The sequence below is a fragment of the Bacillus sp. FSL P2-0099 genome, from assembly GCF_038007445.1.
Taxonomy (GTDB): Bacteria; Bacillota; Bacilli; order Bacillales; family Bacillaceae_G; genus Bacillus_A; species Bacillus_A mycoides.
Genome location: NZ_JBBOXE010000001.1, coordinates 4,744,163 through 4,801,833, shown reverse-complemented (window position 1 = coordinate 4,801,833; position 57,671 = coordinate 4,744,163). Strand labels below are relative to the sequence as shown.

51 protein-coding genes and 3 pseudogenes (2 of these 54 running past the window's edge) are annotated in these 57,671 nt (G+C 36.0%); 39 read left to right on the top strand and 15 right to left on the bottom strand.

Annotated features, from left to right (window positions below):
• Nucleotides 1-242, bottom strand: a pseudogene (locus MKY90_RS24905) (dockerin type I domain-containing protein); its annotated part reaches 112 nt to the left of the window's first position; the annotation flags it as partial.
• Nucleotides 236-355, bottom strand: a pseudogene (locus tag MKY90_RS24900) (TasA family protein); the annotation flags it as partial. The pseudogenes MKY90_RS24905 and MKY90_RS24900, both read right to left, overlap by 7 nt.
• A gap of 470 nt (nucleotides 356-825) precedes the next feature.
• Between MKY90_RS24900 and glgB the strand changes: the two are divergent.
• The 5 genes from glgB to glgP all read left to right on the top strand — a co-directional run bounded on the left by glgB (nucleotide 826) and on the right by glgP (nucleotide 8,889).
• Nucleotides 826-2,763 carry a 1,4-alpha-glucan branching protein GlgB gene (glgB, locus tag MKY90_RS24895; RefSeq protein ID WP_341092827.1) on the top strand — a complete coding sequence of 646 codons (1,938 nt, stop codon included), beginning with the start codon at nucleotides 826-828 and terminating at the stop codon, nucleotides 2,761-2,763.
• A complete protein-coding gene (gene glgC, locus MKY90_RS24890) occupies nucleotides 2,711-3,841 on the top strand; it encodes a glucose-1-phosphate adenylyltransferase (protein ID WP_002129671.1) in 1,131 nt (376 codons plus the stop codon). Before glgB ends, glgC begins: the two co-directional genes overlap by 53 nt.
• An 18-nt stretch (nucleotides 3,842-3,859) precedes the next feature.
• Nucleotides 3,860-4,894: a glucose-1-phosphate adenylyltransferase subunit GlgD gene (gene glgD / locus MKY90_RS24885; protein WP_341092825.1), complete on the top strand. Its 1,035-nt coding sequence runs from the start codon at nucleotides 3,860-3,862 to the stop codon at nucleotides 4,892-4,894.
• A 137-nt stretch (nucleotides 4,895-5,031) separates the two neighbouring features.
• Complete coding sequence (glgA, locus tag MKY90_RS24880) at nucleotides 5,032-6,462, top strand: glycogen synthase GlgA (RefSeq protein WP_040963129.1); 1,431 nt, start codon at nucleotides 5,032-5,034, stop codon at nucleotides 6,460-6,462.
• Between the two features lie 18 nt (nucleotides 6,463-6,480).
• Nucleotides 6,481-8,889: a glycogen phosphorylase gene (gene glgP, locus MKY90_RS24875; RefSeq protein ID WP_341092824.1), complete on the top strand. Its 2,409-nt coding sequence runs from the start codon at nucleotides 6,481-6,483 to the stop codon at nucleotides 8,887-8,889.
• Nucleotides 8,890-9,044: 155 nt separating this feature from the next.
• Here glgP and MKY90_RS24870 read toward each other — a convergent pair whose 3' ends face one another.
• Nucleotides 9,045-9,179, bottom strand: a complete 135-nt coding sequence (locus MKY90_RS24870; RefSeq protein ID WP_098167658.1) for a hypothetical protein — start codon at nucleotides 9,177-9,179, stop codon at nucleotides 9,045-9,047.
• Nucleotides 9,180-9,256: 77 nt separating this feature from the next.
• Nucleotides 9,257-9,979 carry a lipase family protein gene (locus MKY90_RS24865; protein ID WP_063218177.1) on the bottom strand — a complete coding sequence of 241 codons (723 nt, stop codon included), beginning with the start codon at nucleotides 9,977-9,979 and terminating at the stop codon, nucleotides 9,257-9,259.
• A 141-nt stretch (nucleotides 9,980-10,120) separates the two neighbouring features.
• Here MKY90_RS24865 and MKY90_RS24860 point away from each other — a divergent pair.
• Nucleotides 10,121-10,207 (top strand): annotated as a pseudogene (locus MKY90_RS24860) (MerR family DNA-binding transcriptional regulator); the annotation flags it as partial.
• Nucleotides 10,208-10,286: 79 nt separating this feature from the next.
• Here the strand turns inward: MKY90_RS24860 and MKY90_RS24855 are convergent.
• Nucleotides 10,287-11,069 (bottom strand): TIGR00266 family protein, encoded by a 783-nt coding sequence (locus MKY90_RS24855; RefSeq protein WP_002191043.1) that lies wholly within the window; start codon nucleotides 11,067-11,069, stop codon nucleotides 10,287-10,289.
• A gap of 321 nt (nucleotides 11,070-11,390) precedes the next feature.
• Between MKY90_RS24855 and cspD the strand changes: the two genes are divergently transcribed.
• Nucleotides 11,391-11,591, top strand: a complete 201-nt coding sequence (gene cspD, locus MKY90_RS24850) for a cold-shock protein CspD (protein ID WP_001193051.1) — start codon at nucleotides 11,391-11,393, stop codon at nucleotides 11,589-11,591.
• Between the two features lie 43 nt (nucleotides 11,592-11,634).
• Here the strand turns inward: cspD and MKY90_RS24845 are convergent, their stop codons facing one another.
• Nucleotides 11,635-12,366: a yteA family sporulation protein gene (locus MKY90_RS24845; RefSeq protein ID WP_063218175.1), complete on the bottom strand. Its 732-nt coding sequence runs from the start codon at nucleotides 12,364-12,366 to the stop codon at nucleotides 11,635-11,637.
• A gap of 124 nt (nucleotides 12,367-12,490) precedes the next feature.
• Nucleotides 12,491-13,444 (bottom strand): 1,4-dihydroxy-2-naphthoate polyprenyltransferase, encoded by a 954-nt coding sequence (locus MKY90_RS24840; RefSeq protein WP_002015811.1) that lies wholly within the window; start codon nucleotides 13,442-13,444, stop codon nucleotides 12,491-12,493.
• Nucleotides 13,445-13,637: 193 nt separating this feature from the next.
• Here MKY90_RS24840 and MKY90_RS24835 point away from each other — a divergent pair, with 193 nt between their 5' ends.
• The 16 genes from MKY90_RS24835 (at nucleotide 13,638) to MKY90_RS24760 (ending at nucleotide 30,933) form a co-directional block, all read left to right on the top strand.
• Entirely contained in the window at nucleotides 13,638-15,032 is a 1,395-nt protein-coding gene (locus MKY90_RS24835) for an isochorismate synthase (protein WP_341092821.1), read from the top strand.
• Entirely contained in the window at nucleotides 15,029-16,783 is a 1,755-nt protein-coding gene (gene menD, locus MKY90_RS24830) for a 2-succinyl-5-enolpyruvyl-6-hydroxy-3-cyclohexene-1-carboxylic-acid synthase (protein ID WP_002143569.1), read from the top strand. The genes MKY90_RS24835 and menD overlap by 4 nt, the downstream gene beginning before the upstream one ends.
• Complete coding sequence (gene menH, locus MKY90_RS24825; RefSeq protein WP_078205275.1) at nucleotides 16,780-17,592, top strand: 2-succinyl-6-hydroxy-2,4-cyclohexadiene-1-carboxylate synthase; 813 nt, start codon at nucleotides 16,780-16,782, stop codon at nucleotides 17,590-17,592. The genes menD and menH overlap by 4 nt, the downstream gene beginning before the upstream one ends.
• A gap of 68 nt (nucleotides 17,593-17,660) precedes the next feature.
• Complete coding sequence (menB, locus tag MKY90_RS24820; RefSeq protein WP_002089233.1) at nucleotides 17,661-18,479, top strand: 1,4-dihydroxy-2-naphthoyl-CoA synthase; 819 nt, start codon at nucleotides 17,661-17,663, stop codon at nucleotides 18,477-18,479.
• Nucleotides 18,480-18,723: 244 nt separating this feature from the next.
• Complete coding sequence (locus tag MKY90_RS24815) at nucleotides 18,724-20,169, top strand: o-succinylbenzoate--CoA ligase (protein ID WP_098167657.1); 1,446 nt, start codon at nucleotides 18,724-18,726, stop codon at nucleotides 20,167-20,169.
• Nucleotides 20,170-21,276, top strand: coding sequence for an o-succinylbenzoate synthase (gene menC / locus MKY90_RS24810; RefSeq protein ID WP_002034510.1), 1,107 nt, complete (start codon nucleotides 20,170-20,172; stop codon nucleotides 21,274-21,276). It abuts the gene before it with no gap.
• 205 nt (nucleotides 21,277-21,481) lie between these two features.
• Nucleotides 21,482-22,180 (top strand): response regulator transcription factor, encoded by a 699-nt coding sequence (locus tag MKY90_RS24805; RefSeq protein ID WP_002034509.1) that lies wholly within the window; start codon nucleotides 21,482-21,484, stop codon nucleotides 22,178-22,180.
• Nucleotides 22,173-23,279, top strand: coding sequence for a sensor histidine kinase (locus tag MKY90_RS24800; RefSeq protein ID WP_002138832.1), 1,107 nt, complete (start codon nucleotides 22,173-22,175; stop codon nucleotides 23,277-23,279). The genes MKY90_RS24805 and MKY90_RS24800 overlap by 8 nt, the downstream gene beginning before the upstream one ends.
• A gap of 82 nt (nucleotides 23,280-23,361) precedes the next feature.
• Nucleotides 23,362-24,222, top strand: a complete 861-nt coding sequence (locus MKY90_RS24795) for a M15 family metallopeptidase (RefSeq protein WP_063218172.1) — start codon at nucleotides 23,362-23,364, stop codon at nucleotides 24,220-24,222.
• A 276-nt stretch (nucleotides 24,223-24,498) separates the two neighbouring features.
• Nucleotides 24,499-25,599 carry an amidohydrolase/deacetylase family metallohydrolase gene (locus tag MKY90_RS24790; protein ID WP_016120965.1) on the top strand — a complete coding sequence of 367 codons (1,101 nt, stop codon included), beginning with the start codon at nucleotides 24,499-24,501 and terminating at the stop codon, nucleotides 25,597-25,599.
• Nucleotides 25,577-26,680 (top strand): DgaE family pyridoxal phosphate-dependent ammonia lyase, encoded by a 1,104-nt coding sequence (locus MKY90_RS24785; RefSeq protein ID WP_087962806.1) that lies wholly within the window; start codon nucleotides 25,577-25,579, stop codon nucleotides 26,678-26,680. Before MKY90_RS24790 ends, MKY90_RS24785 begins: the two co-directional genes overlap by 23 nt.
• Before the next feature lies 1 nt (nucleotide 26,681).
• On the top strand, nucleotides 26,682-27,437 hold the full coding sequence (gene dagF / locus MKY90_RS24780; protein WP_341092815.1) for a 2-dehydro-3-deoxy-phosphogluconate aldolase: 756 nt from the start codon (nucleotides 26,682-26,684) through the stop codon (nucleotides 27,435-27,437).
• Nucleotides 27,430-28,446 carry a sugar kinase gene (locus MKY90_RS24775; RefSeq protein WP_002129637.1) on the top strand — a complete coding sequence of 339 codons (1,017 nt, stop codon included), beginning with the start codon at nucleotides 27,430-27,432 and terminating at the stop codon, nucleotides 28,444-28,446. Before dagF ends, MKY90_RS24775 begins: the two co-directional genes overlap by 8 nt.
• Nucleotides 28,446-29,171, top strand: coding sequence for a GntR family transcriptional regulator (locus MKY90_RS24770; protein ID WP_002015828.1), 726 nt, complete (start codon nucleotides 28,446-28,448; stop codon nucleotides 29,169-29,171). Before MKY90_RS24775 ends, MKY90_RS24770 begins: the two co-directional genes overlap by 1 nt.
• A 65-nt stretch (nucleotides 29,172-29,236) precedes the next feature.
• A complete protein-coding gene (gene gntP, locus MKY90_RS24765) occupies nucleotides 29,237-30,562 on the top strand; it encodes a gluconate permease GntP (protein ID WP_341092812.1) in 1,326 nt (441 codons plus the stop codon).
• A 179-nt stretch (nucleotides 30,563-30,741) separates the two neighbouring features.
• Nucleotides 30,742-30,933, top strand: coding sequence for a YjcZ family sporulation protein (locus MKY90_RS24760; RefSeq protein WP_002167484.1), 192 nt, complete (start codon nucleotides 30,742-30,744; stop codon nucleotides 30,931-30,933).
• A gap of 53 nt (nucleotides 30,934-30,986) precedes the next feature.
• Here MKY90_RS24760 and MKY90_RS24755 read toward each other — a convergent pair whose 3' ends face one another.
• The 6 genes from MKY90_RS24755 to MKY90_RS24730 all read right to left on the bottom strand — a co-directional run bounded on the left by MKY90_RS24755 (nucleotide 30,987) and on the right by MKY90_RS24730 (nucleotide 39,556).
• Nucleotides 30,987-32,966 (bottom strand): FtsX-like permease family protein, encoded by a 1,980-nt coding sequence (locus tag MKY90_RS24755; RefSeq protein WP_098167655.1) that lies wholly within the window; start codon nucleotides 32,964-32,966, stop codon nucleotides 30,987-30,989.
• A complete protein-coding gene (locus MKY90_RS24750; protein ID WP_000393251.1) occupies nucleotides 32,963-33,715 on the bottom strand; it encodes an ABC transporter ATP-binding protein in 753 nt (250 codons plus the stop codon). The genes MKY90_RS24755 and MKY90_RS24750 overlap by 4 nt, the downstream gene beginning before the upstream one ends.
• Nucleotides 33,716-33,734: 19 nt before the next feature.
• Nucleotides 33,735-35,693: an ABC transporter permease gene (locus MKY90_RS24745; protein WP_341092809.1), complete on the bottom strand. Its 1,959-nt coding sequence runs from the start codon at nucleotides 35,691-35,693 to the stop codon at nucleotides 33,735-33,737.
• 68 nt (nucleotides 35,694-35,761) lie between these two features.
• A complete protein-coding gene (locus MKY90_RS24740) occupies nucleotides 35,762-37,741 on the bottom strand; it encodes an FtsX-like permease family protein (RefSeq protein ID WP_002167487.1) in 1,980 nt (659 codons plus the stop codon).
• A 94-nt stretch (nucleotides 37,742-37,835) separates the two neighbouring features.
• Nucleotides 37,836-38,858, bottom strand: coding sequence for a sensor histidine kinase (locus MKY90_RS24735; RefSeq protein WP_002167488.1), 1,023 nt, complete (start codon nucleotides 38,856-38,858; stop codon nucleotides 37,836-37,838).
• Between the two features lie 2 nt (nucleotides 38,859-38,860).
• Nucleotides 38,861-39,556: a response regulator transcription factor gene (locus MKY90_RS24730; RefSeq protein ID WP_000276730.1), complete on the bottom strand. Its 696-nt coding sequence runs from the start codon at nucleotides 39,554-39,556 to the stop codon at nucleotides 38,861-38,863.
• Nucleotides 39,557-39,970: 414 nt separating this feature from the next.
• On the opposite strand from MKY90_RS24730, the gene MKY90_RS24725 reads away from it, so the two are divergent.
• From MKY90_RS24725 to MKY90_RS24710, 4 genes are all read left to right on the top strand, one after another.
• A complete protein-coding gene (locus MKY90_RS24725) occupies nucleotides 39,971-40,243 on the top strand; it encodes an autorepressor SdpR family transcription factor (RefSeq protein WP_001070538.1) in 273 nt (90 codons plus the stop codon).
• Nucleotides 40,240-40,875: an SdpI family protein gene (locus tag MKY90_RS24720; RefSeq protein WP_000716338.1), complete on the top strand. Its 636-nt coding sequence runs from the start codon at nucleotides 40,240-40,242 to the stop codon at nucleotides 40,873-40,875. The genes MKY90_RS24725 and MKY90_RS24720 overlap by 4 nt, the downstream gene beginning before the upstream one ends.
• Nucleotides 40,876-41,035: 160 nt before the next feature.
• Entirely contained in the window at nucleotides 41,036-41,752 is a 717-nt protein-coding gene (locus MKY90_RS24715) for an ABC transporter ATP-binding protein (RefSeq protein ID WP_341092807.1), read from the top strand.
• Nucleotides 41,742-43,316: a putative ABC transporter permease subunit gene (locus MKY90_RS24710; protein ID WP_341092804.1), complete on the top strand. Its 1,575-nt coding sequence runs from the start codon at nucleotides 41,742-41,744 to the stop codon at nucleotides 43,314-43,316. Before MKY90_RS24715 ends, MKY90_RS24710 begins: the two co-directional genes overlap by 11 nt.
• Nucleotides 43,317-43,381: 65 nt before the next feature.
• Here MKY90_RS24710 and MKY90_RS24705 read toward each other — a convergent pair whose 3' ends face one another.
• Nucleotides 43,382-44,254 (bottom strand): AraC family transcriptional regulator, encoded by an 873-nt coding sequence (locus tag MKY90_RS24705; RefSeq protein WP_002143541.1) that lies wholly within the window; start codon nucleotides 44,252-44,254, stop codon nucleotides 43,382-43,384.
• A 305-nt stretch (nucleotides 44,255-44,559) separates the two neighbouring features.
• Here MKY90_RS24705 and MKY90_RS24700 point away from each other — a divergent pair, with 305 nt between their 5' ends.
• Together MKY90_RS24700 and MKY90_RS24695 are read left to right on the top strand one after the other, a co-directional pair.
• Complete coding sequence (locus MKY90_RS24700) at nucleotides 44,560-45,330, top strand: ABC transporter ATP-binding protein (RefSeq protein WP_000859658.1); 771 nt, start codon at nucleotides 44,560-44,562, stop codon at nucleotides 45,328-45,330.
• The gene (locus MKY90_RS24695) at nucleotides 45,317-47,266 is read left to right on the top strand and encodes an ABC transporter permease (RefSeq protein WP_000176129.1); all 1,950 of its coding nucleotides are present in this window, start codon (nucleotides 45,317-45,319) and stop codon (nucleotides 47,264-47,266) included. The genes MKY90_RS24700 and MKY90_RS24695 overlap by 14 nt, the downstream gene beginning before the upstream one ends.
• A gap of 65 nt (nucleotides 47,267-47,331) precedes the next feature.
• Here the strand turns inward: MKY90_RS24695 and MKY90_RS24690 are convergent, their stop codons facing one another.
• On the bottom strand, nucleotides 47,332-47,790 hold the full coding sequence (locus MKY90_RS24690) for an epimerase (protein WP_176523415.1): 459 nt from the start codon (nucleotides 47,788-47,790) through the stop codon (nucleotides 47,332-47,334).
• A 307-nt stretch (nucleotides 47,791-48,097) separates the two neighbouring features.
• On the opposite strand from MKY90_RS24690, the gene MKY90_RS24685 reads away from it, so the two are divergent.
• From MKY90_RS24685 to MKY90_RS24640, 10 genes are all read left to right on the top strand, one after another.
• On the top strand, nucleotides 48,098-48,676 hold the full coding sequence (locus MKY90_RS24685; protein WP_002129619.1) for a class I SAM-dependent methyltransferase: 579 nt from the start codon (nucleotides 48,098-48,100) through the stop codon (nucleotides 48,674-48,676).
• On the top strand, nucleotides 48,676-49,290 hold the full coding sequence (locus tag MKY90_RS24680) for a DedA family protein (RefSeq protein ID WP_000418950.1): 615 nt from the start codon (nucleotides 48,676-48,678) through the stop codon (nucleotides 49,288-49,290). Before MKY90_RS24685 ends, MKY90_RS24680 begins: the two co-directional genes overlap by 1 nt.
• A 28-nt stretch (nucleotides 49,291-49,318) precedes the next feature.
• Nucleotides 49,319-50,020 (top strand): response regulator transcription factor, encoded by a 702-nt coding sequence (locus MKY90_RS24675; RefSeq protein WP_341092801.1) that lies wholly within the window; start codon nucleotides 49,319-49,321, stop codon nucleotides 50,018-50,020.
• Nucleotides 50,004-51,512, top strand: a complete 1,509-nt coding sequence (locus MKY90_RS24670; RefSeq protein ID WP_341092799.1) for a sensor histidine kinase — start codon at nucleotides 50,004-50,006, stop codon at nucleotides 51,510-51,512. The genes MKY90_RS24675 and MKY90_RS24670 overlap by 17 nt, the downstream gene beginning before the upstream one ends.
• Nucleotides 51,513-51,624: 112 nt before the next feature.
• Entirely contained in the window at nucleotides 51,625-51,990 is a 366-nt protein-coding gene (locus MKY90_RS24665; protein WP_003192005.1) for a YxeA family protein, read from the top strand.
• Between the two features lie 200 nt (nucleotides 51,991-52,190).
• The gene (gene mreC / locus MKY90_RS24660; RefSeq protein WP_003192006.1) at nucleotides 52,191-52,952 is read left to right on the top strand and encodes a rod shape-determining protein MreC; all 762 of its coding nucleotides are present in this window, start codon (nucleotides 52,191-52,193) and stop codon (nucleotides 52,950-52,952) included.
• A 674-nt stretch (nucleotides 52,953-53,626) separates the two neighbouring features.
• On the top strand, nucleotides 53,627-55,489 hold the full coding sequence (locus tag MKY90_RS24655; RefSeq protein ID WP_061688368.1) for an FtsX-like permease family protein: 1,863 nt from the start codon (nucleotides 53,627-53,629) through the stop codon (nucleotides 55,487-55,489).
• A 77-nt stretch (nucleotides 55,490-55,566) separates the two neighbouring features.
• Complete coding sequence (locus MKY90_RS24650) at nucleotides 55,567-56,388, top strand: peptidoglycan-N-acetylglucosamine deacetylase (protein WP_002143531.1); 822 nt, start codon at nucleotides 55,567-55,569, stop codon at nucleotides 56,386-56,388.
• A gap of 14 nt (nucleotides 56,389-56,402) precedes the next feature.
• A complete protein-coding gene (locus tag MKY90_RS24645) occupies nucleotides 56,403-57,062 on the top strand; it encodes a YkyA family protein (RefSeq protein WP_445661557.1) in 660 nt (219 codons plus the stop codon).
• A gap of 210 nt (nucleotides 57,063-57,272) precedes the next feature.
• Nucleotides 57,273-57,671, top strand: partial view of an ABC transporter ATP-binding protein gene (locus MKY90_RS24640; protein ID WP_098167647.1) — the 5' portion only. Its footprint extends 363 nt past the window's final position; 399 of the gene's 762 nt are visible here — the first part of the coding sequence; it begins with the start codon at nucleotides 57,273-57,275; its stop codon lies beyond the right edge, outside the window.

The window sequence follows — 57,671 nt, the reverse complement described above, 5'->3', positions numbered from 1 at the left end:
TTCTTTTCAACGAAACGAATGTCTTTTTCGTCGACGATGCCGTCATTATTAAGATCGCCATCTTTTACAGATACTCCTTTTTTACCATAGTTATTAGCGATAATTTCAGCATCTTTAATATCAATTATTTTATCGCCATTTACGTCGCCTGCAAGGTTTTCATCTGGACGAGCATATTAATATTGACCGAGTAGCTGACCATCTTTTTCAGTACCTAATTTCGTTGTTAGACGGTTTGAAATGAATTACCCGATGTTTCAGAATCACTGAAATAGGCGAATACACCGCCGAATGTAAGGGATAAGCCAAGTGAAGCTGTGACAACTCCCATTCCAACCTTTGGTTTTAATGACATAAGAAAGCCCCCTAATTTAATTTTTATCAGACTTTCGCCTGGAGCATCGATAGAGTAAACATAGTGTTTCAGTATGAATTATATTTGCGAAGGTTCAATGTTCTTTATTGAGAATGAGTATATGCTTATAAATTTTCCATTTCAATAAAATTGTGACAAAAAATATTGAGAAACATTTTTTTATGACAGATTATTTTGTTACGATTTTAAGTGATACATAGCGAGTAAAATAGGATAAATCTTATGAAATAAAGGTTGAGAAATAAATAATAGGATGAAAGGCTAGTAGGAAATGAAGCGTTTGCAATGAATATTCGTCAAAATTCGATAATTTACACGGAAAATGTGAAAATTTTAAGTGAAATTTAAGAAAAAAACGAATATTTTTTAAAAAATAACAAGGATATTTCAGTTTTTCGCAGAAATGATAAAGAGTAAAAAATTTCTGTCATCTTAGTGAGGTGAACATATTGGATGTAATAAATTGTGAAGAAGTGAAACGAGATGAGTTTCATACAGAAAAGTACTATGACAGTTATAACATCTTTGGGGCACATATTGTGACGGAAGATGGGATGCGAGGTGTACGATTCACAGTATGGGCTCCTCATGCGAAAGCAATGAGTGTTGTTGGAGATTTTAATGAATGGGATTATGAGCAACATAAGATGCTCCAAGTGACAGAAGAGGGGATTTGGTCCTTGTTTGTACCGCATATTGAAGAGAATGAGATATATAAGTATGCGATTGAAACGATGGATGGTGACGTTATTTTAAAAGCAGATCCTTACGCAGTATATGCAGAAGTAAGACCAAATACGGCATCTGTAGTTTTTGATATAGAGGGATATGAATGGAATGATAAAAACTGGATTCGTAAGAGAAAGAAAAAATCGATTTATAAAGAAGCGATGACAGTTTATGAATTACATTTCGGTTCTTGGAAAAAGAAAGAAGATGGCGCTCTGTATTCTTACAGAGAAATGGCCGAGGAGCTCATTCCGTATGTGGTGGAACATCAATTTACACATATTGAAATTATGCCGCTTGTTGAGCATCCCTATGACCGTTCTTGGGGATATCAAGGAACAGGATATTATGCAGCGACAAGTAGATTCGGCACGCCACATGATTTGATGTATTTTGTCGATGAATGTCATAAATATGGAATCGGTGTCATTTTAGATTGGGTACCGGGGCATTTTTGTAAAGATGCTCACGGTTTATATTTGTTTGATGGGACACCGACTTATGAATATAAAGATAGAGATGTACAAGAAAACCTTGTATGGGGAACTGTTAATTTTGATTTAGGGAAGAGAGAAGTACGTAATTTCTTAATTTCAAATGCGTTATTTTGGATGAGGTATTTCCATATTGATGGTTTCAGGGTAGATGCAGTTGCGAATATGCTGTACTGGAATAAAGAAGGAAAAGAGCAAAGCAATGAACATGCTGTTTCTTTCTTACGAGAGTTAAATGAAGCCGTGTTTGCAGAAGATGAAGAGTTTCTTATGACAGCGGAAGATTCAACAGCTTGGCCACTTGTAACAGCTCCAACATACGAGGGTGGACTTGGATTCAATTATAAATGGAATATGGGTTGGATGAATGATGTGCTGAAATATATGGAATGTGCGCCAGAGTACCGGAAATACATTCATGAGAAAATGACATTCTCTTTAATATATGCTCACTCTGAAAACTTCATATTGCCGCTTTCTCATGATGAAGTCGTTCATGGGAAAAAGTCGTTATTAAATAAAATGCCGGGAGATTACTGGGATAAGTTTGCTCAGCTTCGTTTATTATATGGATATTTCTTTACTCATCCAGGTAAGAAATTACTCTTTATGGGTGGAGAATTCGGGCAATTTGATGAGTGGAAAGACCTTGAAGATTTAGATTGGAATTTACATGATTTTGAAATGCATCGTAATATGCATGATTACTTTAAAGAGCTCATAGCATTGTATAAGCGCTCAAAACCACTTTGGCAGTTAGATCACTCGCCTGAAGGATTTCAGTGGATTGATGCTAATAATAATGAGCAAAGTATTTTCTCGTTTATCCGCCAAGGGGATAAGCAGGAAGATGCGTTAGTTGTCGTATGTAATTTTACGAAAGCTACATATGAAAACTATAAAGTAGGTGTACCAGATTTCGAGTACTATAACGAAATTTTAAACAGTGACTCGGCGCAATATGGCGGATCGGGGCAAGTTAATAAGAAACGTCTCAAGACGATTCTAGAGCCATATCATAATCAAGCGGCACATGTAGAAATTACAATTCCACCATTTGGCGTATCCATATTACGACCAGTGAAGACGAGAAAGGGGAGCAAAAAACAAGATGGCTCAAAAACAAAAGTGCGTAGCAATGTTACTAGCAGGGGGAAAAGGTAGTCGTTTAAGTGCATTAACAAAAAATTTAGCCAAGCCAGCTGTTCCATTTGGTGGTAAATATCGCATTATTGATTTTACGTTAAGTAACTGTGCAAACTCCGGTATTGAAACGGTGGGGATTTTAACACAATATCAACCGTTAGAACTTCATAATTATATTGGAATCGGAAATGCTTGGGATCTTGATCGTGTAAACGGTGGAGTCACTGTGTTACCTCCTTATGCGGAGTCTTCAGGTGTGAAGTGGTATACAGGTACGGCAAGTGCTATTTATCAAAACTTAAACTATTTAAGTCAGTATGAACCAGAATATGTCCTTATTTTATCAGGCGATCATATTTATAAAATGGATTACAGCAAAATGCTAGATTACCATATTGAGAAAGAAGCGGACGTTTCGATTTCTGTTATTGAAGTGCCGTGGGATGAAGCAAGTCGCTTTGGCATAATGAATACAAATGAAGAGATGGAAGTTGTTGAATTTGAGGAGAAACCGCAATTTCCAAGAAGTAATCTTGCATCAATGGGAATTTATATTTTTAACTGGGCTATTTTAAAAGAATATTTAGAGATGGATGCAAGAAACCCTGAATCTAGTAATGACTTCGGAAAAGATGTACTTCCGCTTTTATTAGATGAAGGGAAGAAGTTGATGGCGTATCCGTTTGAAGGATATTGGAAAGATGTTGGAACGGTGAAAAGCTTATGGGAAGCGAATATGGATTTACTTCGCGATGAAACATCGTTGAACTTGAACGATCGTAATTGGCGAATTTATTCTGTAAATCCAAACGAGCCACCTCAATATATTGCAGAAAAGGCAAAAGTAGAAGAGTCACTTATTAATGAAGGGTGCGTCATTGAAGGGGACGTGAAGCATTCTGTTTTATTCCAAGGAGTGACGGTGGAAGAAGGTAGTATGGTAATCGATTCTGTCGTTATGCCGGGGGCAAAGATTGGTAAAAACGTTGTGATTGAAAGAGCGATCGTTGGATCGGAAATGGTTATTGAAGATGGGACAATAATTCGTCCAGAAAAAAATGTTGATGATGTAGTACTAATTGCTGAAGGAAAATAGAAAAGGGGGATGAAATGAATGGGAGAAAAAATGTTAGGAATTATTAATGCAACGGGAAGTTTTCCTTCCTTAAAGAAAGTAACAGGGCATCGTTCATTAGCGGCGTTACCGTTTGGAGGCCGTTACCGCCTCATTGATTTCATGCTTTCAAATATGGTGAATTCTAATATTCATAGCGTGGCGGTTTTTACAAGTCATAAAAATCGTTCTTTAATGGATCATGTCGGTTCAGGAAAACAGTGGGATTTAGATAGAAAGCGTGATGGACTGTTTTTATTCCCACCGAACTGCCAATGTGATCATGACGAATTTGGATCTTTTGCACATTTTAGAAGACATATTGATTATTTTCTAAGAAGCAGAGAAGAATATGTTGTTATTACGAATAGCCATCTTGTAACAGCGTTAAACTTTCAAGCGGTGTTAGAGCGACATATGCATACGTCTGCAGATATTACTGAAGTTTGTCATGAAGGGGTTTCGCTTCAAACATATGTGTTAAAGAAACAATTATTGCTAGACTTATTTGAGACATATAAAGATGTGGAGCAATACAGTTTATTTGATGTAGTGAGAGAAAAGAGCGGGAAATCACTGCATATTGCTACGTATGAGCATACAGGATATGTAGCTAGTATTGATTCTATTGAAAGTTACTATAAGCATAGTCTAGAAATTTTGCAGCCTACTATTTGGAAGCAATTATTTAAGAAAGAAGCACCAATCTTTACGAAAGTAAAAGATGAGCCGCCAACTCGTTATATGAAGGGTGCAGTAGTGAAAAATACGATGATTGCAAACGGTAGTATTATTGAAGGTGAAGTGGAAAATAGTGTTATCTCCCGTTCTGTTAAAATTGGAAAAGGTTCAATTGTTCGTAATAGTATTATTATGCAAAAGAGCAAAATTGGAGATAATTGCATAATAGACGGTGTTATTATTGATAAAGATGTGAAACTTGGCGACGGCGTAGTGTTAAAAGGAAGTGCTGATGAGCCATATGTTGTAGAAAAAGGTAGTGTACAAAATAGTACAATCAGCAGTTATTCGTAAATAGCAGGTGCATAATTAGTGGGGGATTTAGAAAACCCCCACTAATTAAGGTTTTACTCTATATGAAAACTTGAAGGGAGGAAGCTGTAAGAAGAGCGATTTATGATGTATACGCTTTTCGTGCAGTGGAACAACAGGTGAATATTTTATTTGCAGTATCAGAATGTGTACCGTTTATTAAATCCGGAGGTCTAGCTGATGTAGCAGGAGCGCTTCCAAAAGAATTAAAAAAATTAGGAGTGAATGTTCGCATTATACTTCCAAACTACAGTCTTATCCCGAAAGAGTTAAGAGAAGGATGTACGCTTCATAAAGTAATTAACGTTCCTCTTGGATGGAGAAATCAATATTGCGGGATTTTAAAAGGTGAGCAGGACGGGATTACGTATTACTTAATAGATAATGAATATTATTTTAAGAGAGATTCTCTATATGGCCATTATGATGATGGGGAGCGTTTTTCTTATTTTTCAAAAGCAGTTTTAGAGTGTATTCCGCATCTTGATTTCGAAGTAGATGTTCTTCATAGCCATGATTGGCATACAGCTATGGTTAATTTCTTACTTCGTGAAAAGTATCAAGATAACCCGTTATATGAGCATATTAAAACGGTATATACGATTCATAACTTGCAGTTCCAAGGTGTGTTTCCTCCTGAAGTGATGTACGACTTACTGGAGCTTGGTCATGAATATCTTCATAGTGAACAGCTTGAGTTTTATGGAAACGTGAACTTTATGAAAGGCGGTATTATCGCATCTGACCAAATTACAGCGGTTAGCCCGACATATAAAGAAGAGATTCAATATGAGTTTTTCGGTGAGAAGTTAGATGGATTGCTACGAAAATATAATGATAAGCTTAGTGGCATTGTAAATGGAATTGATACGAGCGTATATAATCCAGAAACAGATCCATATATTACGGCTCAGTATAGTGCAGAATCGCTAGATGAAAAGAATGAAAATAAACGCGCATTGCAGCGTTATTTTGGTTTACCAGAAAAAGAAGATACACCAGTTATTTCGATGGTAACACGATTAACGAAACAAAAGGGGCTTGATCTAGTACGTACTGTATTCCGTGAAATAATGGAAGAAGATGTACAATGTATTATTTTAGGATCAGGCGATTCTGAATACGAGCAGTTCTTTGAATGGATGGCATACGAGTATCCAGAAAAGGTAAAAGTATATATTGGGTTTAATGAAGCGTTAGCGCACCAAGTGTACGCGGGAAGCGATTTGTTTTTAATGCCATCGCTGTTTGAACCGTGTGGACTTGGACAACTTATTGCGCTAGCATATGGCACGATTCCAATTGTAAGAGAAACAGGCGGATTAAATGATACTGTACATTCTTACGATGAGGACACTGGAATTGGGAATGGCTTTAGCTTTACGAATTTTAATGCGCATGACATGTTACATACGATTCTTCGTGCAATTGAGTTTTATCAAGATAAACCGGTATGGGATAAGCTTGTAAAGCAAGCGATGACTGAAGATTATAGCTGGGGGAAATCTGCTCTTGCATACAAGAAATTGTATAAAAGTCTCATGGAATAACATTGAGGTGGTGAAAAAATGTTTACTCATGTTGAAAGCTTCAAATCCGCTTTTTTAGAAAAATTAGAAACGATGTATGGGAAAAGTTTCAAAGATTCTACAACTCGTGATCAGTATAATACGCTCGGTCATATGGTACGTGAGTATATGAATAGTCAATGGATTGCAACGAATGAAAGTTATCGTTCTGGAGATCAAAAACAAATGTATTATTTATCCATTGAGTTTTTACTTGGGCGTTTGTTAGGCAGTAACATATTAAATTTAGGCATTCGAGATGTATGTGAAAAAGGACTTTTTGAACTTGGAATTTCTTTGCACGAGTTAGAAGAGATTGAAGCAGATGCTGGCCTTGGTAACGGTGGACTTGGACGTTTAGCAGCCTGTTTCCTCGATTCACTCGCTTCTTTAAACTTACCAGGACATGGCTGTGGTATTCGTTATAAGCATGGTCTGTTTGATCAAAAAATTGTTGATGGCTATCAAGTAGAATTTCCAGAACAGTGGCTTCTTCATGAAAACGTTTGGGAAGTAAGAAGGTATGACCAAGCCGTAGAAGTAAGTTATTTTGGAAACGTTGAACCACTAGAAATTGATGGACGTTTAGAGTTCAGGCATACAAATGCAGAAGTTATTATGGCAGTACCATATGACGTTCCAGTTGTAGGGTATGAAACGAGTACTGTAAATACGCTTCGGCTTTGGAATGCGGAGCCAGTTCCTTTCCCGCAAAATTGTAAAGATATTTTGAAATATAAGCGTGAAACAGAGGCCGTATCGGAGTTTTTATATCCAGATGATACGCATGATGAGGGGAAAATACTTCGTTTAAAACAACAGTATTTCCTCGTATCAGCAAGTTTGCAAAATATCGTTCGTATGCATAGGGAGAGACACGGTAGTCTTCGTCAGTTACATGAAAAAATCGCGATTCATATAAACGATACACATCCGGTTCTAGCAATTCCAGAACTTATGCGTATTTTATTAGACGAAGAAAAATTGACATGGGAAGAAGCTTGGCACATAACAATGCAGACGATTTCCTATACGAATCATACGACGTTATCAGAAGCGCTTGAGAAATGGCCAATTCGCATTTTTAAACCGTTATTACCGAGAATTTATATGATTATTGAAGAAATTAATGAACGTTTCTGTCATGAGCTTTGGGACCGTTATTCGTACGATTGGAAGCGTATTGAGGACATGGCCATTATTGCGCATGACCTTGTGAAAATGGCTCATTTAGCGATTGTTGGTAGCCATAGCGTTAACGGTGTGGCGAAAATTCATACAGAAATTTTAAAGCAGCGTGAAATGCGATTGTTCTATGAATTTTATCCAGATAAGTTTAATAATAAAACGAATGGAATTGCTCATAGGCGCTGGCTAATGAAGGCGAATCCACAGCTGACGAATCTTATTTCGGAAGCGATTGGAGAAGAATGGAAGAAAGAGCCGATTAAGCTGCAAGCACTGCAAAACTTCATACATGATACTAGTTTTCAAGAAAAGCTTGCAGGGGTAAAACAAGAGCGTAAGATTATTTTAGCGGAGAGCATTCATAATAAAATGGGGATCACTATTGATCCAAATTCTATTTTTGATGTGCAAGTGAAAAGGCTACATGCTTATAAACGACAGTTATTAAATGTTCTTCATATTTTGTACTTGTATAATCGTTTAAAAGAGGATACTAGTTTTTCATTTTACCCGCGTACTTTTATTTTTGGAGCGAAAGCATCACCTGGCTATTATTATGCGAAGAAAATTATTAAATTAATAAATGAGCTTGCAAGAAAAGTGAATACCGATCCGTACGTAAGTCAATTTATGAAAGTTATCTTTCTAGAAAACTACCGAGTTTCTTTAGCGGAAGATATATTCCCGGCGGCAGATGTAAGTGAACAAATTTCAACTGCAAGTAAAGAAGCATCGGGAACAGGTAACATGAAATTCATGATGAATGGTGCAATTACACTCGGAACGTTAGATGGAGCTAATATTGAAATAAAAGACCGGGTCGGTGATGATGCCTGCTTCATTTTCGGCTTAACAGCGGATGAGGTTCTTCATTACTACCAAAACGGTGGATATCGTGCAAGTGACTATTATCACCACAATATGCATATTAAAAAAGTAGTAGATCAGTTAACGAATGGTTTCTTTGCACATTCGGGAGCTGAATTTGAAGCGATTTATGATTCTCTCGTAATTCAAAATGATGAATACTTCGTTCTGCGAGATTTTGGTCCATATGCGGAAAGGCAAGAAGCTGTTGGTAGAGCCTATGAGAACCGAACGAAGTGGTTAGAAATGTCGATTTTAAATATTGCACAGTCTGGTCATTTTGCGAGTGATCGAACGATTTTACAGTATAGTAATGAGATTTGGAGTATTGGTAATGCGGTTACACAGTATTAAGTGAAAGTCCCTTTTGAAGGGACTTTTATTCATGGAGACAAAGTGTAAAAATGAATAATACGTATAGGGACGCTAAAGTGTATTCACTTTTAAAAGAGGAATATAATTGCTAAAAAACGAGCTTAATCTCATTAAGCTCGTTTTTCCGTTTTTGCTTAAGAAGGAAATGGGATGGCAGTATACATGATACCTGTTCCACCATATTCTCCAGTCGCAAAGTATGAAAATGTAAAGAAACCCGTAAACGTAAAAATTACAATGAGAAAAAGTGCAAAGATAAATTTTAGCATGTAAGGTCCCCTCATCCAAAAAATAATTTCATATATTATTATAGTATAAGGATATTTAATTTCCAATTGTTTGCTGGTTAAAAATGAGAAGTCAGACATGTTTTGTATGTTGTCATGGCATGATTATTTGCAATAGATTTTGTGTTCTTTGTAAAAGTCATGTTGTGATGAACATGTGCATATTCCCAGTCTTGTTCATTAAAATGGACATTGCGCGGAGGGAGAAGAGGAACGACATCAAATAAATTAACAAAGCGAAAGCTACTAGCTACTTGTAGTTTATAATAATTACGAAATGCAATATCGCCCACTTTGGGAGAGGCAAATGTATAAAGACCGTACTGTGCGAAGGCGGTGTTGATACGCGCATCGAGTATATGTAGTGTGGCGAGCGCGCCGCCTAAGCTATGGCCTGTTGCAAGAAGTTTCTTATGGGCTGGTAATGACACGAGCATATCCATAATAGAATCCCGGCAAGATTCATAAATTGAAAGAAAGCCGTTATGAACATTTCCGCTATTTAAAGCGTATGGGTATGGTCTTTGGTTGACGAGTGAATCGATAATCCAATCTGTATCTGTTTGTGTGCCCCTAAAAGCTACAATAATCGTATCCTCAGATTCTAATATGAATCCGAACCATTCTGTCTTTTGAATGGCCTTTCCTTGAAACCCTTGTACATATTGGAACCCATCGGGTATTTCGAAAATGCCATTTTGTTTATATTGTTCATACGTTAACTCGCAGCAAGATGCTAACAATATAGCAGTATCTTTATCAAAGGATAAAGGAGTACGCATCGAGAAAGCCCTCCTTAAGAAAAGGTATAGTTCAATATATGCAGTGAGGGACTTGATTCATTCTTTTTGAAAAAAGGCTTGAACCTACAGTTACGTGAGGGAGTATGATTTTTGTAAACATATTGTTAGGAGGAGTGTAGGATGAGCAAAAAGGAAGGCTATTCAATTGGTGAGTTTTCAAAGAGAACAGGTATATCAATACGAACACTACAGTATTACGATGGAATATTACATAATTAAAAATGGTTTATACAGTCAAAAATAAACAGATAGTTCCCTATGAAGGGCACTATCTGTTTTTAGTGTTTTACTCTTTCCCATCTAAAAGGCGACCAAGTCCGCCTAAAACGCTACCTTCACCGCTGTTTTGAGCTGCTGGGCTTGTAAGACGTGCTGCTAAGCGGCTAAGTGTTAAGGACTGAATCCAAACCGTTCCAGGACCTTCTAGCGTTGCGAAGAATAAACCTTCGCCGCCAAATAGAGCCGTTTTTACTTTTCCAACGAATTGAACATCGTAGTTAACATCTTTCGTCATTGCAACGAGACAACCTGTATCAATGCGAAGTTTCTCGCCAGGTTTCAATTCACGCTTATATACAGTTCCGCCTGCATGCATGAAAGCTAGACCATCACCTTCAAGTTTCTGCATGATGAAACCTTCACCACCGAAGAAACCAGTTCCTATTTTTTTAGTAAACTCAATTCCGATAGAAACACCTTTTGCGGCACAAAGAAATGCATCTTTTTGGCAGACTACTTTTCCTTGATATTCTGTTAAATCAACAGGAATAATTTTTCCAGGATAAGGAGCGGCGAATGATACGTGTCGTTTGCCATGACCTGTATTTGTAAATACAGTCATAAACATACTTTCACCTGTAACGAGACGTTTACCTGCGCCCATTAATTTACCGAATAGACCACTAGATGGTCCAGAACCATCACCGAAAATCGTTTCCATTTCGATATGATCTTCCATCATCATCATTGCGCCAGCCTCTGCGACAACGCTTTCTTCTGGATCCAATTCAATTTCAACAAACTGCATATCATCGCCATATAACTTATACTCGATTTCATGTGCTTGCATTTTTTCACCTCATCATATGTAGTAATTATATTGTACAGAAATCAAAGGAATTAGAATACTGTAGTTTTATTAATTTTTGAATAAAAATAGAATGAAAATTTAAGGTTATACTAGAATTATAAAAAACGATGGGACGAAAGTGTTCTCATTTGACGTTTTTGATATAGCATGATATAGTGAAAACACTATTGAGCTACATAATGTGGTACGGAAATAAAGCACGTTGTATTAAAGGCTGTAAGCTTGTTATACATTCATGTCCTTTATATCCACCTTTTCATGTGGATTCATAGTTTCATTTTTATTTAGGAGGTACATGACATGCAAACAGGTAAAGTTAAATGGTTTAACGGCGAAAAAGGTTTTGGCTTCATCGAAGTTGAAGGCGGAGAAGACGTATTCGTACATTTCTCAGCTATTCAAGGCGACGGCTTCAAAACTTTAGAAGAAGGTCAAGAAGTTTCTTTCGAAATCGTTGATGGAAACCGCGGACCACAAGCAGCTAACGTTACAAAAAACTAATTAGCTAGCGAAAAAAAGCATTCCGAATTTCGGAATGCTTTTTTTATGCTTTAGAACCAGACTCATCTGAAGATAATTCACCTTTAAAGGTGCGTTCTTCAAAGTCATCAAGCAATTGTTCATATTCTTCATGTTCTTCTGTTGCGAAAACTTGTGGGTTTTTTCCATACATATCTGTTCCAATAAAGTTTTCGAAATCCTCTACATACCCAACATTTTCTTCACTATTTACGTACATGCCATTATAGTTTTTTGAATCCTGTCTTTCTAAATCGGATGGTGTTTCTGATGTTCCGTAATTTGCGACGTCTTGCCAAGCATCTTCAGCATCGTACTCTACAGAATGATCTTCGTCGTGCTTATGAAACGAAGGATCTAGCACCTCTTCTTCAACTGGGCGCGTCTGCATATCTAATTTATTTGTAGTGTGCTGAATACACGTTGTAGCAGTTGGCATTGCTTCTAATCTTTCAAATGGAATTTCCTCACCAGACACTTCGCAAATTCCGTACGTACCAGCTTCAATTTTTTGCAGAGCATGTTTCGTATCTTCTAACTGTTTATGCCAAAATTCGATGAGTCCGAAATCTTTCTCACGTTCGTACAATTCTGTAGCCATATCACCTGGATGGTTGTCATAGCCAGACAATTCTCCTACTGAATCACGTTCAGATGCACGGTTTTCATCTTCATGAGTTTGTATCGTTTGTTCAACTTCTTGCTGTTGTTTTTCTAGAATAGATTTAAATTGATTTATTTGTTGTGGAGTTAACATAGTCGTCCACCTTCCTACAATTCAGTTTCTTTATATAGTATGAGCGTTGAGAGTAGGAATTATGAGATGAATTTCAGCCGGGAAATTGGTATATGAAAAAAGGAGCCGCATAAGCAGCTCCTTTCTATAGGAAGTATCCAAGCAATAATCCGATTCCCATTAGGAGACCGAAAATTGTATTTGTTTTTGCTGTTGAAATCATCGCAGGTACCATTTCCATTGGAATGCTTTTGCCGATAAAGCCTTTCGTCGCTTTAAATGCTTTCGGTACACTTAAGAATACGATAAGCATCCATGGTGATACGATGTTAACGATGATTAAAGCGATTGTCCAAATGTAGGCAACGATAAACATAGAAGCAAGTACACCAACGGCTCTTTCGCGTCCAACGAGAATTGCTAACGTTTTACGACCATTTTCTTTATCACCATCTAAATCACGAATATTGTTAGATAGTAAAATTGCACCAATTAAAATGGAGCTTGGAATAGATAATAAAATCACTTCTGATGTTACTGCCCCTGTTTGGATAAAGAATGAAATACCAATAATAATGACACCCATAAATAATCCTGCTGTTAGCTCTCCAAATGGTGTGTACGCAATTGGAATGGGGCCACCAGTGTAAAGGTAAGCAACGGCCATACAAACAAGACCGATTGCAGCAAGCCACCAGCTAGAGTTCATACAAATATAAACACCTAATAGCGTTGCGATGCCTAAAAATCCGAATGCTAAGTTAAGCACGGTTTTTGGTTTAATGCCATCGCGGACGATAGCACCTCCGATTCCAACTGAACCTTCATGATCGAGTCCTCTTTTATAATCAAAGTATTCATTAAACATGTTCGTTGCTGCTTGAATGAGAAGGCAAGCAAGAAGCATCATAAAGAAAAGAGGAAGATGTATTTGATTTATACCTCCGACCTGCATTGCAAAAGCTGTTCCGATGAAAACAGGAACGAAAGCTGCTGTTAATGTATGGGGACGTAATAAACTCCACCAAATTCGCCAGCCTGTTTGTTTACTTGGCTTTGGCGCCGTAGGAGAGGAATTCGTTTCGACGTTCATTTCCATGTTGAATCCTCCTTGGTCACATATTGTACACAATTAAGTGTAGAAAAAGCATCATTTAGTGTCAACGTTTATTTTCTAGGAAGAGAAGGTGAATTTCTCAGAAATGCTAAACGTTGACAGGCCTTTCCTTTGAGGTGTATCTTAAAATCAAGCGTAATTATGACTATTTTTCGCCCATAGGGGGGAGACAATTGTGATTCAAACGAAACGAAAAGGCTTACAAGAAGTTCTTGTTACAGCTATTAAGCGTACGACTGATGAAAAAACATTAGTTAGTTTTGTAAAACAAATAGATTGGGTGGATCCACTTCTGTTTTATGCAGCAGGAAAAAGGATCGCATTCGAAAATAGATGTTATTTTGCAGACCCAGCTCAGCATGTAATATTTGCTGGAATTGGCTCTGTTTTCACTATAGCAAATTCTTCTCACAAACGCTTTCAAACTGCTCGTGACGAGTGGGATAAAGTAAAAGAGAAAGCATTCGTACAAAGAGAAGGATACGAATTTGGAACAGGTCCTCTTTTATTTGGTGGATTTTCATTTGACCAAGAAAAAGAAAAAACGAATCTTTGGAAAGAATTTGATGATACCACATTTTCACTACCAGCATTTTTATTAACTGTAAAAAATGAAAAGGCGTGGTTAACGATTAATCAGTTCGTTTCAGCTGAAGATTGTGCAGAAACTCTTTATAACGAAATTATTTCTGTAGAAGAGAGAATTTTACAAGAGAGTAAATGTGCACTAGTAGGATCAAAATTAACAGTTACTTCTAAAGTAGAAGTTGATCCGAGTGGCTGGATGAACGCGATTGGAAAAGTGCAAGATGAAATGAAGCAAGGGAACGTGCAGAAGGTTGTATTAGCAAGGGAGCTAAAATTAACGATGGATCAGCATATTGATTCCGTTCTTGTTTTAGAAGCGCTTCGCATTGGGCAACCGGATTGTTACGTATTTTCTTTTGATTATAAAGGAGCATGCTTCTTAGGGGCGACACCTGAGCGATTGATTCGAAAAGAAGGCGAGAAGTTCACATCGATGTGCCTTGCTGGTTCAATTGGTCATGGCAATTCTATAGAAGAAAGTAAACAAAATGGTGAGACGCTTCTTCATGATGAAAAGAATTTGGCTGAACACGGTTATGTAGTTAACATGATTCGAGGTGTGCTAAGTGAGCAGTGCGAATCTGTTAATATTCCGGAGAGCCCAGGCTTATTAACGACGAAAAATTTAATCCATTTATATACGCCAGTAGAAGCAAAAGGTGATGCAAGTCTTTTAACGATGGTAGAAGAATTACATCCAACACCAGCTCTTGGTGGTACACCTCGTCATGAGGCGTTGAAATTAATTCGTGATGTAGAGCTTTTAGATAGAGGATTATATGGTGCACCAATTGGCTTTATAGATGATGAAGGAAATGGTGAATTTGCGGTTGCACTTCGCTGCGGATTATTAAATGGCGAGAAGGCATCCTTGTTTGCCGGCTGTGGTATCGTAATTGATTCAGTAGCGCAGCTTGAATATGAAGAAACAAGTTTGAAGTTTAGACCGATGCTTGGTGCTTTGGAGGAATTAATGAAATGAACAATCATATAGAAGCATTATCATATTATTTAGGCGCGTTCGTGGACGAACTGACGCGTCTAAATGTATGTGATGTTGTCATTAGTCCTGGCTCGCGGTCAACGCCGATTGCCTTACTAATGGAACAACATGAAGGAATGAAAACATATTTACATGTAGACGAAAGATCAGCAGGATTTTTTGCGCTCGGTATTGCGAAAGCAAAAAAACGTCCTGTTGCGCTATTATGTACGTCAGGGACGGCAGCAGCGAACTATTATCCAGCTGTATGTGAAGCGTTTCATTCACGAGTGCCGCTTATCGTATTAACAGCGGATAGACCGCATGAATTAAGAGATGTGGGTGCACCACAGGCGATGAATCAATTTAATTTATACGGTACTTTTGTGAAGCAATTTACAGAGATGGCACTTCCTGAAGCGAGTGAAGCAATGTATCATTACGCTCGAATGACAACGCAGCGTACGATAGCAAGCGCACTTCTAGCGCCGCAAGGACCTGTTCATCTTAATTTTCCAGTTCGCGAGCCGCTTATACCGGATTTCTCATTAGAAAGTTTATGGGATAAAGGGCGTGGTGAATATACAGGAGTAGTTCAGCAAGGGAACGTGACGATGCCGAGTGAATATGTAGATTCTCTTGTAGGGCGCCTTTCACATATGGAAAAGGGGCTTATTATTTGTGGAGACGGCAGTCATCCAGAAATAACAGAAGTTGTTATGAAAGTAGCTGAGAAAACAGGGTATCCAATTTTAGCAGATCCACTTTCTAACCTCCGTAGTGGTAATCATGATAAAACGATGGTTATAGATTGTTACGATACATTTTTACGAAATGAATTGTTAAAAGAAACGTGGAAGCCGAATGTTTTAATTCGTTTCGGAGGAATGCCTGTCTCTAAAGCATTAACGCAGTTCATCAAAAAACAAACGAAAGCTGTTCATATCGTTGTCGATGAATCTGGACAATGGAGAGATCCAGCTCTAGTTGCGACAGAAGTTGTACAAGCTAGTGACAGTGAATTTTGCAGAGCATTACTAGAGAAAATGCCAGTTATGAAAAAGAATGATTGGTTCGGAATGTGGAAACATATAAACGAGAAAACGAGAGAAACGCTTCGTGAGATGGAAACATATGAAACGGCGTTTGAAGGAAAAGTAATTACGGATATTGTACGTGTATTACCAGAAGGGGCAACGTTATTTGCGAGTAATAGTATGCCAATTCGCGATACCGATTCATTTTTCTTCACATCGGATAAAAACATTCAAGTAATGGCGAACCGCGGTGTAAATGGTATTGATGGAATCATTTCAACAGCTTTAGGAGCGAGTATTATTTGTGATCCGCTCGTATTAGTAATCGGTGATTTATCATTTTATCACGATTTAAACGGACTATTAGCCGCGAAACTACATGAGTTAAATATAACGATTGTTGTTGTAAATAATGATGGTGGAGGTATTTTCTCATTCTTACCACAATACGAGAAAAAGGAACATTTCGAATCATTATTTGGAACACCAATTGGGCTTGATTATGAACATGTTGTCAAAATGTATGGTGGTTCATTTAGCCGTGTAAATGGTTGGGAAAACTTCCGAGAAGAAGTACAAACTGGAACGAAAACGAATGGATTACACGTTGTGGAAATTTGTACGAATCGCGAAGAAAACTTGAAATTACATCGTGAACTATGGGCAAAAACAATGGACGTTATTACTACATCTTTGCAAGGTGAATCAAAATGAAAGTAACATTGCAAGGTGTATCGTATGAATATGAAGTAGCCGGAAGCGGGGAACCACTTCTACTTCTTCATGGTTTTACGGGAAGCATGGAAACGTGGGGTTCCTTTATTCCTTCTTGGAGCGAGCAGTTTCAAGTCATTCTAGTAGACATTGTTGGACACGGGAAAACGGAAAGTCCTGAAGATGTGACGCATTATGATATTCAAAATGTGGCGCTGCAAATGAAAGAACTACTGGATCATCTTCATATTGAAAATGCGCACATACTTGGCTATTCAATGGGTGGTAGACTTGCGATTACGATGGCATGCTTATATCCAGAATATGTGCGTTCGCTTCTTTTAGAAAACTGTACAGCTGGACTTGAGAGTGCAAAGGAGCGAAAAGAACGCAAGGAAAAAGATGAACGACTTGCCGATAAAATTGAGCAAGAAGGCATCCGAAGTTTTGTGTCGATGTGGGAAAATATTCCGCTATTTGAAACGCAAAAACGTTTAGTGCAAAACGTAAAAGAAGCGGTGCGAAAAGAACGACTTGCTAATGATCCAAAAGGACTTGCAAATAGTCTTCGCGGCATGGGAACAGGGGCTCAACCTTCATGGTGGAACGAATTGCAAAACCTAAAAATGCCTGTCCTTTTAATGAATGGAGAAAGCGATGAAAAGTTCTTTCGCCTATTAAAAAACATCAAAAAATGCATCCCTCATGCGAAATTTGTCAAAATTGATGGGGCTGGCCATGCAATTCATGTGGAACAACCGGAAAAGTTTGATACAATAGTAAAGGGATTTCTAAAAACTATGCAGTGATACTTTTTTCAGCAAGAAGGAAGTTGCACTTATAGCGGAGATCAGAAATATAAAAGGAGGTAATAGTAATGACTATTGAATGGGTAAAAGAAGGCAATTACGAAGATATTATTTATTCAACATACAATGGCATCGCAAAGATTTCGATTAACCGCCCTGAAGTACATAATGCATTCCGTCCTAAAACGGTAATGGAGTTAATCAATGCTTTTGCACACGCTCGTGATGATGCAAATGTTGGCGTTATCATTTTAACAGGTGAAGGTGGACGTGCATTCTGTTCTGGCGGCGACCAAAAAGTTCGCGGTCATGGTGGCTATGTAGGTGACGACCAAATCCCACGTTTAAACGTATTAGACTTACAACGTCTAATTCGCGCAATCCCTAAACCGGTTATCGCAATGGTAGCAGGTTATGCAATTGGTGGTGGACACGTACTTCATATCGTATGTGACTTAACAATCGCTGCAGACAACGCTGTATTCGGACAAACAGGTCCTAAAGTAGGAAGCTTTGACGGTGGATACGGAGCTGGTTATTTAGCTCGTATGGTAGGCCATAAGAAAGCCCGTGAAATTTGGTACCTATGCCGTCAATATAGTGCACAAGAAGCACTTGATATGGGCTTAGTAAACACAGTAGTACCATTAGAAGAACTTGAAGCAGAAACAGTACAATGGTCACAAGAAATTTTAGCAAACAGCCCAATGGCACTTCGTTTCCTAAAAGCTGCATTCAACGCAGACACAGACGGTTTAGCTGGTATTCAACAACTAGCTGGAGACGCAACGTTATTGTACTACACAACTGACGAAGCAAAAGAAGGCCGCGACGCGTTCAAAGAAAAACGCACTCCGGACTTCGGTCAATTCCCTCGTTTCCCGTGATCAAAAGCGGAGCCGACTGTTTAGCCTCGTAGGCTAAGGTTCTTTCGCACAGAAAGTGTTTTTTACTTTCTCGTGCGGAAGGTTCTTAGACGGAAGGGGTTAGGAGGCGCAGCTGGATGAAACCAAAAGCGGAAGCGGCTCGCTTAGAATGTGAGACGCAACCAAAAGATCACACCGGAAACAAAACAACTAAGAGACTTGATGTCATATCAGGTCTCTTTCTTTCATGAAAGGAGAATGAGTGATGGAGACGATGCCGAATTGGTTAATGCAACGTGCATTTTTAACACCTGATCGCACTGCAATTGAAATTGAAGAAGAGAAGGTTACTTTCGTGCAGCTGCATGAAAAAGTAGTATCTGTTTGTGAACACCTCACGCATGTAGGAGTGAAGCGGGCGCAAAAGGTGGCTGTTCTGATGAAAAATGGTATGGAGATGATTACAGTTATTCACGCCCTATCTTACATAGGTGCAGTAGCTGTGCTTTTAAATACGCGTCTTTCAAGAGAAGAGCTACTTTGGCAAATGGATGATGCGGAAGTTGTTTGTTTAGTGACGGATCAAGAGTTTGAGACGGAAAATGTTCCAGTATGTTCATTTGCTGAAGTGATGCAAGGACCGAAGGCGGAAGCATTTATACAAGAAGAATTCTCTTTAGAAGAAGCGATGACAATTATTTATACGTCAGGGACGACAGGGAAACCGAAAGGCGTTATTTTAACATACGGTAACCACTGGGCAAGTGCAGTCGGTTCTTCGCTTAATTTAGGGCTTCGTGATGATGATTGTTGGTTAGCATGTATGCCAATGTTCCACGTGGGCGGGTTATCTCTTTTAATGAAAAATATTATGTACGGTATGCGCATTTTACTCGTTCCAAAATATGATGCTAATTTTATTCATAAAGCACTTCAAACGAGAGGCGTTACGATTATTTCTGTCGTTTCTAAAATGCTAACAGATTTATTAGAACGACTTGGCGAAGGTACATATCCATCTTCTTTACGATGCATGTTACTTGGGGGAGGACCAGCACCGAAGCCGTTATTAGAAACATGTGTGGAAAAAGGAATTCCTGTGTATCAAACGTACGGTATGACAGAAACATCATCGCAAATTTGTACGTTAGCAGCAGATTACATGTTAACGAAAGTAGGATCAGCCGGAAAACCACTATTTCAGTGTCAGCTTCGTATTGAAAAAGACGGCGTAGTTGTGCCGCCCCGTGTTGAAGGAGAAATTGTAGTAAAAGGACCGAACGTAACAGGTGGCTACTTTAACCGTGAAGATGCGACGCATGAGGCGATCAGAAATGGATGGCTTCATACTGGTGACCTCGGTTATTTAGATGAAGAAGGATTTTTATACGTATTAGATCGCCGCAGTGATTTAATTATTTCTGGCGGAGAAAATATATATCCAGCTCAAATTGAAGAAGTATTGCTCTCTCATCCGGCGGTAGCAGAAGCGGGTGTTGTCGGTATGGCTGACGAAAGTTGGGGACAAGTACCAGCTGCTTTTGTTGTAAAAAGTGTAGACGTAACAGAAGAAGAAATTCTTCGTTTTTGCGAAGAGAAATTAGCGAAATATAAAGTGCCGAAGAAAGCATGTTTCTTAGAGGAATTACCACGAAATGCTTCGAAGAAATTGTTAAGACGAGAGTTAAGACAATTAGTGGAGGAGATGTAGGTGGAAATAAAAAAAGCGACACTTTATATAACGGAAATGCCGCTCATTATCCCGTTTGCGGCAAGTTACGGGACTTATGAAAAGCGTGAAAGTATCGTCATTGAATTAGAAGATACAGATGGATACATTGGTTTTGGTGAAGTCGTTGCATTTTCTGAACCGTGGTATACGGAGGAAACGGTGAAGACAGCGCTGCATGTACTTCAGGATTTTTTATTACCAGATTTATTGAAAGCTGAAATCTCTCATCCGAATGAAGTACCGTCTTTGTTCAAACATATAAAGAGAAACCGAATGGCAAAGGCCGGAATTGAAGGTGCTGTTTGGGATTTATATGCGAAGCGTCAAAAGCAGTCGTTAGCGATATTGCTTGGCGGAAATAGGTCTGAAATTGAAGTCGGCGTTGTGATTGGGATCAATACAATTCCCGTTATGTTAAAGCAAATCGAGAAGTACGCGGAAGAAGGATACGAGCGCTTTAAAGTGAAAATAAAGCCAGAACATGATTACGAATTACTGAAAGAAATTCGCAAAGAGTTTCCGAACATCCCGTTAATGGCTGATGCAAATTCAGCTTATACATTAGCGGATACGGAGAAGTTGAAACGACTAGATGAATTTAGGCTTATGATGATTGAACAACCGTTAGCGGATTACGATTTTCTGGATCATGCACAACTGCAAAAGAAAATTGAGACACCGATTTGTTTAGATGAAAGCATCCATAGTTTAGAAGACGCACGTGTTGCGATTACGCTTGGCAGTTGCCGCGTCGTTAATATTAAACCAGGGCGAGTGGGCGGATTAACAGAGTCCGTTCAAATCCATAATTATTGTATGGAGCATAACATACCAGTTTGGTGCGGTGGCATGGTAGAAATGGGGATTTCACGAGCTCAAAATGTTGCACTCGCTTCATTGCCAAACTTTACGATTCCTGGAGATATATCTGCTTCTAGTAGACATTGGGAGAGGGATATCATTTCACCAGAAGTGATGCTTGAAGGCGGAAAAGTAAGGGTACCGCAAAGTATTGAACGTGAGTATGAAGTAGATCGAGGCAGGTTGGAAGAAATAACAAAGCAGCGGATTATTTTTGAGCGATGAATGGGAGCTTTTATTAGTACTGACTACCTGCAAATAGCGGGATGATTTTGTCGTTAATTTTCGGTAAGTCGATATATTTAAAAAATCGCCGATATAATTTCATTTATCAAGGTTACTCTTACGGGTAGCCTTTTCTCAGTGTACAAATTGGATAGACTAGTTTAAAATCGAGCGTATGAAAACAGAATAAAGTAGGGGGACTAAAATGAAGCGCATTTCAATTTTAATAGCTGATGATGAAGCGGAAATTGCTGATTTAATTGAGATACATTTAGAAAAAGAGGGTTACCACGTCGTTAAAGCAGCTGATGGAGAAGAAGCCATGCATATTATTCAAACGCAGCCAATTGACTTAGTGGTTTTAGATATTATGATGCCGAAAATGGATGGATATGAAGTGACGAGGCAGATTCGCGGCAAGCACCACATGCCAATCATTTTCTTAAGTGCGAAAACATCTGATTTTGATAAAGTGACAGGTCTTGTATTAGGCGCAGATGATTATATGACGAAACCTTTTACACCGATTGAATTAGTTGCACGTGTAAACGCACAACTGCGTAGATTTCTTACGTTAAATCAGCCGAAAGTAGCGGAGAGTAAATCTGCTTTAGAAATTGGCGGAGTTGTTATTGATCCTGAGCGCCGAACGGTAAATGTGTACGATGAGAAAATTGAATTAACCCCAAAAGAGTTTGATATTTTATATTTATTAGCGAGTCATCCGAAGAAAGTGTACAGTGTGGAAAATATTTTTCAGCAAGTATGGGCTGAAGGGTATTACGAAAGTGGAAATACAGTTATGGTACATATTCGTACACTGCGGAAAAAACTTGGGGAAGATAAAAGAAAGAATAAGTTAATAAAAACGGTATGGGGAGTAGGGTATACTTTCAATGGCTAAAAAAATGAGAAGCTTTCGCTCAAAGATGGTTATGCTATTTGCGCTAAGTATGATATTTGCTGCTGGCATAACGTATTTACTTTATGAAGGATTACGGATTTATTATAAGCTAGTAGTTCGTTATGAGGATCCTTTAGCCCAATTTCGTTCAATGGTAAGACAAATTGGGGATATTAATTTCTTTTTAATTATCTTTATCCCTCTATCCATTATGTTTTTCTTCTTCCTTACTAGACCATACTTAAAATATTTTGATGAGATTTCGAACGGGATTCATCATTTGGCGAACGGTGATTTTACAAATCAAGTTCGCGTTTCATCAAATGACGAGTTTGGATATATTGCTCGTGAAATAAATGTAGCGAGTGAGAAATTAAAAGAAGCAGTTGAACGAGGAGACTTTGCGGAAAGTAGTAAAGATCAGCTCATTGTCAACTTAGCTCATGATTTAAGAACGCCGCTAACATCTGTTTTAGGGTATTTAGATTTAATTCTTAAAGATGAGAATTTGACGAAAGAACAAATTAAGCATTTTTCCACAATTGCTTTTACGAAATCTGAAAGGCTTGAAAGCTTACTTGATGAATTATTTGAAATAACGAGAATGAATTATGGCATGTTGCAGCTGGAAAAAAGACCAATTGATATAAGTGAACTACTTATACAGTTAGAGGAAGAATTGTATCCATCATTAGAAAAAAAGGATTTAGAAGCGAGATTGAATATTGTGCCCCACTTACATATTAATGGTGATGGAAAATTATTAGCTCGAGTCTTTGAAAATCTTTTAACGAATGCGATTCGTTACGGATATGATGGGAATTTTATTGATATGAACGGATATATTGATCATGAAGAGGTAGTTGTACAAATTATTAATTACGGAGATAGCATTCCAGAAGAGGATTTACCGTATCTTTTTGATATGTTTTATACAGGTGATAAAGCAAGATCAGAGCAGCAAGGTGGTACAGGCCTTGGGTTATTTATTGCGAAAAATATTGTCGAGCAGCATGATGGGACAATCTCTGCTGAAAGTAACGTAATTAGAACGATATTTGAAGTGAGATTACCAAAAGAAGAGAGCAAAGCAATTTAATAAAAATTTAAACTTTACCCCACTTTTTATTTTAATAGTTTTTTCTATTCTATACGTAAGTTACGTTAAGGAGGAACTAGAAATGAAAAAGTGGGTATTTATTTCTCTTTTTATAGTATGTACAGCATGTGTAGGCTTTTATATATCACCAGTATTTCAAAAGGAGATCGATGTTAAAATTGCAGAAAAAGATAATAAAGTAAAAGCCGCGAACACTGAAAAGATAGAGGTTACAGAGGAACAAATTTATAAAGGTGATCTATTATTAGTTAATAAAGATTACCCAGTTAAAAAAGATAGTGTTAGGTCCGATATTATAAATGTAAATCACAATAGTGAATTAGTAAGAGGCTATGTAATATTTGATAGAAATCTTCGCTTATCAGAGGGTGTTGTAAAAAAGTTTTTGAACGTTGTCGATGCAGCTGGGAAAGATGGAGTACAGCATTTCTTAATGAGTAGCGGTTACCGAGATTTTCAAGAACAAAGTAAATTATATAAAGAAATGGGATCTGATTATGCACTTCCAGCAGGATATAGTGAACATAATTTAGGATTATCACTCGACGTTGGGTCTACTCAAAAGAAAATGGAGAAAGCGCCTGAAGGAAAATGGATTGAAGATAATGTATGGAAGCACGGATTTGTTTTACGTTATCCGAAAAATAAAAGCGATATTACAGGCATTCAATATGAGCCGTGGCATATACGTTATGTTGGCTTACCACATAGTGCGATTATGCAAAAAGAGAAAATTACATTAGAGGAATATTTAGACTTCCTCAAAGAGAAAAAAGAAATTTCAACTGATGTTGAAGGTAAGAAATATACGGTTTCGTATTATAAAGTTTCGGGTAATATGAAAGTGAATGTTCCAGCGAATAAGCAGTATGAAATTTCGGGGAACAATATGGACGGGGTTATTGTGACGGTTCAGGAATAGAGAAAAAGGCTGGTCCGTTTTGGGTCAGTCTTTTGGCATATAAGAAATAGATTGCCGTTTTTTGTCGGTAGATCGATATTCCTTGTCGAATCATTGATATAATTTCCTGTACTATCAACATTTTGTGGATTGTTTTTTTATTTACCATTAAACATTATAACGTTATATTTACTTCTTCCTTTTTTTGTGTTACGCTAAACGTGTGAAAGAGATATAAAATGAAATTTTAATGTAAGCGTATTCTTATGGCTTCTTATAGAAAAGGGTGGAAATACAATGACAGAACGATTCGTGCTACGTAATGTGAAGCGTGTGAACGGGGAAGAGATTGACATTGTAGTTGAAAATAATAAAATCGCACAGGTGACGAAAGCTGGTGCTGGCGAGGGTGGAAAGGTTCTTGATTACTCAGGTACTTACGTATCGAGTGGATGGATTGATTTGCACGTTCATGCTTTTCCAGAGTTTGATCCGTATGGCGATGAGGTAGATGAAATTGGCGTTAAGCAAGGGGTAACGACAATTGTTGATGCGGGAAGCTGCGGAGCTGATCGTATCGCAGATCTAGTACAAAGTAGAGAACAGGCAAAAACGAATTTATTTGCCTTTTTAAATATTTCTCGCATCGGTTTGAAACGAATTGATGAATTATCCAATATGGAATGGATAGATAAAGAGAAAGTAATAGATGCAGTAGAAAAGTATAAAGATGTAATCGTTGGATTAAAAGCGAGAATGAGTAAAAGTGTCGTTTGTGATAGCGGAATTGAACCGCTGCACGTAGCGCGTTCTTTATCTCGTGAAACATCATTACCGATTATGGTACATATCGGTTCAGCTCCTCCGCGTATAGAGGAAGTTGTACCTCTTTTAGAAAAAGATGATGTCATTACACATTACTTAAACGGGAAAGAAAATAATTTATTTGATGAAGAAGGAAAACCGATATCTGTGTTATTAGATGCAGTGAAACGCGGTGTTCATTTAGATGTTGGGCATGGTAATGCTAGTTTTTCTTTTAAAGTAGCAGAGGCAGCGAAGCGTTACGGCATTGCCCTTAATACGATTAGTACAGATATTTACCGGAAGAATCGTATACACGGTCCAGTTTACAGTATGGCTAACGTTCTTTCGAAATTCCTTTACTTAGGTTATCCGCTAGAAGAAGTAATTGATGCAGTTACGAAAAATGCGGCAGAGTGGCTGAAAAAACCAGAGCTTGGTCGTATTCAAGAAGGCGATATTGCAAACTTAACTTTATTTACGGTGAAAGATGAACCGATTACGTTAATTGATTCAGAAGGGGATCAGCGCATTGCTGAAATAAGAATTGATACGAAAGGGGTTGTAATCAATGGGTCATTCATTGAATGCTAAGTACGGATTAAAAAGAGTTATTAATGCGAGCGGTAGAATGAGTATTTTAGGTGTATCCGCTCCTACAGATACAGTTATGGATGCGATGAAACATGGTGGACAAAATTATGTAGAAATTGCTGATTTAGTAGATAAAGCGGGAGACCATATTGCGAGAATTCTAGATTCAGAGGCAGCAGTTGTTGTAAATTCAGCATCAAGCGGAATTGCGCTTTCTATCGCTGGTATCGTTACAGAAGGAAATCGTCGTAAGAGTGAACGACTTCATCAAGAGGTAATCCTGAAAAACGAAGTGATTATGTTAAAAGGTCATAACGTTCAATACGGTGCTCCTGTTGAAACGATGATTTATTTAGGCGGCGGTAAGCTCGTTGAAGTGGGTTACGCAAATGAAGGGAAAGCAGAGCATATTGAAGATGCAATTGGCGAAAATACAGCAGCTATTCTTTATGTGAAATCGCATCATGCAGTGCAAAAAAATATGATTTCTGTTGAAGAAGCGTGGGAAGTAGCACAGCGAAATAATGTACCACTTATCGTTGATGCGGCAGCTGAAGAAGACATTCAAAAATACGTGAAGTATTCAGACCTAGCCATTTATAGCGGTTCAAAGGCGATTGAAGGACCTACTTCTGGTATTGTCGGCGGTAAACGAAAATATATTGAATGGCTAAAAGTGCAATTACATTGCAGCGGTAGAAGTATGAAAGTTGGGAAAGAAACAACTTTCGGTTTACTTCAAGCGCTTGATGAGTACGGAGTAAAAGAAGATAAGAGTGAACAAGAAAAAGAGTTGTTACAAGTACTTATGCCGCTGAAAGAGTTAAACGGTGTAAATGTAACAATCGTTCAAGATGAAGCTGGAAGAGCAATTTTTAGAGCGCGTATTCATATTAACGAGAACGAATTAAATAAAACTGCAAAAGATGTTGTGACCGCGTTACGCGAAGGGGAAATCGCAATTTACACACGTGATTACGGAGTAAGACAAGGATTCTTTGATATCGATCCACGTCCACTTCAAGGTGATGACATACATGTAATTGAAGAAAAAATGAGAGAAATTGTAGGGGGAAACTAAAATGACAAACATTCAAAAACGTTTTTATAAAGGCCGCGTAGCATTAAATGTATTAGCGAACAATACCCGAAATGCGAAAGATATTTTTGAAGCCGCAGAAGGTTATGTAGTAGTCGGAGTGTTATCAAAAGATTATCCAACAGTAGAAGAAGCAGTTACAGCGATGAAAGCATACGGAAAAGAAATTGATGACGCTGTATCAATCGGACTAGGAGCAGGAGATAATCGCCAAGCGGCAGTTGTAGCTGAAATTGCGAAGCATTATCCTGGTAGTCATATTAACCAAGTGTTCCCTTCAGTAGGAGCGACGCGCGCAAATCTTGGCGGCAAAGATAGCTGGATTAATAGTTTAGTATCACCAACAGGAAAAGTAGGTTACGTAAATATTTCTACTGGCCCAGTTAGTGCGGCTGGGGAAGAAAAAGCAATCGTTCCAATTAAAACAGCAATCGCACTTGTACGTGATATGGGCGGGAATTCATTGAAATACTTCCCAATGAAAGGTTTAGCGCATGAAGAAGAATATCGCGCTGTTGCGAAAGCATGTGCGGAAGAAGGATTTGCATTAGAGCCAACAGGCGGAATTGATAAAGAAAACTTTGAAATAATTGTACGTATTGCATTAGAAGCAAACGTAGAGCAAGTTATCCCGCACGTGTACTCTTCTATTATTGATAAAGAAACTGGCAATACGAAAACAGAAGATGTTCGTGAATTACTAGCGGTCGTGAAGAAGTTAGCTGATCAATATGCGTAAGAAAATTGCAGCATTCGGTGAAGTTATGATGCGCCTGCAAGTGCCAGGGTATGAATTGCTATCGCAAGCAAACACCTTAAATTACTCATTTTCTGGTACAGGTGTGAACGTTGCAGCAGCACTTTCTCATCTAGGGCATGAAGGTTTTCTTATTTCAACTTTACCGGAAAACTCTGTTGGGGATGCTGCGGTATCACATATTCAAAAGTTAGGCATTCAGGCACCGTTTGTTTCAAGAGGTGGTAAATATGTTGGTATGTACTTTTTAGAAAATGGATTTGGAGCACGCGCAAGCCGCGTTACATATTCGAACCGATTAGAAAGTAGTTTCAATACGGCATGTGAAGAGATGTACCAATTTGAAGAAATCGCAAAAGAAATTGATATCGTTCATTTTTGCGGGATTACCCTTGCGATGAATGATACTGTGCGCCATCATATGAAATCTTTGGCGAAGGCAGTTAAAGAAAATGGAGGCACTGTCGTTTTCGATTGCAACTATCGTCCATCGCTTTGGGGAGAAGATGGGTATGAACAGGCGAAACCTCATTATGAAGAAATGCTAGGCCTTGCCGATATTGTAATGATGAATGAAAAAGATGCGATGTTTGTTCTCGGAATGAAAACGGAAGAGACGGAGCGAGAAGCGCAGCTTGTTGATCTTATTCCAAAAGTCGCTGAAATATATAATATCGCTACAATTGCTGGGACACATCGTTCTATTAATAGCGATAATACACACTCACTTCGCGGATTCATATGTAAAGATGGGACGTTCACTTTTGCCAAAACACTTACGTTTTCTGTATATGATAGAATAGGTGCTGGAGATGCTTATACGAGCGGAATTATTCATGGCGAGATAGAAGAGTTTGCACCAGAGAAAGCTGTTTCATTTGCGTCAGCAGCTGGAATGCTTGCACATACAATCGTCGGTGATACGCCAATGTCATCAGAGAAAGATATACTTCGGGCAATGACGGCATCAGTAGGTGATGTAGAAAGGTAGTGGGTGTAACGGTGAACGTAACGAGAAAAAGAGGTCCATTATATTTACAAATTAAAAATATTATTCGTGATCGAATATTACATGGTGTTTATGCCATTCATACAAATATTCCTTCTGAACCACAATTAGAAGAAGAGTTCAAAGTGAGTAAAATTACAGTGCGAAACGCAATTAAAGAACTCGTTCAAGAAGGATATTTAGAAAAGAAAAGTGGTAAAGGAACGAAAGTCATTCGAAATACTTCTGCGACAAAGCTTTCAAAGGGAAAGAAATTTACAGAAGTGTTAGTGGAAGAAGGCTATAAAGTACAAAAGAAATTGCTAAAGGCAGAAGTGGTTCATAATGAAGAAGGAACAGTACCATTTCGTTTATTTGGTAAAGAGAGTTTTCGTATTGAGCGCCTATATGCTTTAAATGATACTCCGTACATTCATTATACGCACTATTTCTCAGCACAAATGGCAAGTACAGACTTAGCGGACTTTGACTTACAATCGCTTTATGATCTAGTCGAGGACCGTGGTATACATTTAGAAAACTTCAGAGATGAATTCGCTGTTGGATTTGCGCCTAATTTCGTTGCAGAAGCGTTAGGAGAAAAAGAGGGAACAGCGTTATTAAAACGTATGCGCTATTCTTACGATGAAGTTGGAGAAGTAATTGAATATAGTGAAGGCTACTACAATACGGAAATGCAGCATTACGTTGTAAATTATGATGTGTAAAAAGTGAAGAGGGACCAATTCCCTCTTTTTTTGTAAAAAAATTTCATATCGAAGGGGAATGGGATATGGATATATACTTATTAATCGTCACGTTAATTGCGATCGCAATTGTTATTTTAGGGGTATCATGGTGGAAATGGCATGCGTTTATTAGTTTAACAGTTGCTAGTCTATTTTTAGCTATTATGTCTGGGTTGAACTTGACCAAAATTGTTACTGCCTATGAAACTGGTGTTGGTAGTGTACTAGGGCATTTAGTTGGTATTTTGGCTCTCGGAACAATTTTAGGGAAAATGATGTCCGATTCAGGGGCTGGCATGCAAGTAGCAGATTTCTTCATTCGATTCTTCGGGGTGAAAAAATTACCTTGGGCAATGTTATTCGCCGGATTTGTTATAGGTATTCCAGTGTTTTTTGAAGTGGGAATCGTCATTTTATTACCACTTGTTATTTCAATTCGAAAAACAACGAAACAAAATATATTGTTAATTGCGTTACCTGTTATTGCTGGATTATCGATTGTACATGGGCTAGTGCCGCCGCATCCAGGTGCGATGACAGCAATCGGTATTTATAATGCGAATTTAGGAAAGGTACTATTGTATTCATTAATTATCGCGTTACCAACAGCAATTATCGCAGGACCGGTATTTGCAAAGTGGGTACATAAGAGGGTTATACCTGAAAATGAACCGGAGCTTGTTCGAGTTACGACAGTATCAACTGATTTACCGAGTCGTAAAGTTTCATTTTTTATTATTTTACTGCCAGTAGTTTTAATGATTTTATCAGTAGTCGCACCATATATTTCATTACCGAAAAAAATAACTGAATTTTTAGTATTTGTGGGAAGTCCGGTAATCGCTTTACTTATTTCATGTTTCGCAGCGTTTTATTTGCTTGGCATAAAACAAGGAATTAATAAAAAGATGATTAAAAGATTAACAGATGAAAGTTTACTACCTGTCGGTTCCATTATTTTAATAATTGGTGCAGGCGGTGGATTTAAACAAATATTAATTGAAAGCGGCGTTGGAACAGCCATCGCTCAAATGGCAGAACATATTTCATTATCACCAATCGTCTTAGCGTTCATGGTAGCGGGATTAATCCGAATTGCAACAGGTTCAGCTACTGTAGCATTAACGACAGCAGCTGGAATTGTTTCACCGGTTATTCAGCACATGTCGGGTGTAAATTTAGAATTACTCGTTATTGCAACCGGTGCAGGTTCATTAATGTTTTCTCACGTAAATGATGCAGGATTCTGGCTTGTAAAAGAGTATTTAGGTTTGACAGTAAAAGAAACGTTTAAAACGTGGACGGTGATGGAGACATTGTTATCATTTATTGCATTCGGCTTTGCGCTTTTACTTAATATGTTTGTTTAGAAGAAGGGGGTGCCTATTTAAAGGTATCCTCTTTTTGTGTTGGGGCTCTTTTCATGAAACAAGCCCGTTTTTAGGAGTGCCAAGCTTCCGATTTGCCCTGAAAACATAATATAAATGGAATCCCCTCATTTAGAGCAAGTTGAACTTGTTATGAATGATACTAAAGGAGGAATAGAGTAATGAGCGAAAAGTGTGAACACAGACATGATGATTGCGACCGTAGACGTGGCTGCGGCGGCGGTTTTGCGCTTCTAATCGTATTGTTTATTTTATTAATTATCATCGGTGCTAGCTGCTTCGGCGGAGGCGGCGGTGGTTGTGGTTACGGCGGTTATGGTGGATATGGCGGCGGCTATGGTGGATACTGCTAATTATTAAAAACTATTGGAAATAGCCTTGTGCAATATGCACAAGGCTATTTTATTCATATTTTTATATGCTGTGATAATTTATTAATGTACAGAGAGCGGATTAAGAAAAAGAAAATAATCTCGATAATCCCGAAAAAGGTGAGTACAATCAGTAACTCTTTTAGTAACGAGAAAGAAAACATGCTTTGTAAAAACTTAACCGCAAATAACGTGTGAACACCAGCAACGATGTAAGGAACGAAAAATAAAATTCCTAATTGAATCGTTGCGGAGCGAAACATTTCTGATTCAGTTAAGCCCAGTTTTGTAATCGTAATGTACTTTTGTTTTTCATTCGTTAAGTCGTTATACATACGGAAGTATAAAACGCTAGCCGCTCCGATAAAGAAGATAAAGCCAAGAAATGCCCAAATAAAGAATTGAGCAACTGCATTTTCTTTATTATGGAGTAACTCATCAGTAGCTGTATAAATATTAAAAGGGACGGGAGATGCATGCTTATCGTCTTTATGTGCCTCATAATATTTTTCGGTGTCATTACTAATACTTTTTAATATATTTTTCGTTGGAATAATTGCATTTTCCCAATTATCCACGAAGTAGTTATAAACTGTAATGGTTTCAATATGAGGAATCATAGTATCGATTGCATAATCTTGCATAATAACTAAATTTGCTAATGCAAATGGTGGTGCTATTCCTTTGTTAATAAATCCCTTTATATAAAACTCCTTTTTATTGGATTCAAGCGTAATTGTATTTTGTTTTACAAATGGATTTGATACAAGGTTTAATAGCTCTGGTGAATAGCCAGAAATAATGTAAACTTCTTTTGAATCAAGGGTGATTGTAGGTCTCTTTAACTGCTTAGCAATTTCGTTATAATCACTCATTTTCATAATTGCAATCTCTTCTTTTGAAGCATTATCTTTTAAAAGCGTAAATTTATATTTTTTATATTGAAAATGAGCATTGGAAAGTTCGGATTCAATAGTATTAACGTGCTTTCGTTCAAGGGAATGATCCCCTTCTAATTTGTATGTGAAGGGAATAGGATATCGCTCTAGTATCGACGCTTTTGTATTATTATTCGCAGCAAATAGTCCGATAATAATCGTAAATGCAAGCGCAGATAGCATAGAAACGATAAAGAGTACATTAATATTACTACGGGTACGAGCAACTAAGTCTGAAATCCATAACATGTTTATTTGTTTCAAATAAAACTTTCTACGCTTCTTTAAAATATAGATAAAAAGAAGAAATGTTTGTGAAAAGAAAAAATATGTTCCGATTACTACGAGTGGCAAAATAGATAATATAATAAAGAAGACAGATCCGTTTTGCACATTTTTTTCGGTTACGTAGCCTTGTGGATAACCAGCAATATAATAACATAACCCTAAACAAGTTAAAGCAAATATCGAAATGAGTATAGACGGCCTTTTTTCGGCTGTCACTTTCTTGTTCCCTTTAATAAGATGGACTGTTTTACGAGTCCGAATAAACATAGGTGTAAATGTAGAAACGATTAAAAATAAAATGATAAACGTTACGGTTGTCACGATAATCGCTTCTGTTGGCCAATATAAATAGAGACCTTTCGCACTTGTTAATTTTGAAGTGACTAATAAGAAAAAATTAGAGAACACTAGGCCACCTTGTATACCGATAAAGATGGACAATATCCCGATTATCATGTTTTCAGTAAATAACAGTCTTTTTAATTGTTTCTGTGAGATACCGAGAATCGTGAGTATCCCGAATTGCTGCTTCCGTACATTTAAAAATGTTCCAATTGAATATAAGAGAAAGAAGAACGAGAACATAACAATCACAAGCTGTGCTGTACTAGCTAAGTTCATTAGAGGATCTCGATCTTGAAAGCTTTGTACATTTTGTAAGCGTGGATGATACGCGTATACAGTAAATGAAAAGAAAACCATGATAGAAAAAGCACTACTTACAAAATAAGCGAAATATGCTTTAGAATTACGCGAGACATTTTTAAATGCAAATTGCCAAAACGTCATCCACGCCTTCCTCCTAATAATGCTAAAACATCTAATATTTCTTGATAAAATTTCTCGCGATATAGTCCGCGGTGTAATTCATTGTAAAGCCCACCATCTTTAATGAAAATAACGCGGTTACAATAACTTGCTGCAAACGGATCATGAGTAACCATTAAAATTGTGGCATCCTCTTCTTTATTTAATTTCGTAAATAGCTCCATTACATCAATTGCTGCTTTAGAATCTAAGTTTCCTGTCGGTTCATCCGCAAGTAGAAGTGACGGATGATGAATAACAGCGCGTGCTACCGCGGTACGCTGTGCTTGTCCTCCAGAAACTTCAAAAATACGCTTGTCCAAAATATGATCAATTCCAAGTTTCTTTGAAATGTTATCGAGTTTTTCGTCCATCTCTTTTAAAGGAACATTATCTAAAGTTAAAGGCAGTACGATATTTTCACCGATTGTTAGTGTATCTAATAGGTTAAAGTTTTGGAAAACAAACCCTAACTCTTGGCGGCGGAAAATAGCTAGTTTCTCTCTACGAAATGTGTGCGGTTTTTTTCCATTAATCACGACATCACCAGAAGTAGGGGAGTCAATTGTAGAGATAACGTTTAAAAATGTAGATTTACCGCTACCAGATGGTCCCATGATAGCAACAAATTCTCCTTTATCTACATGTAAATTTATATTTTTTAAAGCAGTATGAGGGACCTTTCCTTCATACACTTTTGAGACGTTTTTTATGTGTAATACTTCTTCCATAATAATCACCTTTCTATTTTTAAAACTTAATATGTTGTGATAATTTTTGCATATAAAAGGAACGAATTAAAAGGAAAAAGATAATTTCAACCGTTCCAAAGATTACAAGTACAACTGTAATCTCAGCGAATAATGATAGATGTAATATCTCTTGTAACATCTTTGTCGCAAACATCGTATGGATCGATGCCATAATGTAAGGAACAAAGAAAAGAATCGCAAGTTGAATTGTAGCGGATTGCTTCATTTCGACTTCTGTTAAACCGATTTTTGTAATCGTTATATACTTTTCTTGCTCATTTGTTAAATCTGTATACATACGGAAGTAAAGAACACTGCCAGCTCCGATAAAGAAAATAACACCTAGGAAAGTACCAATTAAGAAAAATGAAGCAACATTTAATTTTGTTTTGTATAGAGAATCGCTTGCTTCACTTGCATGAAACGGTGGATGTTCTGCCTGAATAGCTGCATTGTCATTATCAATTTTTGTTATAAATGCTGAACCGATATTATGTGCCTTTTCCCAATCTGGAACTTTGAAGCTATATACACTCATCTGTTTTGAAGCGGTTGATAAGGCTTCTACATTTTCATCAGATAATACGAGAAGTTGTGATATTAAGCTATTCGGGAAAGGGTTATAACTTTTATATTCTTTCACTTGTAGCTGTAAAGAGTTTTGAGTAAGTGTCAGAGTATTTCTCTTTTCTTGATCAAAAACTGTTCCAATGAATTGATCATCTATGTCTTTAATAAGGATATAAGACTCATTATTACTTACGGTGAGCGTTTCCAAATTTAATGCTTTAGCAAGTATATTATAGTCACTTTGTTTAATTGCATAATAGAGCTGCGCGTTATCTTCTGCCGAAGACACTTCATATATATCCGTTTTAAATTTCTTATAAGCAAACTGCTCTTCGTTAAATTTTTGTTCTAACCAATTTAAATGTTCATCAGCTAACGTATTTTCAGTATGTGATAAATAAGTAAACGGGAAAGGATTTTGCCTTATTTCATCAAACTTTGTGAATTTCCCAAACCCATATAAGAATGTAATCATTGTAAAAGCGAGTGTCGATAACATCGTCACGATAAAGAGCATGTTAATATTTGTCCGAATCCGAGTTGCTAAATCAGAAACCCAAAGCATATTAATACGTTTCATATAAAATTTTCTTCTCGTCTTTAATATGCGAATGAGTAAGAAGCTAATTTGTGAGAAGAAAAAATATGTCCCAGCTGCAGCAAGTGATGGGATGACAAATATACAGGAGGCAGCGTACAAAAGCCCAGCGATATCTCCTAATGACATAAAATATAGTGGGTTTGCTGCTAAAACATATCCAGATATTAAACATATCGCACCAAAGAGAGAGATGAGTACAGATGCTTTTCTTTCTTTTTGTTTTGTTCCTTCTTTTAAAAGACGTACAGCTTTTCTCGTACGGATTAGCATCGGTGTAAAAGATGATACGAGAATGAAGAGTCCAAGAAAGATAATTATAGTTAAAACGATAGCACCTGTAGGCCACCAATATAAATATAAACCAGGCACATGCGTAATTTTGGCGGTAACTAATAAAAAGAACTGTGAAAAGACAAGGCCAAATTGAATGCCGAAAAATATGGATAGGCCACCAATTAGCATGTTTTCTAGAAATACGAGCCTCTTTAATTGCTTTGGAGATATGCCAAGTACTGTTAAAATCCCGAACTGTTTTTTTCGTACTTTTAAGAAAGTACCGATTGAATATAGTAAAAAGAAAAATGAAAAGAATACAATGACAACTTCTGAGATTGTCATTAATATGTTCAGAGCAGCATTCACGCCTGTCATATGCAATTTAGGATGAAATAAATAAACTGCAAACGAGAAGAAAATTGCAATGGAAAACGCACTGCTTATAAAATAGGCGAAATAAGCTCTAGCGTTCCGCGTCACGTTTTTAAATGCAAACTGCCAAAATGTCATTCACCTAAACCTCCTAATAGAGCGAAGATGAAAAGAGTATGAGAGATACTCTTTTCATAAAGTTTGTTTTAAATATTTTGCCCATTCGTATACTGTGATAATTTTTGCATATAAAGCGAACGAATGAATAAGAAAAATAGGATTTCAACGACTCCAAAAATAATAAGAACAGCTGAAATTTCTTTGAACAAAGATAAACCAATTACATCTTGAAGCATTTTTGTTGCGAACATTGTATGAATGGACGCCATAACGTACGGAACGAAAAATAAAATGCTAAGTTGAATGGTTGCAGATTTTTTCATCTCTGCATCTGTTACACCAATTTTTGAAATTGCTACATATTTTTCTTGTTCGTTCGTTAAATCTGTATACATTCTGAAGTAAAGAACGCTACCTGCTCCAATAAAGAAAATGACACCTAAGAATGTCCCGATTAGGAAGTATGCGGCACTTCCTGATGTTATTCTATATAGTGACCCTGCCGATTCAAAGGAGCGAATAAGAGGTCCTTTGTACTGGGATTTATCTCGATCTTTTTGCACCTTTTCTATAAAATCATCTGCAATTTTATACGTTTTTTCCCAGTTTTGTACTTTATAATTGTACGCTGATACATGTTTAGTTGTATTGGGGAAATTTTCTACAACAGCATCAGGTAAAACTAACGTTTGATATGAAAAGGTAGATGGAATTGCATTCACATATTCATAGCCTTTTACTCGTAATTTCGTATTTGTGCTAGAGAGTGTAATGTAGTCTCTGTTGTAGCTTTGCTCAAACTCATTAAATATGGTGATATAAGATGTCCCTGTTAAAACATATGCTTCGTTATCATCCATGAATAGTTGTTTTAATTGTAAAGAATCCGCAAGTTTGTTATAGTCACTTTGCTTAATTGCATATACGTCATTATAAATGGCTATACCTTGATCTTCTTTTAATGGTGCTTCATATAAATCAGCGTTTATTTTCTCATAAGAGAAATTTTCCCTTTGTAATTGCTGCTCAAGCCAATTCAAGTGTTCTGCAACAAAAGGATTCGCATCATAAGAAAAATAAGAAATTGGAAAAGGTGAAGTTTTAGTAACCTCTAGTTTAATAAATTTCCCGAATCCATATAAAAACGTAATCATTGTAAAAGCGACGGTAGATAGCATGGCCACAATAAAAAGCATATTAATATTTGTTCGAATACGGTTTGCTAAATCAGATATCCAAAGCATATTTATCCGTTTCATATAAAATTTTCTTCTTTTTTTCAAAATATAAATAAGTGAAAAACTAATTTGCGAAAAGAAAAAATACGTTCCCATTGTAACAAACGTTGGGATTACGAAGATACTTGAAACCATGTATATAACACCTATTTGCGGGCTTACTGAGACAAAATATTTAGGATTTCCAGCTAAAGCATAGCCGCCTAATAAACAGATAGCACCAAATAAAGAAATAAATATGGATGGTTTTCTTTCTTTTTGTTTTCCACCATTTGTTTTTAAAAGGTGTACCGCTTTTTTTGTACGAATAAGCATTGGTGTGAATGCAGATACAATGATAAAAAGACTAAGAAAAACGATGGTCGTTAAAATGATTGCGTTAGTAGGCCCGTATAAATATATACCTGGTACGTGCGTAATTTTCGCTGTCACTAATAAGAAAAATTGCGAAAAAACAAACCCAAACTGTATGCCGAAAAAGATAGATAAAATACCAATTAACATATTTTCCGTAAAAACGAGACGATGTAATTGCTTTTTCGATATACCTAAAATGGTTAAAATCCCAAATTGTTTTTTACGAACTTTTAAAAATGATCCAATCGAATATAGTAAAAAGAAGAAAGAGAAGAAAACAATTACTACTTCTGAAAATATCATTAACCCTGAAATTTCAGAGATCATATTGAAGTTTTGTAATTTCGGATGAAATAAATAAACAGCAAAAGAAAAGAAAACAGCAATAGAGAAGGCACTGCTTATAAAGTAGGCAAAATAAGCTCTTGAGTTGCGCGTTACATTTTTAAATGCAAATTGCCAAAATGTCATAATATATGCCTCCCGTTAGCAGGCCGATATGTAGTTTTATTGCAAAAAATGTATGAGAGTGAGATCTCATACATTTTGCTAGCATATGTTACGATCATGCTTCGGTCACCTTCTCCGTATTTTCTGCTTGATTATTTGCAGCGTTGTGGAAGATGATTTTAATCGTCGTTCCTTTACCAACTTCAGAGTCTAGTTTCACAGAGTGACCTAAATAATCACAAATTTTACTTACAATATAAAGCCCCATACCAGTAGATTCTCCAAATGCACGACCGTTTTTTCCAGTGTAAAAAGGTTCAAATACTCTTCGAATATCTTCTTGCGGAATACCAACGCCTTCGTCACGAACTTCCAAAATAATATCTTTACCATTGCGATAAGCTGATAAGAAAACTTTCTTTCCACGCTCACCAGAGTAGCGAACTGCATTTGTCATTAACTGATAAATAATGAACTTTAGCCATTTCGCATCAGAAGCAACTTTTAAATCTGAATGAACTTCTAAAACGGGGAAGACTCCGTTTCGAATGAATAGTTCTTTTAATCCGTTAATATTTTTTGTTACAGCATCTTTTAATGAAATCGTCTCAACATGGAAGTCCTCATGGAAGTTATTTAATCTTGCCATGTATAAAGCCATATCGAGCCCTTGATTTAATCGCTCTAGCTCTTTTTTGAATTTAGGGATTAAATGCTCATCTTCCATTTCAAGCACCATAAGCTGCATAACAGAAACAGGCGTTTTCATTTGATGTACCCAATGGTTAATAAATAATTGGTGTTCTTGCTGTTTTACTTCGAATGTTTGTAGGTCTTTTTGGAATAGGCGATATTGCGTACGAACGAGCTCGTTTACACTGTGGGGCATAGGAGCAGTCGCTCTTTCAATAAACGCATCTTCCATTTTCTCTGGTGGTTCACTTAATCTGTGGTACATTCTACGGTTACGAACGTAACGATAAGCGAGGAAACAGATGAATAAGTATAAGCTTAAAACGATGAAGTAAAACTTATTATTTTGAAATCCGTCTACTGCATCATAAAGAACGAAAATGATTCCGAAGTTTAATACATATAGTAGGAAAAATGCAAAATGATCACGTAAAAATAGCTTCATGTTTATTCACTCCAAGTTGCGTTAAAACGATACCCAAGTCCACGTACTGTTTCAATAGCATTTTCAATACCAAGCTCATTGAACTTTTTACGAAGACGCGTGATGTTTACGTTTAATGTATTTTCCTCAACGAAGCTTTCGTCGTCCCAAAGAGCGGCTAGTAAATCTTCACGACTCGCTGTACGCGGGAATTTAGATAATAGCATTTCTGCTAAAATTGCTTCTTTCTTCGTTAAAAGAACTTGCTCAGCTCCAAAATGAATTTCTGGACGCTCAGGGAATAGTTTTAGTCCTTCAACCTCAACGATACGTTCAGAAATATTTGGTGCATAATCACCGTAAATACGGCGTAATTGACCTTTGATTTTCGCCATTACAACGTCGTAGTGGAACGGCTTCGTAATATAATCATCCGCACCGCTTTCAATCGCCATAATTTGTTCCATTTCACCAGCACGAGCTGAAATGAAAATAATTGGACAAGTAGATTCATGACGAATTTGACGGCACCAGTAGAAACCATCGAATTTCGGTAAGTTTACATCAAGTAAAACAAGATGTGGTTTCACGGCGTTAAACGATTCCATAATATCATCGAAGTTCTCCGCAACAACAGCATCATAGCCATATTTTTGAATGTGAGATTGTAATAATGATGAAATATTTGGATCGTCTTCAACGATTAAAATTTTATACATATGTATATTCCTCCTAAAAAAACAATTGTAGCTATAGTGTATCATGTGTTTCAAGTCTTTTCATTATGTTGAAATGAGAGCTATATAAATATAAAAGTTTAAAAGACGACATAGAACTTGTCTTTTTAGGGGAGAGAGAGGATCCAGCCATGCATAGAAGCGGTCAGAGCCTTTTTTGCCCCGTACGAAGTAAAAACAAAGAAATCAAATGAATAGGCTTTCCTTTTTTGTTATACATAGCATAGTTGTGGCGTATTTATATGATGAAAGATTAAACAGGATTTATATAGTAAACAGTATGGGTCAAAAGTGGAAAAAGTAAAAAGGGCCTTATATATAATTGACAATTGACTGAAATCATTTTAACATTTAGATAAATATCTAAATGTCTAATTAGTGAAAGGAAGAAAGACATTGAATCAAGCATTCAAAGCATTAGCAGACCCAACAAGGCGAAAAATTTTAGATTTATTAAAAGAAGGCGATTTAACAGCTGGGGAAATTGCTGAACAGTTCAACATGACAAAGCCAAGTATTTCACACCACTTAAATGCACTTAAAAATGCTGAACTTATTCAAGATGAAAAAAGAGGGCAATTCGTTGTGTACTCTTTGAACACAACTGTCTTTCAAGATTTATTGACTTGGGTGTTTACATTTACAAATAAGGGGGAAGAGGGGAAATGAAAAAGCATCTTTTTGCAATTATATTAATTCTTATAACTTGTATAGCTTGGGCGTTTGCTTGGCCACATTTGCCGGATACAATCGCGACACATTGGAGTGGTGGTAAGGTAGATGGTTATTCTTCTAAATTATATGGAATGATTTCTATGGTTGGAATTATGATTGCGTTATATGTATTTCTAAATGTGATACCAAAGATTGATCCAAGGAAAGCAAATTACGAGAAATTTTCTAAAGCTTTTATGATGATGAATAACGGGATACTATTGCTACTATTTGTAGGAAATATAGATATTATTACAAGTGGATTAGGATATAATTTATTCATTAATCGAGTTCCAGAATTATTAGTTGGTGTTTTATTTTTAGTGATGGGTAATTATTTACCGCAGTGTAAGCCTAACTTTTTCGTTGGGATGCGTAATCCTTGGACGTTAAGTAATGAAGAAGTATGGCGGAAAACACATCGATTTAGTGGAAAAGTATTTGTAGCTTTAGGACTCATTATGATTATAAGTGTTTTCGCTCCAGCTGATTGGAGATCTTATATGATGCTAGGGATTATAGTAGTTGCTGTCCTCATAACAAATTTATATTCTTACGTTTTATATAAAAAAGAAATGCAATTGTGAGCAATAAGGGATTGAACTGTACTAGTCAAATTTTATATTTATAGTTTCTATGTGTTAAGAAATTTTAATACTCAGTGGGGATAACGAAAAAGCTCGCTGAGTAAATTTTTCACTTTTAGGTCTGAAAATTCAGTTAAAAAGATAGTTTGGGGGAAATCACATGTTAGAAATTATAAATTTTAGCAAGACATACAAAGGTGGCAAAAAAGCAGTAGATCAGTTAAATATTACTGTTCAAGCAGGAGATATCTTTGGATTTATTGGGCATAACGGTGCGGGGAAAAGTACAACGATTAAGTCGTTAGTAGGAGTTATAGATTTTGAAGAGGGTGAAATTTTTGTTGATGGATATTCAGTAAAAAAGGATCCGATTGCATGTAAGAGAGTAGTGGCGTATATTCCCGATAATCCAGATTTATATGAGCAATTAACAGGAATTCAATATTTAAACTTTGTTGCGGATGTTTTTAAGGTGTCTGCAAAAGAGCGGGAAAAGGAGATACAAAAGTACGGAGACGCTTTTGAGATTACACCTTACTTGGGAGACTTAATATCTTCTTATTCACACGGTATGAAACAAAAAGTAGCGATTATATCGGCGGTTTTGCATAAACCGAAATTATTAGTTTTAGATGAACCTTTCGTTGGTCTTGATCCAAAGGCAGCCATAGTATTGAAAGGTATTATGAAGGAGCTTTGTGAAAAGGGAAGTGCGATTTTCTTTTCTACGCACGTTTTAGATGTGGCTGAGAAGTTATGTAATAAAATAGCGATGATTAATAGAGGGAAATTAGCACTTTCAGGGGAAGTGCATTCTTTAATAAAGGAAGGCTCATTGGAAGAGCTCTTTATGAAGGAGCTTGCTAATGAATATTAGTAGTCTAGGTCTTTTAAAAATCCGCTTGATAACGCAGCTTGGTTTAAATACTTTTAAATACGAAAAAGATAAAAAGAAGAAGCAGAATAAGATTTTACTAACAGCATCCCTTGCCTTAGTTGGTGTCATGTTAATGCTATATTGTGGGGCATCAGCATATGGGTTGGTGAAGCTAGGAATAAGTGAAATTATCCCAGTTTATGCACTAGTTATTAGCAGTGTATTGACGTTGTTTTTCACTATATTTAAGGCAAATGGAGAGATTTTTGCTTTTAAGGACTACGATCTTTTAATGTCATTACCGATTCGTGTAAGTACTGTTATTACAAGTAGGTTTTTGTATTTATATTTGCTGAATACACTCTTTTCAATCATAATCATGCTACCGATGGGGGTTGTTTATGGCATACATGAGAAGCTATCAGTTTCTTTTTACTTTATGTGGTTCGTCAGTATGTTTATAGCATCTTTAATTCCAACAACAATCGCAGCGGTCTTTGGAGCTGCGATTACGGCAATCGCTTCTAAATTTAAAAATACGAATAAAATAACTACGATTTTAAGTTTCATAGTAATTATTACATTCGGTTTCTTTATGCTAAAAAACGGAAATGCTCAATATAGCCTTAATGATATGAACGGGATTGGTGCAATTGTTTCGGAGCAATTAACTAAAGTGTATCCACTAGCTAACATGTTTCAACAAGCAATTGTTCATGCTGATATTGTAGCTTTCATCCTATTCGTTGGGATATCAGTTATTTGGTATTATCTTTTTGTAAAAATACTTTCGTTAAAATATAAGCAAATAAATACAGAGATTACCACTTATCATATGCTTTCAAATTATGAGATTCATGGCATGAGAAAAGAAAGTGTATTGGTCGCATTGTATAAAAAAGAGCTGAAACGTTTCTTCTCTTCTACAGTGTATGTCATAAATAGTGGAATGGGAGTCGTGATGGCGATAGCTTTCTCGCTAGCTATAGTTGTAGTAGGACCAAGTCAATTAATAGCGTACCCTGGAATTGAGACCCTGTTGCAAAAGGTTGCGCCATTTGCTATTGCAGCAGCGATTTCGATGACGTGTACAACATGTGTGTCATTGTCATTAGAAGGAAAAAATGTATGGATTATTAAGTCGTTACCTATTACGCCAAAGATGATTTATGACAGTAAAATACTTATGAATCTTTCATTAAGTATACCTGCATCACTTATCAGTTCCGTATTACTAATAATAGGGTTAAAACTAGATATTTGGAGTTCTCTTTTAATCGTAATAACACCGATAACATATTCATTCTTTTCGGCAGTATGGGGGATTTTTATTAATAATCGATTTGGTTATTATGATTGGGTATCAGAAACTCAAATAGTAAAACAAAGTGTAGGATCGTTTGTCGGTATGTTTGGTGGCTTAATTATGGCTGTTATACCTGCCTTTTTAATCGGTACTGCTACGATCTCGAACTATAGAGTATTTACTTTGGTAGTTATTATAGTGCTTGCGATTATTACTATTTTCTTGTATAAGAACGAGTCGAGAAGAAGTATAAAATAAAAAGCTGCTTTTCCTTTAAAGAGGAAGAGCAGCTTCTTTACTTTGAAACAGTTTAGACCTTTATATTACTTTTTTAAAACAGGTATCCATATCTCGCTTCTGAAATTCGGTGAGGATACGTCTTTACTTTCATTCCATAATATTTCGGGTCCTTCCGCTAGTTCATAATTCGAAGAAGGGAACCATTCGGAATAAATACGTCCCCACACATTTTGTAATGCATCAGGAAATGGACCGACAGCTTCAAATATAGCCCATGTTGAAGCTGCGACTTCAAGTTGTTTGAATTGCTTTGGACAATCTTTCGTTGTGGCTACTCCAATATAGTGATCGAGTTCGCCTTTTTCCTCCATTCTTCCTTCAGAAAAATTCGTAGAAGCACTAATAATTCCGGTAGGTTCAATATTTGAAAGGGACTTTAATGTTTCGATTGATTGGCTGTCTAAACTTTTCCACATAGAAGCAATTTCTTCGTTTACACCGTTAAAAACAATCGGTACTCGTTTTTGTATACCAATGATTTGAAATGGCCCTTTTTCTTCAATTCGATAGTTCATTTCATTTCCTCCTTGAATGGATAGTTGGAAGGTCATTGGTGAATAAGCTTTCAAAGAACGACTAGTACTTCGAGCTTCTGAAGGCGTTATTCCGTGCAAATTTTGAAATGCACGTGTAAATGAATCTGGTGAGTTGTAGCCATATTTTATAGCGACATCAATGACTTTTGCATTGCTATCTTTTAGTTCAAAGGCAGCAAGGGTAAGACGTCTACAGCGAATATATTCCGATAGTGATATGCCAGCTAGAAAAGAAAACATTCTTTTGAAATGATATTCGGAGCAGAAAGCTATTTTTGCGACTTCTTTAAAATCAATTTCGTGTGTAAGGTTGTCTTCAATATACTGCATTGCCGCATTCATATTTTTAAGTGAATCCATTATATGACCTCCTTTGTATATAGAATATCAGGAACGAAATAGCTCCATCCGACATTTCATGCACAACTTTGTGGGGGCATTTTTAACCTTACAAAATTGTAATGTTCCTGTAAGGAGAATGAATGGATGGCATGATATCCCAATGTTATAGTAACAAAGTACTTTAGTACATTAGGTTAAATTCTGATGTCTTTACTTATGTGCCTTACATAACTGTCATGTTTGTGTAAGAAACATCGATAGTGGCAAGAGTAGAGAGTGTATATAGTTGAAAATAGAGAATAGAAGAAATGAGGGATGTCGAGATGAAAACAGTGTTAGAAGCAAAAAATATTGAAAAAGTATATGACACAGGTGGGAATAAATTTGCAGCTTTAAAAGGTATTAACTTACAAGTAAAAGAAGGTGAGTTCGTTGGAATTATGGGGCCTTCTGGTTCGGGTAAGACGACTCTTTTAAATGTTCTTTCTACAATTGATAATGCGACGAACGGTGAGATTTTAATTGATGGAAAAGATATCGTGAAGATGAACGATGATAAGCTAGCGTTATTCCGCCGCGATCATTTAGGTTTCATTTTCCAAGATTATAACTTATTAGATACGTTAACGGTGAAAGAGAATATTGCGTTACCTCTTGCGTTATCAAAGGTGAAAGCGAGTGAGATTGATCGCCGCGTTCTTGAAATCTCAAAGAAATTCGGTATTGATCATATTTTAAGTCAGTTCCCATATCAAGTATCCGGTGGACAGAAGCAGCGCTGTGCAGCATCGCGTGCGATCGTTACAAGTCCTAGTATGATATTTGGGGACGAGCCGACTGGAGCACTTGATTCTAAATCAGCGACAGATTTATTAGAAAGTATGAAGTCGTTAAATGAATATGATAATTCTACAATTTTAATGGTAACGCATGATGCGTTTGCGGCTAGTTATTGTAAACGAGTTATTTTCATTAAAGATGGTGAGTTATATAAAGAATTACACCGTGGTGAATTAACACGTAAACAGTTCTTCCAAAAAGTCGTTGACGTAATGTCTTCCATTTCTGGAGGTATGGCCGATGACCTTATCTAGCATTGCCCTCCGCAACATACAGCGGAACTTTAAAGACTACTTTGTATATTTTGCATCTATGATATTTAGTATCGTAATTTACTTTACATTTAAAGCACTGCAATATAATTCACAAATGGAAAAAGCAGCGGAAGCATCAAAAAAGATTAGCGGTGCATTCCAAGTTTCCAGTGTAATGCTAATCATTTTCGTAGCAGTGTTTATTATATATTCGAACGGTTTCTTTACAAGAAAACGTAAAAAAGAAGTTGGGCTATATTCATTACTTGGTATCCGAAAAAGACAGATCGGTAAAATGCTCTTTTATGAAAATATGTTAATGGGATTAATGTCTTTAATTATCGGGATTGCGATCGGTAGCGTCCTTTCGAAACTATTCCTTGAACTACTAGTAAGTATGATGGGATTAAACTTAAATGTTCATTTTGAAGTACCGATGGCTGCGATTATTGATACAGCAATTATTTTCTTTGTGATTATTTTATATACATCACTTCAAGGGTATCGTTTAATTTATCGCTTTAAGTTAATTGAACTTTTCCGCGCAGAGCGTGAAGGAGAAGCAATGCCAAAAGGATCCGTAATTATGGCGTTAATTTCAGTTTTCTTAATCGGCTCAGGTTATTTCTTAGCGTTAATGTTTATGAAGGCAGTTATGTATGCAAACTTTATGGCAGTCGCACTTTATATATTACTTGCGACAGTATTAGGTACGTATTTACTATTTATGTTCTTTACAGTATTCGTATTGAAACGTGCAAGAAATAATAAATCATCGTTTTATAACGGTATGAATATGATAACGACGTCACAGTTACTATATCGTATTAAAGGAAATGCAAAGTCACTTGCGACAATTTCTATTTTAAGTGCAGTAACATTAACGGCGGTTGGTACGTCAGTTACGATGTATTACAACACATTTACACAATCAAAAGCAGTTGCACCATACAGCTACTCTTATGAGAAGAAAGATGCAGAACTAGATAAGAAAGTAAATGCGATTTTTGCTGAAGAGAAAGAGAATCACCCTGTAAAAGATCAATTTGAAGTTGAGATGGTTCCTGTAAAAGGAAAGTTTGAAGGAGCTAAAGTCGATTTCATCTTTAATATGAACTACAGTATCTCAGAGAAATATCAATTTATATCTCAATCTGAATTCAACAAACTTGCGAAAAAAATCGATGCGGAAACAGTGAATATAGCTACTGGCGAAGCATTTATATATGATAGTTCTTATATTGAAGGGTATGAGTTTAGCCCTGAATATAAAGGAAATAAAGCGGTATTCCAAATTGGAAATGAAACGAAGACATTGACGATCCAAGGTGCAAATAATAATGCAATTACGAACTTAGGTGAATTAGTTGTTGTCGTTTCAGATGAAATGTATGAACAGGCGAAGCAAGCATTTGGAACACGTGTTGTAAAAAATATTGATGTAAAAGATGAAAGAAACAGTAAAGTATTAACAGAAAAATTAACAAAAGTGATGCCAGCTAGTGAATCGGAAATGGCACCACCATTTAGAGACTTCTATACTGGTTTCCATATGGGACTTGAAGCAACTGGACTAATGATGTTCATCGGAATGTTCTTAGGACTTGTATTCTTACTAGCAACAGGTTCTATTATTTACTTCAAACAGCTAACAGAAGCAAGTGCAGATCGTGAGCGTTACGTTGTCCTTCATAAAGTCGGTGTAACGAAACAAGAAATGAAAAAAGCTATTGCAAAACAAGTGAGCTTTATCTTTGCAATTCCACTAGTAATCGGAATTCTACACAGTTTGTTTGCATTAAAAGGTTTAGGGAACATACTACCATTTGAAATTATGATTCCGCTTCTAATTAGTATCGGAGTATACAGCGTTATTTATATCGGATATTACTTCTTAACAGTTCGCTCTTATTATAAGATTGTGAGCGCGAAGTAATGAAAGAGTTGTTTTATCTTAGTAAAAAAGCATCCGACTAACATGTTAGTCGGATGCTTTTTTGTCTATACGTGAGCTTTATTTTCGTCCGAACTATCAAACATGTCCATTAATTTAAAAATACCTTCCAATAGCAAGGTACATAGAATAGCGAAAATTAATACGGCATGAGGTGATAATTCAACTGATGTGAAGTTAAGGTCTGCCAACCAAAAGTAACCTACATAAAAACTTAGAAATGTGCTAACAGCCGAAAGTGTAAATCCTAAAAATCCTAATTCCTTTAATTTTTCCTCAGATAATTTACATAAACGTAAAACAATAGAGAAGAGAATTCCTACTATGAAAAATCCCATACATAATGCGAACAATGATATTATGCTTGGATACTTAACTTCATCGGGCATCCACTTTTTCATTCCCACTATTAAAAATGTAGGGACAAGAATAGGTAATAAAAGTGGTAGCACTATTTGTATAGCTGCAAATAATGCATTTGATTTATTATCGTTTTGATTATTCATAAAGCCTCCAAAAATGATTTCTATACTAATTTCAAATATCTTAGAGGATTCTAACATAAAAATAGTAACTTCGCTATACAAAATCGGAGTAGGATCATGATCATTCATGGTAAATAAACAAGATGCCTTACTCGTATATGTTCGAGTCGTTTATCCTTGTAATTCAATTTTCATATCTGCTTATAGTAAATAAGGAGATTTCCTTCATCTTCATAAAATCTTAAGAAATCTCCTCAATTTTTGTTAAGAAACGATAGTTATACTTAAACACAAGTTGAAAACTATTGAACGAATGGAGAGAAGTTACATGCAGCTCATAACATTCTTAAATGAATTTATTAAACATCCGAAACATACTGGTGCGATTGCGCCAAGTTCAAAGATATTAGCAAAGAAAATGGTAGATGTAATTGATTTTAATAGAGCGAAATGCATTGTAGAGCTAGGGCCTGGTACAGGAGCCTTTACGAAAGAAATTATAAAGAGAAAGAAGAAGGAGACAATATTTCTTCTTATTGAAATTAATGAAGTATTTTTCAAAGAGTTAAAGAGAAAATTTAAAGATGAGCAGAACGTGATTGTTATACACGGCTCAGCGGAAAATATAAAGAAGTATATGGAACAATTGAATATAGAATGTATTGATTACGTCTTATCGGGATTGCCTTTCACTTCTTTACCAGAAGAGGTTTCAAAGCGCATTTTAAACAGTGTAATGGAAACGATACATGAGAATGGAGAATTTATTACATTCCAATATTCACTTGTGAAAAAAGGATTTATACAGCATTTCTTCCCTGAAATTACACTAGAAAAAGTGTGGTTCAATTTCCCACCAGCTTACGTCTTTAGCTGTAAAAAAGAGCTAAGGGGAGCATATGCATAATGGAGCTACATGAATTAATGTCATACATTGAGCAGTATGGTTATTGGGCACTATTTTTTTGTTTATGGCTTGGTATTATCGGTATGCCGATTCCAGATGAAATGATTGTAATGAGTGGTGGATTTGTATCATCGATGGGTATATTGAATTTGATTCCCGCCTTTTTATTAACGTATTTAGGCGTTGTATCCGGCCTTTCTTTAGGGTATATACTCGGGAAAATCTTTGGCATAAAAGTGCTTAATAAATTGATGAAAAAGAAAAAGATGAAGTATCTTCTAAAATCGCAAGAGATGATAGGGAAATATGGTCATTATGCATTAGTTATAAGTTATTTTATACCTGTTGTGAGGCATATCGTACCGTATTTAGTAGGAATGAATAACATGTCTTTTAAGACATATGCGATTTATTCATATGTAACAGGATTTGTCTGGACGTTAGTTTATTTTGTACTAGGTTCTATATTTGGAAAGCATATAGAAGTGATAGTAACCCTTGCGACCGAGTACGGTATATATTTTGGTGGCATCGTTATTGTAGTTTGTAGTATTTCTTATGTGTATATGCATAAGAAGAATGCAGTAGTGAGTGAAATAAAGCAACATTCTTAGTTTGGTAAATGATGCTGGAGGAGATTTTGTGAGTAAAGGAACGATACTAATCGTGGACGATGAGAAGGAAATTAGAAAACTTATCGCTATCTATTTAAAGAATGAAGGATACGAAGTATTACAAGCTGTAGATGGTGAAGAGGGGTTAGAAATAGTAAAGAAAAGAGACGTGCATCTAATTGTACTTGATATTATGATGCCGAAAATAGATGGCATTCATATGTGTATGAAAGTGAGAGAAATAGCGGAAATGCCTATTATTATGCTGTCGGCAAAAATGCAAGATATGGACAAGATTTTAGGGTTAACAACTGGGGCAGATGATTACGTAGCAAAACCATTTAATCCGCTGGAACTCATTGCTCGGATTAAATCACAACTTCGGAGATATATGAAAATGAGCGGGACAAGCGTAAAAGATGAAAGTGTATTTGAAGTTGGAGATATAAAGATAAATATAGTAACGCGTCAGGTCATTATTGCAAATGAAGAAGTGAAATTGACACCGAGAGAGTTTGAGGTATTAGAATTGCTCGCACGAAATCAAGGAATGGTATTAAATGCAGCGCAAATTTATGAAAGAGTATGGAAAGAACAAGCTTTCCAATCCGATAATACCGTGATGGTACATATTCGGAAAATACGCGAAAAGATAGAGGCGATTCCAAGAAAGCCTCGTTATATTAAAACAGTATGGGGAGTTGGCTACAAGATTGAGAAAGATATTTGAACCGATAATATGGATGAATCAAATTTTTAAAAAAATGATAGGTAAAACAGTGAGTTATTTGGAAAAAAGTATACGGATACAGCTAATTGCTACATTTACTTTCTGTACGTTACTCGGTGTATTAGTAGGATGGTCTTCATCTTCCTTTTTCGAGGATGCGAATAAAATTTCTATCATTGATTATGCATCAGGTATGGAAGCCATTGATGGACAGACACAATGGCTTGTTGGAAGTATAACAGAGGAAGGTAAGGAAATTAATATACAAGAACTGCTTGATCAATCGAATCATCAAAATCAACTGAAAATTTTAATAATAGATGAGAATGGGAAAGTCGTTTATAAAACAAAGGGAGCGCCGGAAGAACAAATCAATCTTCATGAGACGATGCGTAATGTGATGGATTTTAAAATGGATCAAGTACGATATGTAGAGGCGCAAAATTTAATTCAAGATGGAACTGAACAAAAGCGTAAGGAGTTTACAACCTTTTATCCGGTTACTGTTAATACGAAAAATATGTATATCATTGCAAGTGGTATACCACAAGGAAATGTGAAGTATATAGTGAATGAGAGTAGCCCATTTCCATCTTTACTAGGTTTTATCACTTTTATACTGTCTTTCTTTTATATAACGAAAAGGAAGATGAATCAGATTGAAGCGATGGCAGAAGGAGTAAGGGAATTTTCGAAAGGTAATTTACAATATAAAATCAAACAGGCAGGTCAAGATGAAATAGGTTTATTAACTTCTAATATTAATCAAATGGCAGAAAAGCTTTTGGCTAATATAGAAAAGGAAAAACAAATAGAGAAGCAAAAAAGTGAATTGATTACAAATGTATCACATGATTTAAGAACACCACTTACTTCTATTATGGGGTATTTACGTTTACTAGGTGATGCGAAATATGAAAATAAAGAACAGCATGATGAGTATATAAAAATTGCTTTCTCAAAATCAGAGCAGTTGAAGATGTTAATAGAGGATTTGTTTGAGTATACAAAACTAACAGATGAAAATATGGCGTTAGATTCGCAAGAAGTGTGTATGAATGAACTACTTGATCAGTTAATAGAAGAGCTAGTACCACAAGCGGAGGAGCATAATCTTTCTTTTGTGAAAGAATTTCAGGAAGATCGTATATATGCTGTTGTGGACTCAGAAAAAATGGTACGTGTGTTTGAAAATCTTTTAATAAATGCAATTAAATACAGTATAGATAAAGCAGAAATTCGAGTTTTACTTCAAAGAGAAGAACAGCATATCAAAATTTCTGTAGCGAATCATAGTGAAGAATTTACAAAAAAAGAATTAGAGAATTTGTTTGAGCGTTTTTATAAAAAAGATCAATCAAGAAGTAGAGCTGTAGAAGGTTCAGGTTTGGGGCTTGCAATTGCAAAAAGCATTGTTGAATTGCACAAAGGAGAAATTCGAGCAGAATATGAAAATGGGGTTATTCAATTTATTATCTTATTGCCAATTTAATTAGAAGAGCATTAGGAAATTTGGTTACATTTTAATAAGTAATAGCGCCGCGATTGATTTAGAGGAAGTCCTTTAAGGGGAAGTATCTGAGAAGAGGAGAATAGAAAGTTTCATGAAAAAAATAAGTGTGTTTATCGTATTGATTATAGTTGGAGTTACATTACTTATCGGGAAAGGTGGACCGATTGTAGATCAACTCAATCCATTTATTAAAGAAGATGTTTATTATGCTGTTGTAGACAATGATGGTAAATTTGAGGCTAAGAAAGATGGTTTTGGTAGATGGCAATATAAATTCAAAGGATATAATGAATCCGGTCAAGAGCAAAAGATCGCGATGACTGCTTCAAAACATTTAAGAATAGGGTCATATTTAAAGATTAGATCTAAAGGAAGTTATGGTATGAAATGGGAGGAAGTACAAGTAGATGAAATACCTAATAAAGTAAAAGAGAAAGTACAAATAAAACATAATTAGTTATAGAAATTATAAGTTGCATTCCATGGATAAAGTAACGATCAAGCTTCGAATATAGTGGCAGTATATGATAATTTCTAAATTTTTTATAAAGAAGATAAAGTTTATCTGAACTTTATCCAAACTGCATTTCTTCTGTGTACAATGACTAGTATTCTATAGTATGTAGATAAAAAATAGTAAGGAGTAGCAGGATAATTATGCAGGTTTCTAAGAAGAAAATATTATTATTTCTTTCAATTATTCTTTTGGCTTTATTGATGGTGTATGTATGTACAAATAATAAGCATGTCCAAAATATTGTTCATAATATAGAAGACATCTATAAAGTATATAAAGAGAATCAGGTATTGAAAGGGAAAATTGAACATCAAGAATCGTTAAAGAGTAAAGTGCAAATGTTAAGTGAGGAGAAAGAAAGCCTTACTAAAATTATCAACAAAACGAAAGAATTAAAGGAACAGGGAAAATATAATTTCATTCAGGCTACAGTAGTAACCCGTGTAGCAGAAGAGTGGTATAGAGAAATTACTCTCGATAGAGGTTCACAACATGGTGTAAAGGCTGATATGGCTGTTATTACAGTGAACGGTTTTATCGGAAAGGTAGAGAGTGTAGATCAATATACATCTGTTGTGAAATTAATTACGAAAGATGAACGAACAAATCGTTTAGCAATCACCTTCCAAAATGATTCATCTATTTTAGGATTTGTTACAGGGTACGATAAGAAAAAACAAGCCCTTCGAATTGATAATATTCCATCAGATAAAGCGAAAGAAATAAAAATAGGTGATAGCGTTATTACCTCTGAATTAAGTCAGAAAATACCACCCGGTCTTGAAGTAGCAGAGGTGATAGAGCAAGAACCAGATCAATATGGTCTTGCTTATATTATTTATGCAAAACCAAAGGCAAATCTATATGATTTAGAAGATGTAATTTTAATAGAACCTAAATAATAGTTTTATATAGTGTCTATGAGAGGTGAATTAGAAACGAAGAGAATTAATGTAAAGTAAAGAGTAAGAGGGATAAGGGAAAATAAAATGGTACTAAATTTAATAATATGTAGTTATATCTTTATATCGTTTTTATTTTATCTTTATCTTATCTTTATCTCGGACAATTATAATGAAGAGGTAAACTGATGATAAGTGCAAAGTTATTAAGTATTACAGTGGGTCTTTTTTTGTCCATTTTTAATATTAATTATTTATATAAACTCTCCAGTAGGCTAGAAAACCTATACAATATCCTTCGAATTTATATTTGTAAATGCATTATTTGAGCGCGAGAATAATGGCTCTTCGAAAACGTTATTGACGCCATCTTCGTGAGAACAAAGTAATGGTATATGAATTGGGTTATAAAACATTTAATTCGTATATTATAATTTCATTAGAAATATACATTACAAAAATGTAAGGATAATGTAAGGGGAATCAATATTGCTGTTTGTAAAGAAAAGATAAAATGATAGTTAGTGTCTATAAAAATAGCATAATCGCAACACTGGCCATATGACAGGAGGCAATATGAAAAATTTAATATTTGATGAGAACGTTGTGCAAAAAGTGCATAGTAAAAAGGTGAATGTAGTACACCATACTGTAGAGAAGCGTGGGCATAGAGTATGTTATTAAAACTTTCTATTTCCAGTATGAAAAAAATGATAAAGGATTACATCGTTTTACTAATAGGTCTTGTAATCTCAATTTCTATATTTTATATGTTTCAAACGCTTGCGTTAAATAAAGAATTTACAATGAATAACAGCATTATTGGTTCAATTGTATTTGTATTTCAAATAGGATCTATTTTGGTGGCGTTTATTACCTTCTTTTATATTTTTTATGCAAACTCATTTCTCCTCTCACTCCGGCGGAAAGAACTTGGCATGTATCTTGTATTAGGAGCAAAAAAGAGTAAAATCAGCCAACTCTTATTTTTTGAGACGTTAGCCATGGGAATGATTTCACTAGTATTAGGTAGTGTATTCGGAGCTATTCTTTCTAATTTCATAAGTGGGTTTTTAACAAAACAATTGGAAATATCAGCTGAAGGTTATCAAGCTTTTTATGGTCCTGCATTCAAAATAACATTTATATTCTTCAGTGCATTGTTTCTGCTTACATCTGTTGTGAATGCAATTCGAATAACACTTAAAACAGAATTAGATTTAATTCGTACAGAGCAAAAGGCGGAGCAGATACGAAAAAAGGGTCCTGTCACAATGGCGTTAACTTTATGTAGTTTATTAGGATTAAGTGTAGGATATTATTTCGTAATCTTTGTAGGAATAAAAGGTGCTGGTGCCATTTTACTCCCATTATTCACAATTACATTGGGAACATATCTTATATTTATTTCTCTTTTACCCACGTTTGTTAATAGATTAAAAAAAACGCGCTATTTAAACGAAAAGAAATTAAGTGCATTTACATTTGCACAATTGCAGTTCCGTGTAAGTAGTTTGGCGAAAATATTAGGAACGGTAACGATGCTAATTGGACTAGGCGTGGGGGCAATGGCCGGTGGCATGTCTTTACAGAAAAATGTAATCCTTACAGCAGAAAAAATGCCAGGGTATGATATTACAATTCATGATCCAGAAGCAACGGATTATAAAGCTATGGAAAAAATGAAAATTATAGATAAAAAACAGTATAAATATAAAGTTGATAATGAGGCTGTTTATTATTTAAAAGAGGAATTATTAGAGAATCCTCCACTTCTATTCAGAAAGAAAGAGACAACACATATTTCTGAACAACTTCCATCTTCGAGCTATAGGATGTTTAAGGGAGAGGAAGTTGATCCATCTAGTTCTACGTTACCGATGAACTGGGACAAGATTGTGGATAGTGATTTTAGGTCGAATATTACTGTATATGATCGTAAGCCTGTCTATATTGTCGATAAAAACCGTTATGAAACAATTCAAGGGAATGAGCATACGTTTTTTATTGCTAAAGTAGATAATATTTTACAGTATAAAACAGAGTTAAAAGAGATGGATAATCGTCAAATTGAAAAAATAGCTGCTGCCACTAATAGGCCTAAAGCAGATGTATATTTACCAACGAACTATGGTGATTATGAATCTATGCTCGCCTTTTCAAAAGGAACTTCCTTTATGGGATTCTTTTTAGGTCTTGCTTTTTTAGCTATGATGGCAAGTTGTTTAATGTTTAAAATCCTTTCTGGGGCTACGAAAGATATAGGGCGGTATGAGATGCTTCGAAAAATTGGGGTGCGTAAAGAATTACTTATAAAATCTATGTATAAAGAATTAGGTATCGTATTTCTATTTCCAGCAATATTGGGTCTCATTCATGTTTTGGTAGGAATGAACATATTTACATTTGTTAAATTTTTTGTGAATCCATATGTGAACATATGGATGCCGATTTGTATATTCCTAGGAATTTATATAGTCTATTATTTAATCACTGTACAATTATATAAGAGGATTGTTCTTCCGAAGGAAAGATAAATATATAACGAGGAAGACTTGAAAAGCTAGATTAATATTTCATTAATAAGTAAGGGATGTAGAAAGGAATTAATAGAATGGGGAAATTGTTAAAGGTAAAAAACATAGTTGTAATGACAGTAGCTACAGTTGTAGTGGGAGGAGCTTTTTTCGTATTTCAATCGATAACCTCACCTGCAAAAGCGATAGCAAATCAAGAAAATTCAGTTCAGTATGCAAATGAACAAATAAAAGTGGAAATGAATAAGGTAGCACCAACGCAATTTAATGGTCAAACTAGGAAAATTGCCTATCTTACTTTTGATGATGGTCCAGGAAAGTATACGGCACAGTTACTAGATATATTAAAGGAAAATGATGCGAAAGCAACATTTTTTCTAATCGGTCAAAATGTAAAATCATATCCTGATTTAGTAAAACGAGAAGAAGTAGAAGGACACTATGTGGGAATGCATAGTATGACGCATAATAACAAGAAATTATATGCCCAGGGTGGCTATGTAGATGAAATGAAAGAGGATCAAAGTTTAATTGCTAGTATTCTTGGACATGCTCCAAAACTAACACGTCCGCCATATGGTTCGAAGCCTGGGTTACACGAAGAACTTCGTAATAAAGTTGTAGAAAATGGTCTTAAAGTATGGGATTGGACAATTGATTCATTAGATTGGGAATACAGTGGAATGCCAATAAATACAGCAACAGCAAAAATTGTTCAAAATGTACTGGCTGGTGCGACAGATCAAAAAGAAGTGATTTTGATGCATGACATTCATCCGCAATCCGTTGCAGCAGTACCTGCTATTATTAAAGGGTTAAAAGAAAAAGGGTATGAATTGGAAGCGTATCATGAAGATGATCATTTCCCATTGAACTTTATGCATGATAAACGTATGTAACATAGGAGGAACTGATATTGATTTATAAAGCGTTAACGATTACGGGAATTATATCTATAAGCTTATTGACAGGGTGTTTTGGCGCAAAGCCAGAAGCAGAATTGTACGTCGCATTTGAAAACGCGATGAAGCAAGAAAAGATGGTTTCTGAAGATGCGAAAAAACTAGAGGTCTTAGAAAAACAAGGTCAAGAGTTATACAATCAAATTATAAATGATGGCAAAGATAGTAACCAAGCAATTATGCCGAAGCTAGAGCAAGCTACAAAAAGTATTGATGAACGTGAAAAAGTATGGAACAAAGAAAAAGAAGCTTTTGGAAAAGCACAAGAAGAAGTAAAATCAGTTCATAAAACTATAGATAAAATGGAAGATGCAGCTCTTCAGAAACAAGCAAAAAACATACAGGATATTTATAAAAAGCGTTATGCATCTTTTAGTAAGATAAATGATTCGTATCAAAAGTTAATGAAATCTGAAAGAGAATTATATAAAAGCTTAAGTGAAAAAGAAACGAACTTAAAAAAGGTTAGTGAAAAGATTAAAGGTGTAAATCAAATGAATGAGGACATTCAACGAGAAAAAGAGAAATTTAATAGATATACACAAGAATATAACAAAGAGAAATTAGATTTTTATAAACAAGCGAAAATTAAGATGAAAGAGGAGAAATAAATACTTTATTTCTTACTCCAAAATAGAATAGAGAAATCAAAAGTCCCAAGCTACTAGCCTTGGGGCTTTTTCATATTCTTAAAGAAATGTTAAGAATATCCGCTGCTATTTATTAAGAAATGCTATCTATACTTAGAAATGGGTTAAGAAGTGCTCGGAAAATATGTAGGGAAAATAAAAGATAGGAAAAAGAAGTGTAGGAGGATATATATGAAAGCATCAGTTGTAGAGGTAAAGAATGTACAAAAGGTATACGGTAAAAAAGATGAGAGTCAATCACATGCGCTAAAGAATGTATCGTTCTCAATTCAAGAGGGTGAATTCGTTGGAATTATGGGACCATCTGGTTCAGGAAAAACAACATTATTGAATGTAATTTCTACATTAGATAAGGCAACAGGTGGAATTGTTGAAATTGCTGGAATAGATATTACGAAAATGAAGCAGGGGGAATTATCTGATTTTCGCTCAGAGAAACTAGGGTTTATCTTTCAAGATTTTAACTTACTTGAAAACTTATCAATCTATGAAAACATTGCATTACCGCTTTCTCTGCAAGGTGTTCATTCGAAAAGAATTGAATCAAAGGTGAAAAAGGTAGTAGAAATG

Excerpts from the sequence above, each read along its gene's own strand:
- glgC (WP_002129671.1), top strand. The coding sequence starts at position 2,711 with ATGGCTCAAAAACAAAAGTGCGTAGCAATGTTACTAGCAGGGGGAAAA.
- glgD (WP_341092825.1), top strand. The coding sequence starts at position 3,860 with ATGGGAGAAAAAATGTTAGGAATTATTAATGCAACGGGAAGTTTTCCT.
- glgP (WP_341092824.1), top strand. The coding sequence starts at position 6,481 with ATGTTTACTCATGTTGAAAGCTTCAAATCCGCTTTTTTAGAAAAATTA.
- MKY90_RS24870 (WP_098167658.1), bottom strand. The coding sequence starts at position 9,179 with ATGCTAAAATTTATCTTTGCACTTTTTCTCATTGTAATTTTTACGTTT.
- MKY90_RS24865 (WP_063218177.1), bottom strand. The coding sequence starts at position 9,979 with ATGCGTACTCCTTTATCCTTTGATAAAGATACTGCTATATTGTTAGCA.
- MKY90_RS24855 (WP_002191043.1), bottom strand. The coding sequence starts at position 11,069 with ATGCAAGCACATGAAATCGAGTATAAGTTATATGGCGATGATATGCAG.
- cspD (WP_001193051.1), top strand. The coding sequence starts at position 11,391 with ATGCAAACAGGTAAAGTTAAATGGTTTAACGGCGAAAAAGGTTTTGGC.
- MKY90_RS24845 (WP_063218175.1), bottom strand. The coding sequence starts at position 12,366 with ATGTTAACTCCACAACAAATAAATCAATTTAAATCTATTCTAGAAAAA.
- MKY90_RS24840 (WP_002015811.1), bottom strand. The coding sequence starts at position 13,444 with ATGGAAATGAACGTCGAAACGAATTCCTCTCCTACGGCGCCAAAGCCA.
- menD (WP_002143569.1), top strand. The coding sequence starts at position 15,029 with ATGAACAATCATATAGAAGCATTATCATATTATTTAGGCGCGTTCGTG.
- menH (WP_078205275.1), top strand. The coding sequence starts at position 16,780 with ATGAAAGTAACATTGCAAGGTGTATCGTATGAATATGAAGTAGCCGGA.
- menB (WP_002089233.1), top strand. The coding sequence starts at position 17,661 with ATGACTATTGAATGGGTAAAAGAAGGCAATTACGAAGATATTATTTAT.
- MKY90_RS24815 (WP_098167657.1), top strand. The coding sequence starts at position 18,724 with ATGGAGACGATGCCGAATTGGTTAATGCAACGTGCATTTTTAACACCT.
- MKY90_RS24805 (WP_002034509.1), top strand. The coding sequence starts at position 21,482 with ATGAAGCGCATTTCAATTTTAATAGCTGATGATGAAGCGGAAATTGCT.
- MKY90_RS24800 (WP_002138832.1), top strand. The coding sequence starts at position 22,173 with ATGGCTAAAAAAATGAGAAGCTTTCGCTCAAAGATGGTTATGCTATTT.
- MKY90_RS24795 (WP_063218172.1), top strand. The coding sequence starts at position 23,362 with ATGAAAAAGTGGGTATTTATTTCTCTTTTTATAGTATGTACAGCATGT.
- MKY90_RS24790 (WP_016120965.1), top strand. The coding sequence starts at position 24,499 with ATGACAGAACGATTCGTGCTACGTAATGTGAAGCGTGTGAACGGGGAA.
- MKY90_RS24785 (WP_087962806.1), top strand. The coding sequence starts at position 25,577 with ATGGGTCATTCATTGAATGCTAAGTACGGATTAAAAAGAGTTATTAAT.
- dagF (WP_341092815.1), top strand. The coding sequence starts at position 26,682 with ATGACAAACATTCAAAAACGTTTTTATAAAGGCCGCGTAGCATTAAAT.
- MKY90_RS24775 (WP_002129637.1), top strand. The coding sequence starts at position 27,430 with ATGCGTAAGAAAATTGCAGCATTCGGTGAAGTTATGATGCGCCTGCAA.
- gntP (WP_341092812.1), top strand. The coding sequence starts at position 29,237 with ATGGATATATACTTATTAATCGTCACGTTAATTGCGATCGCAATTGTT.
- MKY90_RS24760 (WP_002167484.1), top strand. The coding sequence starts at position 30,742 with ATGAGCGAAAAGTGTGAACACAGACATGATGATTGCGACCGTAGACGT.
- MKY90_RS24755 (WP_098167655.1), bottom strand. The coding sequence starts at position 32,966 with ATGACGTTTTGGCAATTTGCATTTAAAAATGTCTCGCGTAATTCTAAA.
- MKY90_RS24750 (WP_000393251.1), bottom strand. The coding sequence starts at position 33,715 with ATGGAAGAAGTATTACACATAAAAAACGTCTCAAAAGTGTATGAAGGA.
- MKY90_RS24745 (WP_341092809.1), bottom strand. The coding sequence starts at position 35,693 with ATGACATTTTGGCAGTTTGCATTTAAAAACGTGACGCGGAACGCTAGA.
- MKY90_RS24740 (WP_002167487.1), bottom strand. The coding sequence starts at position 37,741 with ATGACATTTTGGCAATTTGCATTTAAAAATGTAACGCGCAACTCAAGA.
- MKY90_RS24735 (WP_002167488.1), bottom strand. The coding sequence starts at position 38,858 with ATGAAGCTATTTTTACGTGATCATTTTGCATTTTTCCTACTATATGTA.
- MKY90_RS24730 (WP_000276730.1), bottom strand. The coding sequence starts at position 39,556 with ATGTATAAAATTTTAATCGTTGAAGACGATCCAAATATTTCATCATTA.
- MKY90_RS24720 (WP_000716338.1), top strand. The coding sequence starts at position 40,240 with ATGAAAAAGCATCTTTTTGCAATTATATTAATTCTTATAACTTGTATA.
- MKY90_RS24715 (WP_341092807.1), top strand. The coding sequence starts at position 41,036 with ATGTTAGAAATTATAAATTTTAGCAAGACATACAAAGGTGGCAAAAAA.
- MKY90_RS24710 (WP_341092804.1), top strand. The coding sequence starts at position 41,742 with ATGAATATTAGTAGTCTAGGTCTTTTAAAAATCCGCTTGATAACGCAG.
- MKY90_RS24705 (WP_002143541.1), bottom strand. The coding sequence starts at position 44,254 with ATGGATTCACTTAAAAATATGAATGCGGCAATGCAGTATATTGAAGAC.
- MKY90_RS24700 (WP_000859658.1), top strand. The coding sequence starts at position 44,560 with ATGAAAACAGTGTTAGAAGCAAAAAATATTGAAAAAGTATATGACACA.
- MKY90_RS24695 (WP_000176129.1), top strand. The coding sequence starts at position 45,317 with ATGACCTTATCTAGCATTGCCCTCCGCAACATACAGCGGAACTTTAAA.
- MKY90_RS24690 (WP_176523415.1), bottom strand. The coding sequence starts at position 47,790 with ATGAATAATCAAAACGATAATAAATCAAATGCATTATTTGCAGCTATA.
- MKY90_RS24685 (WP_002129619.1), top strand. The coding sequence starts at position 48,098 with ATGCAGCTCATAACATTCTTAAATGAATTTATTAAACATCCGAAACAT.
- MKY90_RS24680 (WP_000418950.1), top strand. The coding sequence starts at position 48,676 with ATGGAGCTACATGAATTAATGTCATACATTGAGCAGTATGGTTATTGG.
- MKY90_RS24665 (WP_003192005.1), top strand. The coding sequence starts at position 51,625 with ATGAAAAAAATAAGTGTGTTTATCGTATTGATTATAGTTGGAGTTACA.
- mreC (WP_003192006.1), top strand. The coding sequence starts at position 52,191 with ATGCAGGTTTCTAAGAAGAAAATATTATTATTTCTTTCAATTATTCTT.
- MKY90_RS24655 (WP_061688368.1), top strand. The coding sequence starts at position 53,627 with ATGTTATTAAAACTTTCTATTTCCAGTATGAAAAAAATGATAAAGGAT.
- MKY90_RS24650 (WP_002143531.1), top strand. The coding sequence starts at position 55,567 with ATGGGGAAATTGTTAAAGGTAAAAAACATAGTTGTAATGACAGTAGCT.